This is a genomic window from Aliivibrio sp. EL58 (assembly GCF_900312675.1).
Classification (GTDB): Bacteria; Pseudomonadota; Gammaproteobacteria; order Enterobacterales; family Vibrionaceae; genus Aliivibrio.
The window spans coordinates 1-57,671 of record NZ_OMPC01000001.1 but is presented as its reverse complement, the minus strand read 5'-3'; the positions used below and the strand labels follow the sequence as shown (position 1 = coordinate 57,671).

Genomic DNA, 57,671 nt, shown 5'->3' with positions numbered 1-57,671 from the left:
TCAGCCCATGCTTGTAAATAACCACTACCAGTAACATTTACATTAATTAGAGTATCAAGTCCTTTTTCTAAGCTAGTTAAAATGGTAATACCGTCATCATCATTACCATCAACATCAAGGTCATCACCATTTGATGCGATACCTGGTTGACCATCGGTATCAGCATCAATACTGCTACCTAGATATACGTTACTGGTCATTGCATGTTCAGCACCATTATTTGATTTAAGTGTGTTGTAGCTATCTGGAGCATCACCAAAATCAGATTCATCAGAACTTCCAATTGGTGGCGTAAAATCATCAATGTCCCAGTTACCATCAAAAGCAGAGAAAATTGGGTTTGGTAAAGGGCTGTTACTCGCGGTAACGGTTTCAAATTGAAGCGTAACAATAGACGTATTTTTATAAGTAAACTTTACTGCACCCGATGTATCAGTTTCATTGTAGTTTGTTCCAGGACCTGTAAATAAAACAGAAAGTCCATCAGGACTTTCTTCTGCTGTGAGGCTAGCTCCTAGAGAACCTGTTTGGTAGCTATAGAAACCTTCGTTTTTGTATACACGGACTTGCTCTGATTGAACGGGCTCACCATCTATATCGTAGCCAATCATTTCAAACTCAGGGATAGTGTAGGGGATTGAAAATGTGCCAGATAGCCCATCGGTTCCATCGTAAAATTCAAAAGTATAAATAAGACCTGCTGGGCCGGGTGAGTTAGTTTGATAAAGGAAACCTATATCGCCACTAGGTTGTGTTGAACCTTCTTTATAGTTCGGGGTATGGTATAAAAAGGTTGCGTCACCAATGATTCGACTACTTATTTTTGCATCAATAGTTTTACCATTGTGGATACCGACATTGAGAAAATGCATTACTGGGCCATCGTAAGAGGGACCGAAACTGTTAATTAGATTAGTGGACTCTATATGATTAGAAAAATCCAAATCTACAGTGGTCGCGTAGATGGGCGCGCTTGCTAAAGTAAACGCGATAAGAGAAAAAAGCTGTTTATATTTCATAATAAGCCTCTTCGATTATTTGAATGAGGAAATACCCTCAATACAATGAATAGATACATTGACTTGAAATTATTCGGTAAATAAAAACAACTAGAATTTGTTACTAAGCAAGCTCAACTGACTTTATAGTAAAGCAATGCTACGGATAGTATTTGTTAATTCATTTAACGTACCGTTTCCTTCAAGTAAGTATCATCACGCAATATGTATACCAAAAAGTGTTTAATGGATGAGATTCGAATTTGTAAATGAATAAATCTAATACTATCAATCGGTTGGGTGGTAAATGGTTTTAAGTGGGTATGTTGTTTATTTGCAATAATAAAGAATGAATAGGCGATAATTTCATAATAGGAATCAATTTGCTAAGTGAAATGCAATTTATAAATATTACGATTTAATTTAATAATAATGATTTTTAGCAATAAATTGGCTCTTGTGTATTGATAGAGAGCAGCCATAATAGCTGCTCTTTTTTTGTTTTTAGAATAGGGCTATTTGATCATGTTGCCGTTAATTTATCATCCAATTTACTAGCAATTAGATCTTCCTGAAGGGCATCGCTATCCTATTCAAAAATATCAGCGTTTATATCAAGCGATTCAATCCCATTATTCAAATGTATCTCTCTGTTATTTTGAGCCAACTGCACTCACGGTCGATGCGATTAAACAAGTGCATGATAAAGACTATATTGATGCGTTAGTCTCTGGAACGTTACCTGCAGCTAAAATGCGACGCATTGGTTTTCCGTGGAGTGAGTCGTTAATTCAAAGAACATTAACCTCGACGGCAGGAACCTGTTTAACCGTAGATAAGGCGTTAGAGTATGGATCTGCGGTGCATTTAAGTGGTGGTTATCATCATGCTCATTACGATTTTGGTAGTGGTTTTTGTTTGGTGAATGATTTAGCGATGGCAGCCCATCATGCATTACAGCAAGAGGGGATCGATAAAGTATTAATTATTGATAGTGATGTGCATCATGGTGATGGTACTGCAACGTTGTGTGCGGATCGCGACGACATTATTACGCTCTCTTTTCATTGCGATAAAAACTTCCCTGCCCGTAAACCTACCTCTGATTACGATGTACCATTATCAATAGGCACTCAAGACCGTGAGTTCTTAGAAGCGTTTCATCAGGTTGTTGAAATGGCAGTGAATCATCATCAACCTGATCTTATTATTTATGATGCAGGGGTAGATATTCACATTGATGATGAGCTAGGTTATTTGGATGTATCAACTGAAGGTTTATATCAACGAGATCTTTGGATGAGATCGTTTACCAAACAAAAAGGCATTCCTATTGCCTGCGTGGTTGGTGGAGGATATCGAAGTAACCATCAAGATTTGGTTGAACCTCATTTGCAGCTAATTCGAGCCTTTTTGGATTGTATGTAAAGTTCGATTACTTCGTTTTATGTGACTTAAGTAGTGCCTCACCATTATACATTGCTTCTTTAGTGCTGATATCTAGAGTGCGTTTGCCTGCAAATCTAAGCGGTTCTTTGATTGCCACATCATGAGCAAAGATAACCAATTTAGCATTTTTAATATCTAATGGGGTAATGCGGTTATTAATGCCATCTGCCCCTTGAGTCTCTACTTTTATTTTAATGCCTAATCGTTGTGCGGCTTTTTCTAAACTCTTGGCAGCAAGGAAGGTATGAGCAACTCCTGATGGGCAGGCTGTCACCGCTAATACATCCGCTTCGCCTTCATTTTTTACGGCAGTTAAGATAAGTTCACGGAGCTCTTTATCCTCATTTTCTACGGCATTTTTCTTTAATGAAATAACAATGAGAGCAGTGGTTAATGCACCCAGTAGCGTACCAACCACATAACCAAATTTCCCATCAACAACCGGTAATACAATCCAGCCACCCCACGGCGCATGATTTAATACGTTAAACAAAAATCCAGTTACGTTGCCAACAATACCACCGGCAACAATGGCTGGAATAACACGAGCAGGGTCGGCAGATGCAAATGGAATTGCGCCCTCAGTGATCCCAATTATTCCCATAATGCCTGCCGCTTTACCTGCTTCACGTTCTTCTCGCTTGAATTTTTTAGGGGATAAGAAGGTCGCTAACGCCATGCCTAATGGTGGAGTACAAATCGCAATGCCGACACCACCCATTAACCAAGGTTGCGTATTCACTTGAGTTTGAGCAAATAGGGTAGCGACTTTATTGATTGGGCCTCCCATATCAAAGGCCGCCATTGCACCAAGAATTGCGCCTAAAACCACTTTTCCTGAACCTGCCATACTTGCAAGCCACTCATTTAGCAGCGTCATGGTATTAGCGATTGGTGCGCCAATTACCCACATGACAGCAGCGCAAGTGATGAAGGTACCGATAAGCGGGTAGATAAAAATTGAGCCGAGGGAGGTCATGCTTTCTGGTAGCTTAATTTGCTTTAATGTACGAACGACAAACCCTGCAAAAAAACCAATGATGATCGCCCCTAAAAATCCCGTGTTGTATTGCTGAACAGCTATCCAAGAACCAATCATTCCTGGAGCTAATCCCGGTTTATCAGCAATGGAATAAGCGATATAGCCACCAAGCACCACGGTAAATAAGGTTAATCCGGCAATGCCCATTTGCGCAATATCAGCCAAGATTCCTTCTGTGGGTACGGCGCCATGGCCTGAGATCATGACAGATAAAGAGAGTAAAACCCCACCAGCAACAATAAAGGGGATCATGTGTGAGGTGCCAAAGAGTAGGTGCTCTTTAGCGCGACCTAAACCACGAGAGAGTTCACTTTTTTCAGCTTGTGGTTCAGCTATGGTCGTTGAAGTCAGCGCTTCTTCTGGTTGAATTGAATCAGTAAACAAGGCTAAAGCTTCTTCTTTACTTTGCGCGGCTTTTAACTTGTCGGTAAAGCCATCTTCAATTAATCGAATGGATATTTGTGATAATACTTCGATGTGTTGATTGTCGTCACCATCTGTCGATGCAAGCATAAAAAAGACATCAGACGGAAGACCATCCTCGGCACCATAATCAATACCTGTGCGGCTAATACCAATAGCGACAGAGGGCGTAATGACAGCGGTACTTTTGGCGTGAGGGATTGCAATACCGTCTTCAAAACCCGTATTCCCTATCTCTTCTCGCGACCACACATCGCATAGAAATTGTTGTTTATTCGACAGTTTTCCAGCATCGTTTAATATATTAACCATCTCTTCAAGAATGCTTTCTTTAGACGTTGATTTTAGGTCTAAACAGATAACATTAATGTCAATAAGAGAGGTGATATTCATAACGATTCCATTTTTATCGATAATTTGTTGGTCATGTTAGTGGATCTTTGGATTTTAATAACTGGATAAAAAAGGCATTTACTGGATTATTGTACCTTCTGTAGTAAAGTGTGAGTTTGCTCCTTATTAATTGATGCTAAAGCACTTTATGATAAATGAGAGAGAAATAACCAATGTATTGTTATTCAAATTAGTATCTTGTGAATACATTGAGTTATTTGAATTTTTACCAGTTAAGAGTAAATCATGAAAATTGTGGCAGTAACAGCGTGTCCAACCGGAATTGCACACACTTACATGGCAGCAGATGTGCTTAAAAAGGCGGCTGCAAAATTGGGAGTGTCAATCAAAGTGGAAACTCAAGGCGCAATGGGTGTTGAAGAAGTTCTCACTCCTGTTGATATTGTGAATGCAGATCTTGTTATCATTGCATCGGATATCGAAATTGAAAATAAAAGTCGTTTTTTAGGCATTAATACTAAGCAATACAGTATTGAATCCATACTGACTGATGTAGACACTATTTTGAGAAAACACCTTTCATAATGATGTCGACAATTATCGACTATCGCATTACCTTCTTTGTGAAAGAGCAAGGCTTGCCACCTCAAGTGGCAAGTCAGCTCACTCGACTTGCTAAAAAGTTTAAGAGCCTTGTTTATATTGATAATATTACTCAAAACCTCAGTAGTGATGCAGCAAGTCCGCTCGGTTTACTAAAAGTAGGATTGAGGCCGGGAGATTTTTGTCAATTGGTGACCGTAGGAATGGATGCGGAGTGGGCTAACTTTGTTCTGACTGACTTACTTGCTTCAACCTTTGATTTCGTTGCTTCGGATAAACTGTGTGATTTCTCAGAAACTATTGTTAATACCCGTCCGCAATTAACCCCTAATTGCGAAGTTGATTTTCATTACGTCAAAGCGCAAGCCGTTTTATCTAAATTCGAGATTTTAAAAGGCTTGTCACAGCTGATTTACCCACAAGAGTCTGATGAATTGTTGCTGTCTTTGATAAAGCGAGAAGAGCGCTCATCAACGGCAATGGCAAAACAAATCGCCTTACCTCATGTTATTTCTCCTTATGTTGAGAAGCCGACCATAGCGATCATTCGTAGTGATTATTCGGTGGACTGGGCATCAAAAATGGGAGAGGTAAATTTGATTATTGCCTTAGTTTTGCCTGAGAAACCAAGCAAACCTATGATACTCGCTGCGACTTATTTAACTCGTAATATGTTGTCTGAGGAGTTTAGCCAACGTTTGGTAAATACGAGACAACCAAAAGGGTTGCAGGCGCTGATTTTATACGCGATGTGTCAGTTGTTATAATTAAAAAGCTGACTCAACAACAATGCTAAGTCAGCTTATTTCTATCTTTATATCTAAGCGTTAGTTATACGCTCTTGCCACTTTCCCACTTGATTTTAATGTGTATTGATGTGCGTAAGCAGGAACAAAAATAGAATGCCCTTTAGGTACATTGACCGTTTCACCTGTTGAGTGATGCAACGTCATGTCACCATCAATCGCAAATAAAATCTCGGCACTGTGCGTTTCTAGTGGTAGATCATCAACTGATGCAAATACTGAGAATTTAAAATCGCTCACAGGGATAGGGTAATTCATCCCTCCATTAATAATGTTAGGTTGCATAATCAAGGAGTCTGTTGGAATGCTTACAAACTCTGTGCAATCCATAAGCTCATCAATATCCATGAATTTTGGGGTTAACCCTGCGCGCAGTACATTGTCTGAGTTCGCCATTATCTCTAGTCCAGTACCATTAATGTAAGCATGAGGCGTACACGCATTTAAGTACATGGCTTCACCCGGTTGCAGAGTAATGACATTAAGAATTAATGGAGTAAACAAACCAATGTCATTTGGGTATTGAGTTGATAAATCATCAATTAAAGCAAATAGAGCATTTTGTTTATTATTGCTGGCGAAGTGACCTAGCTCGGTTAATGCCGACTCTTTTGCGTTATCAGTTAATGAAAGAATCGCTTTAAAGAAGCATTTTAACCCTTGCGAGTTTGGCTGTTGTTCAAAACTTGTGATGATTTCTTCAAGAGAAGGCAGCGCCATTTGGTTAAATAGGGCAATGATCTCGTTATATTCTCTAAAGCCGTTCATCGCTTTGTAAGGTGTTAACGCGTATACCAATTCTGGCTTGTGATTATTGTCTTTATAGTTACGATTAAATGCATTCAGCTCTATTCCTGATTGCTCTTCTTTATCGTAGCCTGCCATCGCTTGTTGTTTATTAGGATGAACCTGAATCGAGAGTGCTTTTTCTGCTGCTAATACTTTGAATAAATAAGGCAACTCACCAAAATGATCTGCCGTTAACGAAGATAAATAGGCGGTTTGATCTTGATTGATCAGTTCAGATAATAAGGTTGGTTGGCCATTCATCGTAACGGTAGAACAACCATTTGGGTGAGCGCCCATCCATAATTCTGCTTGTGGCTTATTGCTGGTGTTTTTTATATCAAATAAGGCTTCGATAGAGGTGAAACTTCCCCATGCATAATCTTGAATCACATTGGTCATAGGGTAAAAGTATTGTTGAGTTGATTTATTCATAATGCACTCGATGTCATCAATGGAAAGCTTCTCCAGTGCGTTTCAAATCTTGTTTTACTGAATCAAGAGAGAAAACACTGGAGAAAGAGAAGGTTAAGCTGCCGCTACAGAAAATGATTTCGCTTGGCGAGCTTTTTTAATAGAAACACAAACCAATGCGGTTACGGTTGCGCCCGCTGCCATGCAAGCCAGTGCTAATACCGGTTTATTCATTGCACCAAGTAGGGCAACAACAGGACCACCGTGAGCAACACTGTTTGTTATGCCAAATGAGAACGCCATTACTGCGGCAACCATAGAACCAAGGATGTTGGCAGGGATAACTGAGATAGGATCTTGCGCTGCAAATGGAATGGCACCTTCAGAGATTCCCACCAGACCCATGGCACCAGAGGCTTTACCTGCTTCAATTTCAGACTCTTCAAAGATATTGAACTTGCGACCAATAACCGTTGCTAGTGACATACCTAGTGGAGCGACAGGAATTGCACACGCCATCGCGCCCATGAATTGAGTTTGACCACTCGCAATCATGCCGACAGAGAATAGGAAGGCGACTTTATTGAATGGACCACCCATATCAAAGCCTGCCATGCCACCAAGAACGATACCAAGTAGAACAACGTTACCAGTGCTCATGTTGGTTAGTAGTACGTTTAGTGAATCCATCAAATCAGCAATCGGTGCACCAATAACAAAAATGAATAATGACGCGATGAATAATGAGCCCGTAATAGGTGCAATTACGATAGGCACAAGAGGCTGAATGAACTTGTGGTAGTTGATGTTGGCAATAAACTTAACAAAGTAACCAACAAGCAAACCCGCAATGATAGCGCCAATAAAACCAGTACCGGCTTCAGCACCATAGAAAGAACCGTTATTTGCAATCCAACCACCAATTAGGCCCGGTGCAAGTGCAGGGCGATCAGCAATTGCATACGCAATGTAACCCGCAAGAATTGGGATCATTAATGTGAAGGCAACAACACCAACATCTAATACTTTGTTCCATAAACTACCCGGAGGAATAGCCATACCGCTTTCTGTCGGTTGACCACCCAGAGCAAGCGCCAGTGCGATTAATAAACCGCCAGTCACAACAAATGGGATCATGTGTGATACGCCATTCATTAGGTAGCGATAAATATCTGAGCGGGTTTGAGACGAACTGCCTTTGTTATCTGAGCTTGATTTAGTTGTATCAGCAACAAAAGGAGGTTGTGTAAGAGATTGAGTAATTAAGCCTTTTGCATCTTTTATTGGGGCTTTAACGTTGGTTTGGATCAGCTTTTTACCTGCGAAGCGAGTCAGATCTACTTGTTTGTCACACGCGACGATAATTGCTTCTGCTTTTTCAATTTCTTCTGCGGTAGGGCTGTTTTTAACCCCAATAGATCCGTTAGTTTCAACCTTGATGGTATAGCCTAATTCTGCCGCGCCTTTTTCTAGTGCTTCAGAGGCTAAGTAAGTGTGGGCAATTCCTGCTGGACAGCCCGTGACGCCAATCAAAAAGCCATTGGTTGCTTCAACTGTGTTGGTGTTTTCTGTTTTTTCAAGTAACAGTGCTAACGCCATTTTTGGTGAGGTTGACGCTAAGAATTTTTCAATAAATCCATCTTCAATTAATTTACAAGACAGTTCAGCCAGTACTTCAATGTGATGATCTGCACCGTTTTCAGGGGAGGCGATCATAAAGAATAATTTAGATGGTAGCCCGTCTTCAGCGCCATATTCGATACCTTGCTTGCTGATACCAATCATGACTGCAGGGGAGATAACCGCCGAGCTTTTCGCATGTGGCAGTGCGACGCCTTCTTCAAAGCCTGTATTTCCTAATTCTTCTCTTGCGTAGATATCATTAAGAAATACCTGTTTGTCATTGATTCGACCTTGTTGCAGAAGATGTTCTGCCATTTCAGAAAAAACGTCGTCTTTGGTTTTTGCTGCAAGATCTAAGCAAATTAGCTGTTCGTTGATTAAGTCAGTAATCATAAGTTATTCCCATTTGGGTGGATGTCTTGTGTGGGAATAGTGTGATTCTGATGAGATAGATTGGTAAGTGTGCGAGAAATGCATTTACTGGATTTTTGTATCCTCTAAAGCCAAGTGTGATTCAGCTCTGATTTTTATAAACCCAAAAAGCTATAATGCACAAGTCAAAAAAGTACTTAATAAATAATGACTTAGATTGTTGTTTTTATGTAATTATTGATGGGTTATTTATCAATAACATCCTGATTTTGATGGGGTTGGTGGATAAAAGTGTGGTTAATTTTAGTAAGTGATGAACATGGGTTTAGTATTTAATACTGTTTTAGAGGCGCTATTATCAGAAAGAGAAAGCTTTAATCAGATCTGGTTTGCAGGCGATAAAGTGACGCCTCCCTCATGTTGTTACCAAGTTAACTTTCCCCGTTTAGAGCTAGTGATTAGCGGTGAGTACCTAAATCAGATCGAAGATCCAGACATTGGGATTACTGAAGTTAAAATCATGGCGGGAGACGCACTCTACATCCCACCAAACTGCTGGAATAAACCTAATTGGAGTGAGGATTGTTCCGTACTGAGCTTACTTTTTGGTCGCAGACAAGTGGGGTTCAGTTTAGTGAGTAAGCGTAAGGGCGAAGAGGGTTTCTATGATGTGCAAAAGTACAGTATTCAAACTCGAACTGGCCATGCGATTGATAATATTTTAGAAGCGCTAAATGCTCTCGCTCGTGAACCTAATAAAAACCAGATTGATGAGTATCTACTTTTGGCATTGTTGAGTTATAGCAAAACAATGTTAGGTGAGCCAAATGATGTCATCTCTCCTAAAAAGCGCAGTGAAGATCTTTATCAAGGGATATGCATTTATATCCAAGAAAACTTCCATCGTAGTATTGATAGAAATAATATCGCTAGTCGTTTTAATATTTCGCCAAACCATTTGTCTCGTATGTTTAGGCAGCAAGGGCATATGACGCTAGCAGATTATATTACTTGGGTGCGCATTGAACGTGCAAAATTCATGTTGAAGAAATATACCTTCCGTTTAACTGAAGTCGCTACGCGTTGTGGTTTTCAAGACGTGAATTATTTTTATCGAGTATTTAAAAAGAAGACCAGTTATACCCCGTCAGACTATCGAACCATGGTTAAAATATAGTTTTTATTAATGCCTAAATAATAAAGCCAAATTAAAGCCCTATCGTAAAGATCATATTCAGTATTTCTTCTAAATAGCCATGTTGAATGACACATATTTAACGTGGTTTCCCCCTCTTATTGTTAAAAATTTCTCCGCCATATTTTTGTGATCTATCACTCTTAAAGTCAGTCTTTTATTGGTTTTGATTTTAAGTTGTTGTTATTATTGGCTTTGTTGTTTTTTCCTATGTGTTCTATCCTTTCTGTCTTTTTTGAACACATAATTGTTACTGTCATCACACTTTGATTTTACGGGTACAAAAGTCCAGTAAATGCTTTAAATGTCAACTTACTAAATATCACTTTAATTCATATTATTCCCTCATCAACTTAATGCAGTTTGAATTAAGTAAAAATTCTTATTAAGGGAAACATTATGATCACCACACTAGTAAATACTAATTTAATTAAATTGAACTTAGAAGCGACAACGAAAGATGGCGTATTTGCTGAGTTAGCTGAAATGTTATTAAAAAATAACCGTATCGATAATAAAGAAAACTTTTTAGCGGGTATTTATGAGCGTGAAGCGCAGTGTGTGACTTCTGATATGGGTATTGCTTACCCTCATACAAAAAATGCCGCGGTTATTGAACCAGCTATTGCGATTGGCGTATCAAAAACGGCGATTGAATACGGTGCTGATGATGACCAACCAACCGTATTTTTTATGATTGCCTCACCAGAAAGCGGCGATCACCACATTTATGCACTACAAGCGTTATTTGAAAAATTCGGTGATGATCTAATTGCAGATATGCAAAAAGCGACGACCGAGCAAGACATTTTAGATTTACTGATTAATTAATACCAATCGTAGTAAATAACTGGTCATCCTAGCTTGTTAAAAGACTTGATAACTGCGTTAGAATTTTTGATTGTAGAATAACTACTTATCGAAAAATTCTGCCTTGTTTTCAAGCCTTTTTCCTTCGCTATTTCTGAACACTTACTTACTGTGATTGGCATAACTTTTAGTTTTACTCACTTTAGGATTACTTTTATGTCAACGATGACTGCAACAACTCAACCATCTGGTGATTGGAAACAAACACTATCCAAATTAAAAGGACACTTGCTTTTTGGTACATCTCACATGCTTCCGTTCGTGGTTGCAGGTGGGGTACTTTTAGCTCTAGCAGTAATGGCTACGGGTAAAGGTGCAGTTCCTGATACGGGTATTCTAGCGGATATTTCAACTATCGCGATTAAAGGTCTTGTACTTTTCCCAATCATTCTTGGTGGCTTTATTGGTTACTCTATTGCGGATAAACCAGCATTAGCGCCTGCTTTTATTGCATCAGGGATTATGGCTGATCTAGGTGGTGGCTTCCTTGGTTGTATCGTTGCTGGTTTCATTGCTGGCGGTGTGGTTCTTCAGCTTAAGAGATTGCCTATCCCTGCACATTTAAGCGCACTAGGCGTTTACTTTATCTATCCTCTTGTTGGTACACTAGTTTCTGCGGGTATCGTAATGTGGGGCTTAGGTGCAGCTATCTCTTCTTTCATGATTGCGATGAATGAATTCCTAGCGTCAATGGCGGGTTCTTCTAAAGCGGTTCTAGGTGCGATTCTTGGTGGTATGACGGCGTTTGATATGGGTGGCCCAATCAACAAAGTAGCAACACTATTTGCTCAAACACAAGTAAATACACAACCATGGCTAATGGGTGGCGTTGGTATCGCGATTTGTACTCCACCACTAGGTATGGCTCTTGCAACATTCATGTTTAAGAAGAAATTCTCTAAAGAAGAGCAAGAAGCAGGTAAAGCAGCAGCAATCATGGGTTCAATTGGTATCTCTGAAGGGGCTATCCCATTTGCAGCAAATGACCCAATGCGTGTTCTTCCATCTATCGTAATTGGCGGCATGGTTGGTTGTGTGTTTGGTTTCATGACTGATGTATTACTTCATGCACCTTGGGGCGGTTTAATTACAGCACCTGTATCTAGCAACATCCCAATGTATGTTGTAGGTATTGCATTAGGTTCATTAACGACGGCGCTAATTGTAGGCTTCTGGAAACCAGTAGTTGTAGAAGATGAAACAGCAGTAGCAACACCAGTACAAGCTCAAGCGGCACCAGTTGCTGGCGAAGGTGAGTATGATGTTCTAGCGGTTACTTGTTGTCCTTCAGGCGTAGCACACACGTTCATGGCAGCAAAAGCACTAGAGAAAGCAGGCGCAGCAGCAGGCATCAAGATTAAAGTTGAGACTCAAGGATCTAACGGCTTAGTGAACAAACTGACAGCAAAAGACGTAGCGAACGCTAAGTTCATTATCCTTGCTCATGATATTCCAGTAAAAGAATCAGATCGTTTTGCTAACATTCGTCAAGTTGAATGTTCAACAAAAGAAGCGATGAAAAATGCATTAACACTTCTTCAGGGTTAATAGCAAAAAGCAGAAGAGATTAACTACCTTTTTTGAATAAAAATCTCCTAATCAAAAGCCTCTTGATCCCCCAAGAGGCTTTTTTATTTCTAATAAATCAGATTAATTGTTGTGCGCCAACTTTTTCATTCTTACGCCGAGAAACACAAAGCTTACGCCTTCCATTATAAGAGAGACACCAACAAACGTACCTAATAATGATAATGAAAACTCAGGGTTATCAAGTAGGAAGAAGAAGTATCCTCCAATAGCGACAGAGAGTAATCCACTCAAAATAACCATCCCACTGCCAGGAAGGTTCTTATTGGTAAACCCAAAAATCATACGGGTTAGACCATTAAATATCATCACAACTACCATGATTGTTGTGATTGTCATAAGGCCTTCTAGTGGGTTAAAGAGAATAAATAAACCACCAACAATATAAAATAAGGCACTTAACACATACCATATTTTTTCTTTCCAAGAGTGAATACGGAAAGTATGGTAAACCTGAACCAACCCTGTGATTAATAATAGGGTACCGATGATCGTCGAAATCGTCACACCAGCCATAACAGGTAGGCTAGTTGCTCCTAACCCTGCAAGCGCGACAATGACGCCAACAATAATAAAATATTTCCAACCTTTGGAAATTAAAGCCTGACTTGGAGTTTGATTTTCCATTTTAACCTCTGAGTTAAATGTAAGAGACCTCGAGATTGTAGTCCTAAAAATTAGATTTAACTTAAAGCAATCTAAGTTTTCAAAAATTGTGATCATGCGCGTGTTTTAATCTATTTGTGCAAGGAAACTACCGTTCTAGCCCGTTAATATTTTTATCTCTGATTTTTTGGCTTGAGAGTATCTATACTGAAAATAGTACTTGTAGAAACAAGCTAAAAGCCTAAAATTATTATCATTTTTGAAATAACCTAAGAAATTAAGGATGGCTACGTGTTAGAGCATCATATTCGTAACTATATTGCAGGTAAATTAAGCTCGTTAGGTATCAATAGCGATCCTTACGGTTTAGAGCTGACAGGTGTTTTTGTGCTTGTTGTTATTGGAGTCGCTCTTATTGGTTATTTAATCACTCGTCATATTATTGTTCGAACGATAAGTAATGTTCTTCAGCGGACCAATATTCCTTTATTAGAAGGGTTTACAAAATACAAAGTATTTGAAAAATTAACCTTGTTAGTACCTATTACTATTTTAGATTTGCTCTTTCCTCTTGCGCTTGGTCATTACACGTTACTTTCGACGACAGCCGATAAAATATTAAGTATTTCAATTTTAGTTGTCTTTATCTCTATGCTGTTTGCGCTGCTTGATGCACTTAATGATATGGCGACAGAAAAAGGCATTACCCGTCGAATGCCAATTAAGAGCTTCGTTCAACTGATTAAGTTATTTACTTTCTTTATCGGTATCGTGGTATCCATGTCTATCCTTGCGAATGAATCACCAGTGATATTTTTGAGTGGGCTAGGGGTTGCAACGGGTTTTGTGATGTTGGTATTTAAAGACACCATTTTAGGTTTTGTGGCTGGTATTCAGCTTTCAGCGAACCGAATGATTACGCTAAATGACTGGATTGAAATGGATTCGTTTAAAGCAAATGGATCAGTTGAAGAGATTTCATTAACGACGGTAAAAGTTCGAAACTTTGATAATACAGTGAGTATGATCCCAGCTTATGCATTGGTTCAAAATGCCTTTATTAATTGGCAAGGAATGTCTGATTCTGGCGGTAGACGTATTAAGCGCTCGGTTAATATTGATGTGAATTCGATCCGCTTTATGACCGCAGATGAAATTGAGTCACTTAAGGGCATTCGAATTTTACGTGAGTATTTATTTGAGAAATCAAAAGAAATAGATACGTTTAATGAAGAGTTAGATGATATTCCTCATTTAGGAAACACTCGACAAATGACTAACGTGGGTATTTTCCGTGCTTATTTAGCCGCTTACTTACGCACCAATAAAGATATTCACTCTTATATGATGTTTATGGTGCGTCAACTTGAACCAACCCCGGAAGGTTTACCATTACAAATCTATGCGTTTACCAATAATACGGATTGGGTATTCTACGAAGGGGTACAAGCCGATATCTTCGATCATATTTATTCCATCATGCCATTGTTTGATTTACGCCCTTACCAAGCGTTAAGTGGTCACGATGCTGCAATGATTGGTAAATCGAAGGGGTAGAGTCGGCATAACTGAGGTAGTGGAAATCATTGCCTCAGTTCATTAGTGGGATAGTTTAGGTTTCAGATACAAAAAAGCCCCAGCATTTCTGCTAGGGCTTAGAATGTGGTGGAGGGATAGGGATTTGAACCCTAGAACCGCTATTAACGGTTGCCGGTTTTCAAGACCGGTGCTTTCGACCACTCAGCCATCCCTCCAATGCCGCGTATAATAGGGGGTACGGCTTTTCTTGTAAACCCCTAATTGTATTTAAATTGGTTGTTTGTTCCTTTATTGCTCGATTCTTCTTGTTTCTATATGTTTCGGTCAAATATGTTTTCATTTCATTAGCTAAAAAAACATCAATAAAACATTTCGATACATCTGTTAAACAAAAGAATATCGTATGTATATCAAGTGCTTTTATATAAATTTTATTTTCTATTGGATCTTTTGTTAACGATTTACTCTACTTGTGTTTTAAAAGTGTTTATCTTCATTTCAATTGTTGGTCGCTTGGAACTTTTATGTACTTAAAACATAAAAGGCCATTTTAAAATGGAAATTGAAATGAATAAAAAACTACTTGCTTTAGCTATTATCGCTGCTTCTTCAAATGCGGTTGCTGTTGAGTTATACAACGAAGATGGCACTACTTTTGATATCGGTGGTCACGTATCGGTTGCTTTAGAAGGCTCTGATGAAGGTGATACTGGTTTAACTGCAGTTTCTCCACGTTTAAACTTTAATGCAACGCATGATCTAGGCAATGGCTTTGTAGCTGATGCAAAAGGTGAGTGGGCGCTTAATTACCTAGATGGTGGTGAGAACGCATTTACGACTCGTTTAGGTTACATCGGCGTAACGCATAACGATTTTGGTCGTATGGTTGCAGGTACGCAATGGGCACCTTATTACAGTGTTGCTGGTGTTGCTGATATGCCAATCGCCTTTGCTAATGACTTTATCTACGAAGATCACGGTAACCTAGGTACTGGTCGTGCGGAAGAAATGCTGAGCTACGGTAAAATGTTTGAGCTAGGCGATGCAGGTAAACTTGGTGTTGCTGCGGGTTGGCAGGGACGTAAATCTGATACGGTTTCAAATGATTGGGATCTTACAAAAGTTGAAAATGATTATGGTAACCGTGCGCAAATTGCATTGAACTATAATGTAGCTGGTTTCTCTGCTAATTACGCATACAACACAGGTGATGTGAATTACGCTTCAAGTGCTAAATCTGAAACCTCTGAATCTCACGTGATCAGTGGTACTTACGGTACATACGGCTCTGGTTTATACGTTGCTGGTGTTTACGCAATGAATGAAAACATGAATAAAGATGGTGCTGGCGCTCTTATTGAAGATGGTTCTGCATACGAAGCTTTGGTTGCCTACGCTTTAGACAACAGTTTAAACCTAAGCTTGAACTATGAATCAGTGGTTGATAATGACGCAAGTAAAACGGTTTATAGTACTTCAGCAATTCAAGCAGAATACAATTTCACTAAGAAGTTCGTTGGCTTTACCGGTTACCAAGTTGATCTAGGTAACGACTATAATAATAAAGAAGATAATAAGTGGATGTTAGGTGCGCGTTACTACCTATAATCGACACTAGTTATTAATCTTTAACTTTCCAATGATAATCCAGCGTATCGCAAAGTACGCTGGATTTTTTACGTTTTAAAGAGTAGAAAATTAGAAATGATGATGACTTCTAATAGGGATAATAGAAATGGTTTGCTACAATCGGCGAAAATTATCGTATTTAAAGGTTCATCATGTCATTTGCTTCATTAGGGTTAACGGAACAGTTACTAAATACTGTTTCAGAATTGGGTTTTAAAGAGGCAACACCAATTCAAGAACAAGCGATTCCTCTCGTATTACAAGGACATGATGTACTTGCCGGAGCGCAAACAGGAACAGGTAAAACCGCCGCTTTTGGTTTACCGCTGATCCAACGTTTAATTGAAAATCCTATTCATCGTACTCAAAACTCAAAAGTTATTGGCAGCTTAATTTTAACGCCGACACGTGAATTGGCGCAGCAAGTATTTGATAGCTTGGTGAGTTACACCAAAGGAACTGACATTAAAGTGGTGGTTGCTTATGGCGGTACTAGCATTAATGTTCAGAAAGACAATTTAGTCGGTGGCGCTGATATTTTAGTTGCTACTCCTGGGCGCTTATTAGACCTAGTGCATATTAATACCATTACGCTAAACCAAGCGAGCTATTTAGTATTAGATGAAGCAGACCGCATGTTAGACATGGGCTTTATTCCTGACATTAAAAAGATCTTACGCAAGATGCCTGCTGAGCACCAAACGTTATTTTTCTCAGCAACCTTCAGCAAAAAAGTAAGAGAAATTGCTTACTATATGCTGCATAAACCAAAAGAAGTGCAAGTTACGCCAACAAACAGTACTGCTGATACTGTTGAGCAAATGGTTTATCCTGTCGATCAGCATCGTAAAAGTGAGCTATTAGCGTACTTGATTGGTTCTCGTAACTGGCAACAAGTCCTTGTGTTTACAAAAACAAAGCAGGGCTCTGATGAGTTAGTTAAAGAGCTTAAAAAAGACGGTATTAAAGCCGCATCTATTAATGGCGATAAGAGCCAAGGTGCTCGTTTACGTGCGCTAGAAGAGTTTAAAACGGGTAAAGTTCGTGCGTTAATTGCAACCGATATTGCGGCTCGTGGTTTGGATATTGAGCAATTAGAATGCGTGATTAACTATGAATTGCCATTCAAAGCCGAAGATTATGTTCACCGTATCGGACGTACTGGCCGAGCTGGGTGCACTGGTAAAGCTATTTCATTAATGAGTTCAAATGAAGAGTATTTATTGCAAGCAATTGAAACTCTGTTAGAGACTCGTTTACCGCAAGAGTGGTTAAAAGGATATGAACCTGATCCAAACGCTCGAGCAGTAAAAGAAGATCATTCTCGTCAAAATCGTGGTCGTTCTGCTGATAAAAGAAAAATGAAAGCGAAAATGAAAATACATTCAAATCGTGGCAAGTTTAAAAAATAATCACTTGATTACTTTTAATTAATTTATAGATACCCCGTAATCATTCATATTATGATTGCGGGGTATTTTTTTGTTTGGAATTTGTATTTTATTTGATCTTAATTTGAGCGTTATTTAAATATTATTTGCGGTAAATGCTCTATTAAAGTGTGATTTTGGTCAAATATTCCACTGTAATTCTCATTTTTGAGCTGATAAATTGCTGTTTGTAAAACAGTGTAAAATTCTATTGATAGAAAAGTATCTGAGAGTATGATTTGCTGAAAACTGAAGCCACTTTTGGATTACTTTCCTTCAGTTCTGGAGCTTTTATGAAGCAAAGAGCACTTTCTGTACTTTGCCTGCTATTTTTATCTTACTCTTCTTCTTTGTTTGCAGAATCTTTTACGTTACCCATTTGGAAAGAAGAAGCGGAAGCGCGTGGCTATACCTTACCTGAAGCGTTTGGTTTGAATGTTAGTTACATGAAACAAACTCAAGATATCTCTGTAGATAGTGTTGGGTTTGAGGGGACATATCCCGTAGATTTGGGTTTGTTTGGAAAGCATAATGTGCCTTTAGGGGATGTCGTTCAAATAGAGCCTGTAGGTACTGGCAAACAAATGAGTGAAGTGCTGACATTACGTGGTGATGTTTGGCTTTTTCCTTTCTTAAATCTATACGGTATTGTCGGTACTCTTAATGGTTATTCTGAAACGACAATTAAAGTTAAGGCTCTTGGCTCTGAGAAATTATCTGGGACTATGCCATTTAGACTAGAACTTGATGGTACGTTATATGGCGCGGGTTTTGTCTTAGCGGGCGGATATAAAGATGTGTTTGCTCTTGTTGATGCCAGTTATACAGAAACAGAACTGAACGTGATTGATGGGACGATTTCATCTATTGTTATTTCTCCTCGTATTGGCTATGACTTCACACGTTTAGGCGCTCCGTTACGGCTGTGGGTTGGCGCTATGTATCAAGATGTTGAGCAGTCTTTATCTGGCAATTTAACGGATATCGGTTTAACGGGTAGCTTAGGTAATCTAGTGGGCAAGGTTGATAATGGTCGCTTTAATGTTGAACAGCATCTTGTTACACCGTGGAACCCATTATTAGGTATGCAATATAAGATCCATGACCGTTTGTATCTTTTAGGTGAAGCGGGTTTTGGTGATCGTAAAAGCCTTTTCTTAACCGTTGATATGCGATTTTAAATCATGAAGTTATTAACCGTATCGACGGCAGTGTTATTAAGTTGCTGCACATTTTCGATTTCTGCTAAAGAGGAGCCGCAAAGCTGGGTTGATACTTTTTTAGAGGAGCTTGGCTCTTCAGAAGATATTGATGTCAGTAAAGGGGTGGATTGGGCTGTACTTCCAGGTCCTTTTGCTAATCCTGAACAAGGCTTTGGTATTGGTGTTGCTGCTGTTGGCCTTTATTCCCCATTGGAGATTCCAGATAGCGCCCCCTTATCTACTATTAGTATTACGGGTTATGGATCAACCTCTGGATCTTATGGGATTGGTGTTAATAACCGAACTTATTTTGAAAATGATGATTTACGTTTATTGGTTCAAGCAAAAGCAAGCCATACCCCTGAATACTATTGGGGCATAGGTAAACACGCTGCGGAAATTGACAGTAATAAGACTCTTGTTGAAGCACAAATCTTAGGCTTTACACCAAAAGTAGCGTATCAATTTTTGCCGAATACCTATTTTCTTTTTGGTGCTGATATGGAGAGTTATCGTAAACTTTCGTCAGATACCGATACATTAAAACAAAGTGACCTAGAAGATACCTTTTTAAGTGCTGCGACGGTTAGTGTTGAATATGACAGCCGTGATTTTGAATTAAATGCACATAAAGGAATGTTATTCAGTGTTAACTGGAATGCCTATCGCACTGAATTTGGCTCAGATTTTGATTTTGATGAAGTGACGGTTAACTATCGTCAATACTACAAAATGATGTCTGATACGGTTCTTGCTTGGGAAGTCTATGCACAAGACGTTCAAGGTGATATTCCTTGGTTTGCGCTGTCAGCTTTAGGCAGTGATAAACGAATGAGAGGTTATTACTCAGGGCAGTATCGAGACAATAGCCAATTGTCTTCTCAAGTAGAGCTTCGCCACCAGTTTAATCAACGGCATGGAATGGTTGCATGGGTTGGTGGTGGCAATGTTGCTGACAGCTATCAAGAATTATTTGATAGCCAATGGCTGCCAACTTATGGCATTGGTTATCGGTTTGCTTTCAAGCCAAGAGTTAATGTACGGCTAGATTATGGTTTAGGAAAAAACAGTCAAGCTGTCTACTTTCAAATAAATGAAGCGTTCTAAAGAGGTACATATGAATAAAAAAAACCTATTCATGGTGGCGAGCAGCCTAATTTTTGGGTGCTCATTTTCTGTTTTCGCTGATGCGCCTGTAGGTGTAAGACCGTGTTGTGCATTTGGGACTAATTTACAAACAGAAGTAGGGGGGATCCCCGTTCCTTTTGTCTCTGTTGAAAATGTATTGAATATCGATGATCTCGGTGACCATATATACAATGATGGCAGTCAAAGTGTTGCCAGTAGCTTGATGGGATTTGGCGATGAAAGTAACGGTATTTTCTATTCAGAGAATGGCGGTTTTTTAGATTCTGCCCATATTCGAGATACTGCCGACTTTACTTATTATCTCTACGGAGAGTTTTATGCTCACCTAGGGACTGAATACCAAGTTACGCTGTCACCTGAGCTTAAAGAGCGTGTTGTTCAATTACATGTTAGCTCTGAAGTTTACTCAGAAGTTGAGCGTCAGAAAATCAGTATTGAATTGGCAGCCTTAACTGCTTATCGATTTGCTCAGTGGCATGAGATTGCACAATGGTTTGGAATGGAATCAGTTGGCGGCTTTAAAGAGTATGCTTCTGCTTTTTCACCAGAAGATCTGTATTCAAACATGTTAGGAGCATTACTTGCGAGTGATGTTATTGCTGCTAACCCACAACTAAATAAGAAAGACTTTTCTAAGGCGATGACTAAAGCAATAGAAGCTAAGTTTATTGAGTTAGGTGTTGGAACGAAAGAAGAGTCAAAAGCACAGATCAAGAAAATGGATGGTGTGTGGTGGGATAGCTCTAAACGCTTACCAAATAAGTGGGTCGTGATTCATAGAGAATATCACCTAGGAACTGATTTAGAGCCAAATGGCTTTAAAGATGAGGCAAAAGAGAGTGTTTCAACTGAATATGAATCTTTGGCTACATTTAAACTTATGCCAAATAAAAATGATAAAGATTTTGCTGCGCTACCTGATACGTTAAAAAACAAACCTTATTGGACACCGAGTGATTTCCAAGCAATTGCTGATTTTGCTAAAGAGCAAGACGATAAAGAGTTACTAAAACGAAAGTAGTGATTTACTAAAAATTATTGAAAATAAAAAGCCCCGAATAGGAACGTTACGTTTAACGTCTTATTCGGGGCTTTTTATATATTACAAATTATGTTTTTGCTTTACCTACTTTTGGTACCGTACCAAATTTTTCAGTGCTAAAGCCTTTAACTAAGCTTACACACATCATTAGAAGAATGAAGGTAAATGGTAAGGCAGTTGATACCGTACCTGCTTGTAACGCTTGCATTGCTTCTGTACCACCAACCCATAATAATACCGCAGCGATAGAGCCTTGAACGGTTGCCCAGAATATACGCTGAGGAACAGGAGCGTCGACTTTACCACCAGCAGTAATACTGTCGATAACCAATGATCCTGAATCTGATGACGTTACAAAGAACACCATGATAAGAACGATTGAGATAACAGATAAGGCAGTACTCATTGGTAATGCGTCATACATGTTAAATAGCGCCATAGTAATGTCATTTAAGCCATTTTCGCCAAGTTCACCAACTTTGTTTTTTACTTGTTCAATCGCAATACCACCAAACGCAGACATCCATAATGCAGTTGCTAATGTTGGAATAATCATTACAGAGATTAAGAACTGACGAACAGTACGACCTTTAGAAACACGAGCAATGAACATACCTACGAATGGTGACCAGGAAATCCACCAAGCCCAGTAGAATACTGTCCAACCGTGCATCCAAGTTTCATCTTCACGGCCGTGTGGGTTACTTAGAGGAATAATATTCTCAATATATCCCGTTACCGTTAATGGTAATGTACTCATTACATCAGAGAAACCAATGAAAATAATGAAGAACAATAAAGCAACAGCAACTAGCATGTTTACGTTACTTAGTAGTTTTACACCACCATCGATACCGCGAATAACAGAGATCATTGCAAGCATAGTAACGAAAATGATCACGCCTATTTGCATATTAACGCCACCATCGGTACCAAATACATGATTGATGCCGCCTGCTGCTTGTTGAGCACCAAGACCAAGAGAGGTAGCAAGACCAAATAGCGTAGCAAGTACCGTCATGATATCAATAATATGACCAAACCAACCCCATGTTCTATCACCTAAAATAGGATAGAAAACAGAACGCATAGATAGCGGTAAGCCCTTGTTATAGGTAAAGAAAGCTAATGATAAAGCCACTAAACCGTATATTGCCCAAGGGTGAATACCCCAGTGATACATGGTTCCGCCCAGAGCCAGCTTTTTAGCTTCTTCGGTAAATGGTTCAACATCTAGAGGTGTACCATACCAGTCAGTGAAGTAAGCAAGAGGCTCTGCGACACCATAGAACATTAAACCAATACCCATACCAGCAGCAAACAGCATTGCCATCCATGAGATTGTAGAGTGTTCAGGTTTTGCATTATCGCCACCAATTCGAATTTTACCGAAAGGCGATACGATTAACCCTAAGCAGAAAACAAGGAAAATGTTGCTAGACCACATAAATAAACCATCAAAATTATCGATGATTTGTAACTTTATGCCGTCAAGAAGGGATTTGGCTTCTGCTGGATCCATAATTAGAAGCACAGTAAGAAATAAAATTATAGCACCAGCACTAATACCAAAAACTTGGTTATGTATATCAAAACCCCATTTTTGAATATTGTCTTGTCCAACTTCATAATCAGTACTGTCAATACTGTACTTATCGGTAGTATTCATGTGTCCTCACATAATATTCGTAACAGCTCCCATTGGAGTCCGTCAAACGGCTGCAACATTCTTGTAACAGCTTTTTCGTAACGAATAGTATCAGACTTAAGATTTTAATAAAATATATTTGTATCGAGGTTGATATAAATAAAAGTGCCTTAAAACATAAGCTTAAGGCACTTTTGTTCTATACGATTAATTAATGGTCAAGGTATAGATAGTTTTGCCAAGATTTCATGCGGATTAGTACTTTTCGCATGATAGACACATGTTCAAAACTATCAGAATAAACAGATATTTCTGCATTAGAACCTGCTGGTAAATGAAATTCAGAAACATCATCAGTCAACTTTAATTTAACTAAAGCTCTACCGTTAGTTCGGATAGCATTGGTCCCTAATAAAGCGCCAGAAGCTTGAATTTGACCTTCACCAATAGCAGGAATAACTTCGACCACTTCACCTTCAAATACTCGACCTGGGATTGCTCGGAATAAAAATTCAGCTTTAAAGCCTTTTTGTAAACGTTGCAAAGAGTTTTGACGAAATGCACCGACAAAGTATTGATCTTCTGTATGAACAAAAGTCATTACAGGACGTAAAGGAAGAGGAACTGCCATCATACCTGGTCGAAGTGCCATTTGTGTTACATAGCCATCTGTAGGTGCTCTAACAATGGTTTCATCTAGATTAAACTGTGCCTGTTCTAACTCTGCACGCATACGAGCAACGGTTGTATTCTCTCCATTTATCTCAGATTCTAAAGCCAATTTCGCTTGTTGCTCTTGAGCTTGAACGGATTCTACTGTTGCTTCAGTCGCTTTATAAGTCTGCTTTCTTGTATCCAATTGTTGGGCGGTAAAGGCACCTTTTTTATAGCCTTTTTCGTAACGTTTAAATTCACGATACGCTTTATCTTTTTCTGCGATAGCTTTAATAGTATTAGCTTGCGCTGATTTATAGATAGACTCTAATTGTAAAGCGGCTTGTTCTGCTTCACTTAGTGCGGCTTGTTTACGAATGACTTCTGCTTGAAATGGGATGTCATCAATCTTAAATAATACATCACCCGCAGCAACAGGCTGGTTAGGTACAACATTAACTTCAATTACCTTACCTTTAACACTTGGAACAATAGGTGTGGTTACATAAAACTGACCACCAAATTGAGTGAAAGGGTGGTTGTAGTTCATTAATAAAACGAGTGTACCAACAAGTACAACTCCACCTAAGCCTGCGGTAGGTACTGTCCATTTGTTTAATGGGATCTTAAATATTTTGAAGATAGCAATACACAATGCGGTGTAAGTAAGAATAAGCAATAAATCCATTATATTTGCTCCTCTTGAGATGTTTGACTAGGTGATGCTTTAGCTTGATTCACTTCTAGTTGTGACAGTTTTTCAGTTAAAAGCTCAACTTGATCGTTAAGATGGTTAACGCGAGTTTGAAGCTCTAATTGATTATTTTCAATTTTATGGAAGCCCCAACCACGATCTTCACGCCATAACGTTGCCCAAATCCATAAGAATGGCCATAGCACATGAAGCGTAAATAAACTGACCCAGCCAGCAATGTGTATTGCATCTGAATGAGGATGATCTCGCTTATGTGCTATCTCATAAGGAATGTCATGAATAACAATAATTCCGTAAAAAATAACGAGAGCAACAAAAACTAGTAATCCAAGAGCAAAATAATCTAAAAACATAAACGTATCCTTGTTTATTGGAAATTTAACAAAATATATATCTATTAGTAACTTGAGTGTCGCATTGCTGTCGTTGATATGCAAGAGAGTTGTTATTTTGATATAAAAAAACCGACATAAATAAGATGTCGGTTTTTTAAATCTTATAAACTTAGAGGCTGACGCAGTTACGACCACCATCTTTAGCTCGATATAAGGCAACATCTGAAGCCTTAATGACTTCTTGAGGCTTATTGAATTCAGAATTATCTGCAACCCCGATACTGATGGTAACATTAACGACTTTTGTTTTGTTTACCTTACCGCGTTTTGCTTGTCCTTCTTTTGCGTCTTTAGGTCGTGTTGTGTTATCTCTGATAATTAAATCATAATCCGCAATGTCTTCACGTAATTCTTCTAGATATTCAAGACTCTGCTCAGCCGTTTTACCTTTGAATAAGACAGTAAATTCCTCACCACCATAACGGTATACTTTTGCGTTACCGCCGGTTTGTGCCATGATGCTTGCGACCAATTTAAGCACATCATCACCCGTATCATGACCGTAAGTATCGTTAAATTTTTTGAAATGGTCGACATCAAGCATTGCAATTGTGTAACGGCGACCAAGATGTTTCATTTCAGATTCTAGTGCTCGACGCCCCGGGATCCCCGTTAATTGATCAATAAATGCAAGTTCATGGCTGGCTGAAATGATGTATAACAAAAGAAGCAAACCGGCGATTGAAAACATAGTGCTTGAAATAAAATCAATGCTGAATAAAGCAAACGTTAATGATGAGTACAGTAAGCAGGTATAAGATGCTAAATCGGTATTGTTATTGCGTGTAAGAACAAAAATGGCAGAAAGCCCACACATAACTAAACTATAAAGAACAATAACAATTGGTAACGGAGACACTTCAGGAATATTAAGTAAGTAGGTTTCCCAAATTTCAGTCATGTCGTTATCGGCAAAGTGTGAGACGATGATCCAACACCAAAAAAACATAAATAGAAGAATACCTAGGTACCCTGCACCATATTTAGAGAATATACGGCGTTCAGGAAAGATAAATGTCGCCATCATTGAAATAGGTAGCAAGAAGGCTGTTAACGTAAATTCAATACGAGTTGTACCATAAGACAATGGAACTTGAAGACGTTCTTGGATAATCCAATAAGCAATCGCCATGGTAATTGCGATCATGCCAACACGACCCTGGTTGAAAGGCTGGCTTAAAAGCAATACAATTGACAGTACGATATAGGGTAATATGTATGAGAATCCTTGGTTTTCAGAGGATAATTGGATAATTCCATCCATACCCGTTATCACGGAAACAACGATGATAATAGGCAATAGCAGTTTAAATAATGGATGACTCAAAAGGTTAAATGACATTGGTTTATAGCTAACCCTAATTAATCTAAAAAAAGAAAGAGTTTGTCACTGAAATGATAGGACAAGACGTTATTCTATCAATAACATAACTCTATTCATATGCTTGCACTGTGACTTAATGCATTTAATAACAATAAGGCACCTATCTATATGGAATCAAACATTCACAATTACATGGAAGTTCTGGTAGAAAAACGTTTTTTTGAGTTAGATTTTCACCAGGTATACAGCCAAGACCAAATTACTGATATGACGTGTATTAGTTTAAATCAGCTTCCTACATTGTACATTCGCTATAGCTTAGATATGTTAGCGGCAACATCTCAAAAAAAATTAATGCAATATAATGAAATGGTTGCTGCTGCGGTAGAAAATGCGGAAAAAATGGTCGCGAATGATCGAAGAGTACGTAATGATGATTTTGAAGATATTGTCGTATATACACCAAAAGATCGATTTGAATTAGAGGATGAAGAGATCCCTTTTTCGGGGAAGATTAATTTAGAATAAAAAAAGCCTGTGCCGCTAATACGGTACAGGCTTTTTATTGGGATATTTACTTATGCATCCGTTTTTTCTGTGTGTTCAAGCTCTACTTGTTCAGCAAGAGGCGCTTCTGGAGCAGGGAAGGCTTGTACTGGTTTCGCAACCATATTACGAGTATCTTCTTTCACTTCAGCAAGAACAACAGTCAGGCGGTCACCAAGCTTGAAGGCTTCATGCTTATCAATAGAGATTGAACCTTGCTCGGCACTGCATTCAATACGCTCTTTGTTATCTACAATGAGTGAACCCGGAATGAAGGCTGCAGCTCCATTTTCAATTAAGCGTACACGCATACCTGCACGGTTAATATCAAAGATCTCTGCGGTAAACTCGGTACCTTGCTCAACATTTGAAGCAAGAGTACGGCAATATAGCCAATCACTTACATTTCTTTCTGCCATACGGTGGTAGCGACGACTTAGTGCAAGCTCTTCACCAACGATATCATCAGGGCGTTGTACTGGTTCTTTGCCTAAGATGTGCGCTTTTAGCATACGGTGGTTAATCATATCGCTGTATTTACGGATAGGAGACGTCCATGTTGCGTAAATATCTAAACCCATTGCGTAGTGAGGTAATGGTACGTTGCCTGTTTCACTGTACGTTTGGAATTTACGGATACGAGCATCAAGGTACGACGTAGGTTGAGTTCCAAGAAGACGACGCAGTTCGCTAAAGCCTTCTAGCGTTGCTATATGCTCTTCTGTGAATTCAGCACCATCTAATTGATTTACAATTTCAGCCACATCTTTTAATTTATCTGACTTAATACCTGCATGAGAGTTAAACACACCCATATTAAAGGTATTACGTAGCGTTTTACCAGCACAGATATTTGCCGTTACCATTGCTTCTTCAACCAGCTTGTTTGCACAGCGGCGCATATCAGCATGAATGGCTACAACGTCATTGTCTTCATCTAGTTCAAAACGATAATCAGGGCGATCTGGGAAGATCACGGCATGAGTTTGACGCCATAAGGTACGTGCTTGTGCAAATTCGTGCAGCTCCGTAACCACTTGAGCGATTGTTTCTGTTGGCTGCCACTTATCACACGAACCAGTTTCTAAGAAATCAGACACATTGTCATAAGCTAAACGTGCGTGAGATTTCATCGTTGCCGCAAAGAAATTGATAGATTCTTCATCAATCGTGCCATTCGCAGCTACTTTTACTGTACAACAAATTGCAGGGCGTTCTTCGTTTTCGATAAGTGAGCATAATTGGTCACTTAAATCACGAGGTAGCATTGGAATATTGCGACCTGGTAAATAGATAGTATAACCACGTTTACGCGCGACTTGATCCATACTGTCATCTGGAGTGATGTAGGCCGTAGGATCTGCAATTGCAATCGTTAGCTCAAAAGAACCGTCAGCTTGCTTTTTAATGTATAACGCGTCATCCATATCTTTAGTCGATTCACCATCAATAGTTACAAATGGTGTTTCTGTCATGTCGATACGTACTAGTTCAGCATCATCTTTGATTTCCCAGTTGTCGATGCCTTCAGGCTCTGAGTTTGGTAAATCGTTTTGAGCAAGCGTTACCCACCATGGTGCGATTTTGTCGTCGCTGTCGGTGATTTTATGAGTGACTTCGCATAAGAAGCTTTGATCGCCTTTTAAAGGGTGTTGCGTGAGCTCTGCTACAACCCAGTCACCTTCTTTTAAAGTTTCTGGATTTACGCCTTTACGAGCTTTCGCTTTGATAGCATTTTTTAGGCTAGGGTGATCGGGCATGACTTGAAGACGTTTTTTGAACATTTGAATGCGGCCGATAAATCGTGTAATTGATTGCTCAACTAGTTGATCTGGTTCGGCTTGCTCTTTATCGTTTTCAGTGCGGATCAATGCCACTACTTTGTCACCATGCATTACTTTCTTCATTTGTGCTGGTGGAATAAAGATACTTTTCTTTTTATCATCGGACTCTAAAAAGCCAAAACCGCGATCGGTTGCTTTTACTGTCCCTTCTTTTTTAGGGAGTTTTTCTTGTATCTGCTGCTTTAGTTGAGCGAGTAGTGGGTTATCTTGAAACATAAGCCTTCATACATATAATAGAGAAATAACGCGCTAACTTTACTATTGCCCTTAATTGATTACTAGAAAAGACGGATTAAATTTTAAAAAAAGGATGTTTAACGTACAAAAAACTGCCTAAACGAAGATAATTGAGTTAAATTTGTGAAGTTGCTCAATTTTTTCTGGTAATTCTTGACGTATTAAGGCATTATCCGCGCCCTGAGTTAATCATCTTCTATATTTTAAATGAAGTTGATAAACCGTCCTGTCCCGAGTGCTTGTGTGTGTGTATGGAACTTGCTGAGCAAATGGGACCGTTTTTATATGTTAATTATTGGGATCCCAATGTCAGAAACTATTACTGAATTCCGCCAACTGGCTTTAGACGAAACTATCTTATCTGCACTTGACGAAATGGGCTTTATCGCACCTACGCCAATTCAAGCTGAGTCTATTCCTCTTTTGTTAGCTGGCCGTGATGCACTTGGTAAAGCTCAAACAGGTACTGGTAAAACAGCTGCTTTCTCTTTGCCTCTTTTAAACAAAATTAACCTCAAGCAACATAACCCACAAGCAATCATCATGGCTCCAACGCGTGAACTTGCTATTCAGGTTGCTGCTGAAGTTAAGAACCTTGGTCGTAACATCAAGGGTCTTAAAGTTTTAGAGATCTACGGTGGTGCTTCTATCGTTGATCAAATGCGTGCTCTAAGCCGCGGTGCTCATATCATCGTTGGTACTCCTGGCCGTGTTAAAGATTTACTTAACCGTGACCGTTTAAACCTAAGCGAAGTTCATACGTTCATCCTTGATGAAGCTGATGAAATGCTAAAAATGGGTTTTGTTGATGATGTAACTTGGATTCTTGAAAAAGCACCAGATACAGCTCAACGTATCCTATTCTCAGCAACTATGCCTCCAATGGTTAAAACAATTGTTGACCGTTACCTACGTAATCCTGCTCGTGTTGATGTTGCTGGTACTAACCACACTGTTGACAAAGTTGCTCAAAACTTCTGGATCGTTAAAGGCGTAGAAAAAGACGAAGCAATGTCTCGTCTTCTTGAAACTGAAGAAACTGATGCATCTATCGTATTCGTTCGTACTCGTCAAGATACAGAGCGTCTAGCTGATTGGTTAAGCGCACGTGGCTTTAAAGCTGCTGCCCTTCACGGTGATATTCCTCAGTCTCTACGTGAACGTACAGTTGATCACATCAAAACAGGTGTTATCGATATCCTAGTTGCAACTGACGTTGTAGCACGTGGTCTTGATGTTCCACGTATTACTCACGTATTCAACTACGACATCCCATTTGATGTTGAGTCTTACATCCACCGTATCGGCCGTACTGGTCGTGCTGGACGTAAAGGTAAAGCGATTCTATTAGTTCGCACAAACCAAATCCGTATGCTACGTACGATTGAGCGTGTAACTAAATCTACTATGGAAGAGATTGAACTTCCACATCGCGATCAAGTTGCAGAAGCTCGTCTAGCGGTTCTTGGTGCTGAATTAGCAGCAGACAAAGAATTCGTTGCACTAGAAGCATTTGCTGACTTAATCACTAAGCTTCAAGAGACTCTAGAAGTTGATGCAGCAACAATTGCAGCAATGCTTCTTAAGCGTCAACAAGGTAAACGTCCTTTATTCTATAAAGGTCCAGACCCAATGATCGCAGCGATGGAACGTGCTAAACGTCGTCCAGAGCGTAGTGATCGTGGTGACCGCCCAGAGCGTGGTGACCGTCGTGACCGTCCAGAACGTGGTGAGCGTCGTCAATACAACAACGCTGATTTCGATACATACCAACTAGAAGTAGGTCGTGAGCAAGGCGTTCAAGTTAAAGACATCGTAGGTGCTCTAGCTAACGAACTTGGTTTCACTAAAGGTGCTATCGGTGCAATCAAACTTGCTCCAGGTCACACATACGTACAGTTACCTAAGAAAATGTCTCCAGACGTTGCAAGTAAGCTTAAGCAACTACGTATTCGTCAAAACGAAGTGAAGGCAGTTGTTGTTGAAGGTGTAGACCTAACAATTGAACGTCGTCCTCGTACTGGCGGTGGTGCTGGTCGTGATGAAAATCGTGGTGGTAACGGTAACGGCCGTGGTGGTTACCGTGGTAATCGTGAAGGCGGAAACCGTGAAGGTAACCGTGGTGGCGAACGTCGTTTTGACCGCAACAAAGGTGGCGATCACCGTGGCAGTCACCGTGGCGAGCGTGCTCCAGGCGCAAGCCGTGCTCCACGCACACCTCGTAACGAAGACTAATCAATAGATTATTGATAATAAAAACCGAGCTCAAGTAGCTCGGTTTTTTTATGCCTGTAAATTAAGTGTAAGTAATATCAATCCCAGTAATACATAGGTTATCCTATTAGTTACATTGGTCTGGTATTTAAAAGTACAAAATAGTTGTTCTCGTTTTTCTAAAACAATGGTATTTTCTCGAAATCAGCAGAGCTGCTGAAAAAGTACTTATTTTTGTTAATGGAAAACAAAATGGATAATCAAATTCGATTACGTGCTCTTGAGCAAACTGATCTTCGCTTCATTCATCAATTAAACAATAACCGCTCTATTATGTCTTACTGGTTTGAAGAGCCGTATGAGTCGTACTATGAGCTGGAAGATTTGTTTCGCAAGCATATACATGACAGTAATGAGCGCCGTTTTATTGCTGAAAACGAAGAGCAGCAATCTATAGGATTAGTTGAACTAGTAGAGATCAACTCAATTCACCGTAATGCTGAATTTCAGATCATCATAGCGCCAGACTTTCAGGGCTGTGGTTATGCAAGAAGTTTAATTAATAAAGCACTAAACTATGCATTTACTATTTTAAACCTTCATAAAGTGTATCTTCATGTGGCGGTTAATAATGATAAAGCAATTCACTTGTATGAAACTTGTGGTTTTGTAGAAGAGGGGCATTTAGTTAAAGAAATTTTTGTAAATGGTCAGTATTGTGATGTTAAGCGTATGTATATTCTGCAAGATCATTATTTAGAAAGCAGAAAATAATAACGATTTTAAATTTTAGATACATAAAGGGGCTTCTATTTTAGAAGCCCCTTTTTTACCAACTGTGTTGTTATATTTATATTTTAAAGTTACGCAACAATAGCATCTGTTTCTTCAGTTTTTACCACTTCCATACGCTCACCGTAGATTGAACGTAATTGGCTAACAACATCTCCACGAGTAACTATACCAACAAATTTATTGTCTTCGATAACTGGTAAGATACGTGGTTTAGCAATTCGCATATCACGAGCACGATCATTGACAGATAATGTACTGTAGCTAGTTGCATAGCCCATATCGGTTGTTGGGTATAGTGTTGGCTTATCAATAGCGTAGAACTCAGCTAATTGAAGTAGGGTATCTTTAGGTGAAATACTCGTAATGTCAGTTTTCATTAAATCAGCTACGGTACGCTCTTTCTCTGGTAGGTAATCTTCACACCATAATTCAACTAAAACGTCATGCTCAGAGAAGAAACCAACCACTTCATTATGACTATTGATAACAATGGCACCAGAAAGATGGCGATCTAATAGGTTGTCTAATGCAATTTCAACAGGCATTTCAGGGCGAAGTACGTAAGTGTTAATATCCATGAATTGATTTACTGTTTTGTTTGCGTTCATATCAGTGATTTCCTTAATGTCTGAATCGGTAAAAAGAGGTGTAATTTGTGAATCAGGTACAGCGTTAAGTTGTGGACGACTGAAGATTGCCCAGTAACCTAGACCAACCAGTCCTGCTCCGCCGACAATGTTCCCTAATGTCACAGGAATAAGGTTGGCAGTAATAAAGTTCATAATATTTAAATCAGCGTATTGTTCAGGTGATGCACCAACAGACAGCCAAAACTCAGGTGGGGCTAGTTGTTGAATAGCAATACCTAGTGGAACCATAAACATATTGGCAACACAGTGCTCAAAGCCACTGCTAACAAACATAGCAACAGGAAGAATTACCATAATTGCTTTGGTTAGCATGTTGGTAGAGCAGAAGGTTAGCCAAACAGCTAAACAGACCAACAAGTTACATAAAATACCTAAAGCAAAGGCTTCTAATGGTTGGTGATGCAGTTTATGTTGGGCAATATTTAGGGCATTTAATCCCCATTGACCGCCATCGTTTTGGTACATTCCCGCAGAAACAACCAGTGCAAGTAATAGAGTGGCACCGATAAAGTTACCGATATAAACCTTTCCCCATATACCAAGCATTTTTCCAAAACTGATTTGCTTATTTGCAACGGCAATAGCTGAAAGTACAGAGCTTGTAAATAACTCACCACCTCCAATGACTACCAGAATTAGACCTAAACTAAACGCTAAACCGCCAGCAAAACGGCTAATTCCCCAGCCTGTTTGTGTATTACCTGTTGTTACAGTGATATAGAAAATGAAAGCAATACCGATGAAAACACCAGCCATAATAGCCAAGCCAATTACCATGCTTGTTGGCTTCTTTGATTTAGCAAGGGCGTAATAAGCCGCTTGGTCCATCATTTCACTGGGATTAAATTGCCCAGAAGTATTTGGACTGAGGTTAGCGCTCATTTGTCCTCCTTAAGTTATTGGTTAGTGGTAATACCAATCGTAGTAAATAACTGCTCATCCTAGCTGGTTAAAATGTTTGATAACTGCGTTGAAATTTTTGATTGTAGAATAACTACTTATCGAAACATTTCGTCTTGTTCTCAAGCATTTTTCCTGCGCTATTTCTGAACACTTACTTACTTTGATTGGTATAAGCTCAAGCTGTGTGTTCATTCCTGTTCTGCTTGAACCCATTTAGATTATGTTGAAATTAAAGGTAGGTAAAATTGATTATTTTTAAGTTCTATATCAGTTTTCTTGATGGCGTTGAGATGGTATGATTACTTTAAAATAAATTCTTATAAAAGAGATAGTTATGCGTTATTCATTAAAGCAGTTGGCCGTTTTTGATGCAGTAGCAACAACAGGGAGTGTTAGCCAAGCTGCTGAAATGTTGTCATTAACTCAATCAGCAACCAGTATGTCCTTGTCTCAATTAGAAAAAATGTTAGGGCGTTCTCTGTTTGAACGAAATGGTAAGCGAATGGCGCTAACCCACTGGGGAGTATGGCTTCGACCTAAAGCTAAAAAGCTTATCCATGATGCACAACAGATAGAGTTAGGCTTTTATGATCAGCACCTAATCAGTGGTGAACTGTCTCTGGGGGCGAGCCAAACGGCAGCGGAACATTTGGTTCCAAACCTTATCAGTAATATTGATAATGATTTCCCAGAAATTCGAATCTCTTTAGGGGTAAAAAATACCTCAGGGATCATCAATGGCGTGTTAGATTACAAATATGAATTGGGTATTATTGAAGGTCGCTGTGATGACAGTCGAATTCATCAAGAAGTTTTTTGTACCGATCATTTAATTATCGTTGCCGCAGCTCACCATCCTTTTGCTAAGCATGAAAAGGTCAGTTTGGCTCAATTAGAGCAAGCTAAATGGGTATTACGTGAGCATGGGGCGGGTACGAGAACCATTTTTGATAGTGCTATTCATGACAAAATCCCCGATTTAGATGTGTGGCGGGAGTATGAATACGTGCCTGTACTGCGAACATTAGTCGCGAATGGGCAATATTTAAGCTGTTTACCGTATTTAGATGTCGTGAAGTATATTGAACGAGGTGAGTTAGTTGCCTTGAATGTACCAGAGCTAAATATGGAACGTACACTCTCGTTTATCTGGCGTTCTAGTATGGATCAAAACCCAATTAGTAGTTGTATACGTCGTGAAGGGATCCGAATGATTAAAGACCATCATATAATTCGTTAGGGTCTCTGATAAAATCGACTTCTTACTTTGTTTGTTATTTGCTATTCTCATATATAGATAACTATAATTTATACATATATTTAGGGAAAAAGAGATGCCAGCCTTATCAGTTTTATTGATGGACAGCTTCAATTACTTCAAAAAGCATTTAGTTGCTTTCTGTATTCTGGTTTTACCGTTTGCACTGATTACGAATGGGATAGCACTGAGCTTTAATGAAGAAGACGGTTCAGGTAAATTCTTACTTTATATGCTGTTTATTCTGACGATCTATCCTTTCTATAAAGGGGCGATTCTTTACTATATCGCTTATTCTTTTGATGGCCGTCGTGTTCCATTCAGTCAGTTGTATCAGATCCCGGCCAAAACGTGGTTTTCGTTTGTATTAATGAATATCATTTTAGGCCTCGCCGTATTAACTGGTTTTATTGCTTTAATTTTGCCTGGTTTATATTTGATGGCTCGTTTTTCATTCACTGAAATTTATTGTGTTCTTTATAGAGAGAATACAATGGATGCCATAAAGTTAGGTTGGAATGATACGAAAGATAATTATTGGATCCTGTTTAAAGGCCTTGTGATCATCTTTGGCTTTACGACAGGTTTAATGTGGGCGTTAGAGTACGGTTTAGGTTTGTTAGGCCTACAATCCCCAGTGTTGTCATTCGTTTTCTCGATTACTGAAGTTGTGCTCTCTATGATGAATACTATTTTTATCTTTAGAGTTTTTACGGTAAATACTAAGAAATTAGAAGAGATTCAAAAAATTAACTAGCGTATTGATTTAATACTAAATATCAATCTAACCAGTTGAATTTAAATACTAAGCAGTCTCATTTATAATGAGGCTGCTTTTTTTGATATTTTTACAAATGAGACGCCTGTTGCAGAATTGTTATTGTTTATTTTATTAGTAGATAGAAAGTATTAGATTATCTCTTTACTGTAATGCTTTATTGCTGTGTATAGGGAAGTATCTATGAAGTTTCGACATAAAATAATTGCGGCGTTTTCACTTATTATGGTGTGTACGTTATCAATTTTAAGTCTTGTTCAATATTTAAAAATGAAGCAAGAAGTAGAACATCAGGTTGAATCAAGTATTACTGAAGTTGTTGATGGTGTTCGTAATACCGTGAGCGCAGAATTAGCAGGGAAAACTAATTTAGCTGAGTATGCGACAGCTATGATCGAAGCGAATCCAACGACTGCTTCTATCAAGGAAATATTAAAGCAACCACAAATTAAAGAAGCGTTTATTTTAGCAGGTATTGGCTTTGAAGATGGGCGCGATTTTATTAGTAACGATCCTTCTTGGAACCCTGCGAACTATGATCCTAGAACTCGTAGCTGGTATAAAGCCGCTAAACAACAGCGACAAACGATTATTACAGCCCCTTATGAAGATGCGGCAACAGGACAAATCCTAGTTTCTATTGGTACTGAAGTAAAAGAAAATGGCCGTTTTAATGGTGCGATTTTCTTTGATTTAAGTTTAGACAGCTTGGCGACTTTAGTTAATCAAGTTGATTTATTTGATGCAGGCTACTTGTTTATTGTTGATCAAGATGGAACGGTAATCGCACACCCTAACAGCCAATTTAACGGTAAATCATTCAGTGAATTTTTACCTAATGTTCAACTAAGCGCTGGCGTACAATCGATAGAATTAGAAGGTAAGCCTTATAATATCGACTTTACTGCCATTGAAGGGCAAGCGTGGTCTGTTGGTGTGGTTATTGATCAAGAGAAAATTTTTAATAACATAAATCAATTGCGGACAACTTCTATTATCTATTCTCTGATTGCCGTTATTATTGCCATTACTATTATGCTCATGTTTATTTCACGTTTGATCCGACCTGTTAAAGTGTTAAATGAAGCGATTAACAATGTCGCTTCAGGCGAAGCCGATTTAACACAACGTTTAGATACTAAAATTGATCCAGAGTTTGCGCCGTTAGCTCGTGGTTTTAATCAATTTATTGAAAACTTACAGAATCAAGTCACTGAAACAAAAGAATTAAGCAACCAATTACTAAGTGGTACACAGCAGATTTCATCAGGTGCACAGGGCTCAGTTAATGCAATGAATACGCAAATGATGGAGTTGGAGCAACTGGCTACCGCAATGAATGAAATGGCTGCAACATCAGTAGATGTAGCAAATAATGTTCAACAAGCGGCTGAATTTGCGAAACAAGCGGATAATGCAACAGAGAACGGTATGACAGTCGTAATTCAATCAACAAATGAAGTGACTGAATTGTCTAACAATATAAATCAAGCTGTAGCAGAAGTTGAGTCATTAGAAAAAGCAACAGATGGAATTGGAACTATTTTACGTGTTATCAATGATATCGCAGAACAAACCAACTTATTAGCCTTGAACGCAGCAATTGAGTCAGCGCGTGCAGGTGAAGCGGGGCGTGGTTTTGCAGTTGTTGCAGATGAAGTAAGAACGTTAGCGCAGCGCACTCAGCAATCCACAACAGAAATTGCGACCATGATTGACCAACTTCAGTCTGGGGCATCGAAAGTATCGGCCTCAATGTCGTGTAGTCAACAACGAGCAGAATTAACCGTAGATAAAGCCCAACAAACAGCGGATGCATTAGCTCAAATCAGGGAAACAATTCAACAAATTAATGATATGAATATTCATATTGCCTCAGCAGCAGAAGAGCAAAGCCATGTAGCTGAAGAGATTAATGGTAAAACAGTGAATATTAAAGATTTGTCGATACAAGTTCATGAAGCGGCGCAAGGTGCGGGTGTAGCGATAAGAGAGCAAGTGTCATTAGTTGAAAGCCAAGAAAAAATCATGAATAGATTTACAGTGTAAAAGAAATGCTTATCTAACTTAGTATAAGTATCAATTAAATTGATAATAAAGCTCAGGGGTAACTCTGAGCTTTCTATTTATCTTTACTATTTTTAATACGATAACGGCTTTAATGACCAATAGCTTTGTCTCTTTCCCAATAAGAAAAAAGACGAGATAAAGCAAAGCAAAGGATAAAGTAGCAAAACGCGACCACTATCCATACCTCAAAAATCATACCGCTTGAATTAGCGATTTCAGTTCCAACAAACGTTAACTCTTGAATAGAAATCAATGAAATAATGGATGAATCTTTAACTAAAGAGATACATTGACCAGCAAGAGAAGGAATAATCACTTTAAATACTTGCGGAGCAATAATATAACGATAACGATGCCAAGTGGATAAGCCTAAACTTTTTGCCGCCTCATGTTGACCTTTAGGTATCGCATCCAAGCCAGAACGAACGACTTCTCCAATATAGGCAGCAGAGATCATACCGATACAAAGGACACCCGCAACTAAGTTTTCCCATAAATTGGCAGAGCCAAATAAGAATGATTGAAGCGCATTAATACTGCCATTGTGTTCTCTGAGTAGAGACTCCAAGCCAAATAGTGGCACTAATTGGTTTGCAATAAAGAAATAGAAAATGAAAATAAATACTAACGGTGGAATGTTGCGAATAAGCTGAATATAGCTATTAGACAATGCTCGAAAAATAGCAATACTTGAACGACGACCTAAGCCAAGAAGAATTCCGAACAAAACTGCAAAGAGCATTCCCCAAAACGTTAATCGTAATGTTGAAAATACCCCATCAAAGAAATAGGGCAGTGAACCGTCTGCTTTAGAGGTAAATAGCAGCTCTAACGCACGAGACCATTGCCAGTGATACACAAGGCTGCCACTTTCCTTCGTGTATAACCAAAATATAAGGCTTGCGACAATGGTCAGTAATATCCAATCTAATCGATTAAGTTTTAAAGAAACTCTTTGCTGCATGGTAATTAGTTCGCTGTTTGTGTTTGCCAATCTAGGCTAGTAAACCAGTAATCGTAACGCTCTTTTAGCCAACCATCAGCTGTTCGAGCTTGGATCCAGGCATCAAAGTAAGCTTTTTTATCTTCTTCACCAAGGCGAACCGCAAAGGCTTCATTACCTTGTGATAAGCGCTCTTTAAAAGGCAAATATAAGACATCAGCATGCTTAATACTATCAAATTCAGGTTTTGGTGTTGATGCGGCTACTGCATGAGCATTGCCATTTAATACTTCTTGGAACGCTTGAGCATCATCATCAAACTGAAGCACTTTGGCTTTAGGGAAATGTTCTTTAATCGCCGCAACCGTGATTGAACCACGACGAGCGGCAAATTTTACACGACGAGAATTAAACTGCTCTCGAGTAAAGCCTTCTGTTAGCTGTTTGTTGGCTGCAACTTGAACGCCAGAATGCGAATAAGGAACGGTAAATAATACGCTTTTTGAGCGATCGTCAGTCACCGTTAAGCCACCAATGATGACATCAAACTTACCAGAGATAAGTGAAGGGATAATGCCATCCCAAGCGGTAGGAATGAATTCAATTTTTAATCCTGAATCTTTCGCTAAACGTTTTGCTACATCAACTTCAAAGCCAATCAGCTCACCTTGTTTATCTCGCATAGCCCAAGGAACAAAAGTACTTAAACCTACTTTTAGTGTTCCTCTCTCTTTTATTTTATCGAGATTAGGTGTGCTGTCTGATGAGGTAGCAGAAAATACTGAGCCACTAAAAAGTAAACTCAAGCTGAGTAATGATGCGAGTAGTTGCTTCATGCGAGGGGTTCTCCATTAATATGCATTATGCATGCGATGCTCTAACCAAGCGGATAGCCCGGAAAGACTTAAAGTGATGACCAGATAAATAGCTGCGACAGTGAACCAAATTTCAAAAGGCATTGCCGTATCAGAGACGATATTTCGTCCTTCAGTAGTTAAATCAAAAATAGCCATCACACTGACTATAGAAGAATTTTTGACTAAAGAAACTAATTCATTGGTTAATGAGGGTAAGGTTTTTCTTACCACTTGGGGTAATACTATATAGCGATAGCTGTTGAACGAAGACAATCCTAATGTTTTACAAGCTTCGAATTGTCCTTTTGGTAAATTGATTAGGCCTGATCGTAAAATTTCAGCGGTATAAGCGCCTTGGAATAGGGCTAAAGCAAGAACGGCTGTTGTGAATCTGTCCAAACCTAAAAATGGACCAAAGACAAAATAAAGCAGGTAAATTTGCACTAATAAAGGCGTATTACGGATAAGCTCAATGTATAAGGTGGCAATACTACGACCGATTATGGAGTCTGAAAGGCGCAATAATGCAATGATCAGTGCAATGGCTAGAGTGGCAATGGCGCTAATGGCTGAAATTTGTAAGGTGACGACGAGTCCTTCCATCAATTCAGCAGGGAACCATTCGCCATCTTCATAGAAGAAAATGAACTCAGGCACACGATCCCACTGCCATTGATAATTCATGGCTTGTGCACCGCTGTTTAAAATCCAATAGAGCGCAACCGCCAATAGTGATATTTGCAATAGAGCAGATAACACAGGGGCTAAAATTGTTTTTAAACGATTCATATTAGTAACTTAAGATTTGGTTTAAAAATTGTTGAGTACGTTGGTGTTGTGGGTTATCAAAGAACTGCTCAGGTTTCGCAATTTCAAGGATTTCTCCTTCATCCATAAATACCACACGATCGGCGACTTTTTTAGCAAACCCCATTTCATGCGTCACGCACACCATAGTCATGCCATCTTTAGCGAGAACAGACATTACATCTAGCACTTCACTGATCATTTCAGGATCAAGTGCGGATGTAGGCTCATCAAATAGAAGGACTTGAGGTTCCATACAAAGAGAGCGAGCAATGGCAACTCGTTGTTGCTGTCCGCCAGACAGTTGAGAAGGGTACTTATCGGCTTGTTCTGCGATATTCACTCGTTCTAAATACGTTAAAGCTCGTTCAATAGCCGCCTTTTTTGATAATTTTAATGTTTTAATTGGTGCCAGAGTTAGGTTTTCTAATACGGTTAAGTGCGGGAATAAATTAAAGTGTTGAAACACCATACCGACTTTGCCATTCATTAATTGCTTTGATGAGAGTGGTTGTTCAAAGAGAGAAAGAGTCCCACCTTGAATAGACTCTAAGGCATTGATGCAGCGAATAAGAGTGGATTTCCCTGAGCCAGAAGGCCCACAGATAACGACTTTTTCCCCTTCATTGATCGAAAGGTTAATGTTTTTTAATGCATGAAATTGTCCGTAGTATTTATCCACGGATTTAAAATCAATGATATTGGCTTTATTTGTATTTTTATTAGTCACAATTCATCCTAGCATTCGAGAACTAAACTTACTGTAACATATTCATAAAGCTAAAGAAGTGATTCTTAATGGAGCGGTTTATTTTTAATCAAAATATAGGGTTATGTCTGCTTTATGTGAAAAATCTAGTGAGAAGTAATTTATATTAAATTAACCATTGCACAACAGTTAAAGACACGTTACGTTAACAGTATGGAGAATAAAGATGCAGTATATAAACAATAAACTGCATAAATAGATGGAAGAGAAGTAATGTATCAAACTGATGATGTACGAATTAATAAAGTAAAAGAACTATTACCGCCTGTTGCTGTTTTAGAAAAATTTCCAGCGACTGAGATTGCGGCGAAAACTGTATTTCAATCTCGTGAAGCTATCCATAATATTTTACAAGGTGACGATGATCGCCTTCTTGTTATTATTGGCCCGTGTTCAATTCATGATACTGAAGCCGCTTTAGAATATGGTGCCAAACTTAAAACATTACGTGATGAGTTAGGGGATCGCCTTGAAGTAGTTATGCGTGTCTATTTTGAAAAACCACGTACAACAGTAGGTTGGAAAGGGTTAATCAATGACCCGTACATGGATGATTCATTTAAGTTAAATGATGGTCTTCGTATGGGACGTAAGTTGCTGCTTGATCTTACTGATATGGGTTTACCAACTGCTGGTGAATTCCTAGATATGATCACTCCACAATACATGGGTGACTTAATCAGCTGGGGTGCTATCGGAGCACGTACAACTGAGTCACAAGTTCACCGTGAGCTATCTTCAGGTCTTTCTTGTCCTGTTGGTTTTAAGAATGGTACTGATGGCAACATTAAAATTGCCACTGATGCAATCCGCTCGGCGGGTTCTTCTCACCATTTCTTATCAGTAACTAAATATGGTCACTCTGCAATTATTGAAACTGCAGGTAACCCTGATTGCCATATTATCCTTCGTGGTGGTAAAGAGCCAAACTACAGTGCCGCTCATGTTAAGCCAGTTAAAGAGCAATTAGCTGCTTCAGGTTTACCTGAAAAAGTGATGATTGATTTTAGTCATGCTAATAGCTCAAAAGACTTTAAGCGCCAGATGATTGTTTCTGATGATGTTTCTGGTCAGATTGCGGGCGGTGAAGAAGCTGTATTTGGTGTGATGATTGAGAGTCACCTTGTAGAAGGCCGTCAAGATTTGGTTTGTGGTAAAGCAGAGACTTATGGCCAATCAATCACCGATGCATGTATTGGTTGGGATGACACTGAAGCCGTACTCCGTCAATTAGCTGAGGCTGTTACTGCTCGTCGAAATAAATAAGTTGTTAGAATAATAATAACGCCAGTCACTTTAAAATGACTGGCGTTTTTTTGTAGAAGTAGTTATCACATTAGTTACCCTGACCTTTTGCCATGGTGACGGTTCGTTTTAGCGTCCAACGTAATAATAGTGGAATGCTATCAATACCTTGTTCTTCACTGTGCTGCACGATAGCTAACGCTAAATCTGGCTTTGCATATTTCTTTAGTGCTTTAATTATTATTTTCTTTGGGGGAACATGTTGATCTTTTGGTATATTCGCAAGTTCTCTGAATAGATCTTCAAACCCATGATGATAAAGGTAGTGCTCAATGTCTTTATGAGGTAATTCGGTCAATCTATGGCGTTCGTGCTCATGATCTAACTGACTTTTCACCGCAAATGCGTATTTCTTACCTGCGGGATCTCCATCTGTCACAACGTGCCATTCAATATGCAGCGCTTTGGCTATTTTAATTAATGATTTTAATCCTGATTGAGCAAATTCAATAATTTGTACGCCTTCAGCAGCAAGGTTATATCCTAGCATTCGAGCCATTTCATTGAATAACCAGACTTCTGTTTCACCTTCTACTAATAACCAACATCGCGCAAATAAAGCGTTCGTTCGTTGAAAGCGGATATGAAAAGTGATGCGACGTAAATCATCTCTTGATAAACAGGTTGGTGAGACAGAATAGCTAGAAGTGGAGTCTGATTCTCTCACTAAGCGGCGAATTGAGCATAATGGAACGGCACTTAATAACTCGCTACTGTTGGTGGTGAGGATCTTTTGCATGGGTATATGATTAAGTAAAGACCATGCTTGAATAAGTTGTGTTGGGTGTAATCGGCCTTCTGGATCTTCAATAATCATTAGCGGTCTTGCTGATTTTTTTAGTGTGTTAGGGCCTTTTGCACGCAAATAAGTATTTAATAAGCCAAGTAGCAAGAGTTTTGTCTGTTTTGTATTATCTTGATTAATAAATTGGGATAAGGAAACACCTTCTGTTTTTTGTCCAAAAAAGAGATCATCATGAATGCGATGTGGTGTGTGCTTTTTGTGATTCCGAAAGGCAAAATAATGCTCAACTAGTGATTGCATAGAGCGAAGGGCGCTTTTTATTTCCCCTCGATTAACTTGACCTGGTGCGCTTATCAAGCGGCGACAAGTATTATTTATTCTTCGTTCTATACGATCATTGGAAAGAGGAGGAATCGCATCCTCTTGGTTTAATCGACGAGAATCACGGATGCGGATCACTGGGTGAAGGTGGATTAATTCAGTGACTAATTTTTCAATTTTATGGTATCGAAGAACATTACCTTCATTATCTAGAAAGGTACTTGAAGAGGTGATTTTGTCGTTATTATTTGTCGCACTAATACGATAATAGATCCGTTGGCAATGATTAGACGCGTCTGGTTGCCAAAGACTAGACAGTTTTCTGTACCGTCCTGCTCGGTGTTCATTCTTTTCTGTGGTCTTCCAGCTGATGATTATTTGGATATGTTGATCTTGAGTGTACGAGATAGAATGATCTTGATGAAAGTCTTTTAACGTGAATTGGTGAAGCTCTCCTGAAACAGGCAATGCAATGGATAAGGCATCAAGTAAAGATGATTTTCCCCACGTGTTTTCACCAATTAAGGTGGTTAATTGTTCAAATGAAAGGGATAAGCGTTTAATACCTCTAAATCCTGAGACTTCAATTCGTTCTAAGAGCATAATGATTCCTCATCAGAGACGGGTTATAAATAACTATATAGCAACTGAATCAAGTAAAGCATTATGGGAGTCACAATTATTAATTATACTGACGGTAACTTACTGAATTTTTTATAAGTAATAATGTTGATTTTTAGGTCATTGTATACAGGTATAGTGACCATCTAGTTAGTTTGTTATATTTGTTTGCTCTAAAAAGGAAAAGAAATGGAAAATCAAAAGAGCAATATATTAAGAGTCATGCACATTAATGACACGCATTCTTATTTTGATGAATCAGTAATCGCACTGAATTGCCGTGGATTAGATAAGTTTTATATCAAATGTGGTGGTTTTTCACGCTTATCTCACCAAATTGCGCTTCTCTCAGAAGCGCATAAGCAAAAAGGGGGAGCTGTTTCTCTGTTTCACGCGGGTGATTGTTTTCAAGGTACCCTATATTTTTCATTGTATAAAGGCAAAGCGAACGCTGAATTGCTTAACCAATTACCTCTTGATGGCATGGTACTCGGAAATCACGAGTTTGATCTTGGTAATGATCTCGTTAGTGAGTTTATTGCATCGACTCAATTTCCGATATTAATGGGTAACTGGGATTTAAGTCATGAAGAGCAGTCAAAAGGTCATGGGTTAAAATATCAAGAACGGATCTTAGATTTTGATACGGATCGCCAGATCGCTAAGTACATGATTAAACACGTCGGTAATATTGACGTTGCTATTTTTGGTTTAACGATAGATCAAATGGAAGTGTTAGCTAGCCCTGATCCTGACACTCCCTTTAAAAATGCGATTGAGACAGCAAAATCAACGATGCAGTACTTAGCAGCTAAAGGTATCGATAACGTTATTATTGTGAGTCATCTTGGTTATGAAGCGGACAAACAATTAGCTCAATCTGTTTCTGGGATTGATTTGATCATTGGTGGTCATAGTCATGTGTTGCAAGGTGACTTTACTGAGATTGGTTTGGAAGAGCGAGCAAATTACGGTGAAAGAGTTAATGGAACTCACATTGTGCAAGCTGGCTGTCATGCGCTTGCCTTGGGCTATTGTGATTTAACCTATTCTAATGACGGAAAGTTAATTGGATTTAATGGGAAAAATAGCTTATTGATTGATGATGTTGCGTATACGGATAAGGCGTGCAGTCATCAAATTGAAGCCGAACAATTATCAAAAATCACCAAGACTTTAGCCGACTTTAAACATACTACCTTTTGCGATAAAGACCCAAAGATTGAAGCATTGCTCATCGATAAGTATCGAGAAGAAGTTGAACGTTTATCACAACAGATTATTGGACATTGCACTACCGATTTAAGTCATCGTCGTATTCCTGATGAACAAGGACAAAGTGATATCGCGCCTTGGGTTGTCGAGTCATTTTATTCAAAAGCTCATCAAATAGATAATCGAGTTCAGTTTGCAATGCATAACGCAGGGGGTGTGCGCGCGGGGTTAAATCAAGGGGAGATCACTTATGCTGATATTGCCGGAAAAGTATTGCCTTTCGCGATTCCCATTGTCATTTATAGTATTAAAGGAAAATACTTAAAAGCGGCAATAGAGGGGGCAATTGATAACGCAACAGATAATGGGGTGATTGGTAGTGGCTCAGGCAGCTTTCCTTATGTATCTCAGCTGCGTTATCGCTATGATGCAAGTAAACCAAGCGGCTCTCGCATTACTGAATTTAGTATTTATAACCCTAAGGTAGGGTGGTTAAGTGTTCTTGATGAAAAAATATACTATGGCACATCAACAGCTTATACCATTAAGGGTAAAGAGGGATATGCGCCTCTTCTGCATAGAGAAGAAGAGGTGATCACGACGTCTTATTCAATGGCAGATTGTATGATTGATTATCTATCTCATTATCCAGATCTAGCAAAACCGACTGAGTGTTTGAATCAATATCACAGAAATGAGAAAGCAGTCGTATAGGTGGCATAAGCTTTGCTAACTATTTTATGGAATAAGAAATTTTGTGAGAGAGGTTTCTATGAATAATACGTGCTGTGAGTATAAATAGGTAAATGATGGATAATGATTGGTCTGATAAGTTCTTAGTAGCCAGTTGGCTTTCTGCTTGGGCAGTAATTGCTTACTTCGTTCAATTTTCATAATAAATGAACTCCCTACTTAGTTAGGGAGTTTTTTTACCATAAATAAACTTATCCTGACTGCCTTTGTTTCTATTTTGTTATTGTTTTGTTCTTTTGAAAAAATTCATGCACAAAAATGATGTTAATTTAATTTTGCGGTGCTTTTTTATTCAATGAAGATTGCTACTATTGCCTAAAAATTCATCTTGACTGACTGAATTGTAATGTAATATTTACATTAGAAAATCTAATATTAGTTTGGAGAAAAAGTCATTTTTTGAGGTGTGAATTTAGTTTTATTATCCTCTCATCAAAAACATTTTATGAATTTCAAGTGAGGCAATCATGGCACAAGCAGCAATGAACATTAACAACATCGCTACTTCTTCTTTGGAAAAGAAGGCCTATTCAGTAAGTATCAAAGGATTGATTGCTCATTTAGTTGATGTTTTATTTGGTAAAGACCAAACGATGTCAACTCATTATACTTCTGAATTATCAGAGCACTTACAAAAAGACCTTGGTCTATATCGTTAAGTTCTCAGTAATAAAAAACCAGCATTCGTGCTGGTTTTTTTGTTTCTGGCCTTGGACAACAGCAATAGTATCTCGTGATATTGTTATTCAATTAGCTACTGAATATTCTGAATTAGGTTAGCCTGTTGAGCTGAACGGCTCTGAATACTAGAAAGAGCTAGCAACGTAAGCATGCATAAAAAAGCCATTTATTTTTGTTGTTATTTAATAATATTAAGGGGGATCACGATAATCTAGATATACCCTTATCGGTACGCATGCCTGTTTATGTGGTATGATTGTATTTCATACTAAGGAGCGTCCATGAAAAAAATCTTACTTTCTCTTTCTCTGCTGTTGTTTTCAGCTAATATATCTGCCTCACCAATGATTGAAAAGAATCGCGTTATTTGTGACAACCAGAAATCGATGAAAATCTTTTTGAATCGTAAAGATAATGGTAAGGCAAAGCTTCCTTCAGATTGTAAAAAGCTGGACTACAAGCGTAAAGGTAAGGTAGTTAAAACCTTTACGAATAAAGGTTTTGTAAAGTTTGAGACGAAAACCGGCCAAACATTCTACGCTCCAACGGCAGCTGTGAAGCGTTAATTACCCAAAGTTTCTTTGAATGGCGTGATCATGTAAGTGGCTACGCCATTTCTTTATCTGCTTATAAGTCAACCATTTCCCTTTGTAAAAACCGTAAATTTTTCAAATATTTAACTCTAGGTCACTTAATTGTTATTTTTTTCAATCTATACTGATGGGAATTATAACAAAATAAGAGGTCGCCTTATGTCTACTTTACCTCTCACGCATAAGCAAGTTTATCGTTCAGCAAACCTAGATGAAAGTACATGTAAATCAACTAAATATATAACTCCCATTGATGAAATTGTAGGACAAGACAGAGCGCAACAAGCGGTTGAATTTGCTATGTCTATTCCTGACCGTGGTTATAATATCTATGCCGTTGGTCAGAATGGGCTTGGTAAGAGAACCATGGTTCTGCGTTATCTTAAGCGCCATAACCCTGCAGGCAATGGTGTTTGTGATTGGTGCTATGTCACCAACTTTGATGATACTCGAGCACCCAAAGTACTAAAATTACCGGTAGGAACGGGGCTGAATTTCAAAAAAGAAATTGAAAAGATCACTCTGAAACTGGTGAAGGCTATTCCATTAGCATTTGATAATGAGCTGTATTACACCAGAACAGGTACGCTTAAAAATCAATTAGCTGATAAACAAGAATCATTATTGGGTTCATTAACGAAAGAAGCGAAAAGTAAAGGTATTAGCCTGGCGGTTACGACTCAAGGTGATTATCAATTTATAGCAATGAATGGTGAAGAGCTACATAGCGAAGAAACATTTGATGCATTAGATAGACAAGAGCAGCGTCAACTTGAGTCAATTATTGATGAATTAGAAATTAAATTACGCAGTCTTGTTCGTCAGTTGACGGAATGGGAAGATAAATATTCCGATAAGATTGAAAAGTTAAATGAAGAAATTGTTTCTCAGGTATTAACGGTTAACTTTGAAGTAATTAAAACTAAATACAGTGATTCAAAAATCATTTCTCAACACCTTAAGGATATGGAAAAAGACATCTTAGAAAACTTTGATGTGTTCCTCCAAGAGGGTAATGAAGACGCTGAACTGGCATATGCTTCTTTAGAGAAAAGGTTACCTCGTAGATATCAAATTAATCTACTTGTTAGTCAAAAAGATGAGCAGTTCCCATTAATTGTCGAAGAAAGCCCGAGTTATCACAATTTATTCGGATACATAGAAAACGCGACATTTAAAGGAACTGTATTTACAGATTATTCATTAATTCGCGCCGGTAGTCTTCATAAGGCGAATGGCGGAGTGTTACTCATGGATGCGGTTAAAGTGCTTGAAAGACCGTATGTTTGGGATGGATTAAAGAGAGCATTACGCTCTCAAAACCTAAACCTAAGTTCTCTTGAAAGGGAAGTGACGCTATCAGGAACCGTGTCTTTAGAGCCAGAGCCTATTCCGCTAAATGTAAAAATAATCTTATTTGGAGACTATCAAACTTATCAATTACTTCAACATTATGACTCAGAATTTAGTGAGCTTTTTAAAGTCACTGCTGATTTTGAAGACGACATGCCAAGAACTGAGGCTTCAGAATTTCATTATGCACAATTTATTTCGAGTATTGTACATGATGGTAAAATGCTGCAATGTGATAAAAAAGCGATAGAACGAATTATAGAATACAGCTCCCGTCAGACTGGGGATCAAAATCGACTCTCTTTACATTCTGCGGATATTTCCAATTTATTAAAAGAAACTAACTACATAGCAAGAGCGGCTAAGTCAAATATGATCCGTTTAAAACACGTAGAACAAGCATTAGCGAATAAAGAGCATCGAGTTAATCGAGTTCAAGATGGAGTAATGCAAAGCTTTGTTAATGGTACAACCTTAATGGAGACAGAAGGTGGGGTTGTTGGCCAAGTCAACGCACTGTCTGTTTTATCTACATCAAATCACCAATTTGGAATGCCAAATAGAATTACCGCAACCACTTCGTTTGGTAAGGGGGAGGTATTTGATATTGAAAGAAAAGTAGAGCTTGGAGGCAGTATCCACTCAAAAGGAGTGTTTATTCTTAGTGCTTACTTATCTTCGTTATTTGGAAGTGAAAAAAGAATTCCATTAAAGACATGCTTGGCATTTGAGCAGTCTTACGGAGGGGTTGATGGAGACAGCGCATCAATGGCTGAGTTCTGCTCTATTATTTCCGCTTTTTCTGAAAAGCCAATACGTCAAGATATTGCAATAACAGGGTCGATGAATCAATTTGGTGAAGCGCAGCCTATTGGTGGCGTAAATGAAAAAATTGAAGGTTTTTATCAAGTATGTAAAATTAAAGGCTTAAAAGCACATCAAGGGGTGATAATTCCTCATTCTAATATCCAAAATCTAATGTTAAACAGTGAAGTGACTCAAGCAATAGAAAAAGGGTCATTTACGATTTGGCCTGTTCAGCATGTTAGTGAAGCGATTGAACTATTGATGGGCTCTCCTGTTGAGTCAGAAAGTAGTGGTGGCATTTATACTATCATTCGCTCTAAATTCGCTTCTTAAATAAAATTAGAGAAAGGCATAAGATCATTTTTATGCCTTTTTTTATATTGTTATAAGAGAATTGAATTAATAATTAAAACGGTGATATAATCATCAGCAGATAACAATAAAATAAAAAGCGCTTTATCCCAACCTATTTTATGCCTGTTATTTGTTTATTCCAATGTGCTCAGAGGCTTTACTATGTATCATCCCTTATCTCCACGACTTGATTACAGTACTTTTTTGATCGTACGTGGAAAAAAAACTTACATCGAAGAAAATTTATTGTTACGAGTAAAACTGGTTGATATAGCAGGCACTGAATATTGGATACCAATTGGTATTAATTGGAATGATGGTCAATCGACTAAGCGCCGTAGAATGGAATTTGCACAAGTACGTTTTGCTCGTAAAGGTCAACCTTATTACAGTAAAGCTTATTACGCCGATTTTGAAAATGAAGAGAGTGATGTTGATGCTCGTTCAGAAGCGATCATTGAAGCGGCGTGGTCTATTGCTGAATTGGTTGAGCAAGATGAATATGAAACTGCAGATGCAGCACGAAAAACAAAAACCTTTACTGCCAAATCAGCTTACCAAGGCTTACACCCAAACATTCAGCTAAAGTTATCAATGGTTAATGGCACACCTTATGTGAACAGTCACTTTGAACGCCATGAAAGTAAATCTTGCTATCGTTCTCATAACTTTTCTCGTAGTTTATATAACGTTAATTTTGATGATCTTGGTGCGTTCCTTGCTGAATTAAATGCAATTGGTGAGGTACTAGATACTTACTTAAAAACGAAAGATGCAGACATCAAAACGTTTAGACCAAGTAAAACATTAACGACAACCCCATTATCTAAATTTGAAATGCGTGAAATTTGTGACCAATTAATTCAAAAGGCAATGGATGGTTGCATGGCTGAGTTTAAAGAGACTTGGTTTGAATTTAGAAGAAAACCAAAGCAAATATTAATGATTGAAGCGGATGATAAATCTCATTTTGTTGTAAAAAAAGAATTTGTTAAGACAGGTTCGAAGATAGAACTGAACAAATTTAAAGCTTGTACTCATCCTACACATGTATTGAGAAAAGTCGCGTTGATGAAAGCCAATTATAATTGGGCAAATTATAAAAATGAGCGTAAAGCTGAATCGGCAAAAGGTAAGTACTTCAAAGCTGCTCATCCCTCATCTGGTATTATTGGGGTCGTTGTTAAAGTGACAGACGATGAAACCATCTATAAAGGGATTATTGGACAAACACCACGAAGCAGCTATAAATTTAAAATATTTTCAACGAAGACAATGAGTGATAAAAACGCATTTATTGCAGCAAAACAAGCCTATCTTGAAGCGATGAAAGAGAAAGAATGGTCTGAGTATAAATTGACAAAGGAATTTTCAATTTATAAAGCTAAGTAAAACACTTCTCTTAATCTAGTTGATAATTAAGAGAAGTTAATTGCTGCTATTCTTCTTTATCTTTGAATATACTAAGATCTAGCTCTAGTGGTAAACCTAACCACACCGCAGAGCTAGTATGATCAAGATATTCATCTTCAGTTAACGGATGGACTAACACCGATAATTGATTTCTATTTTCTTCTAGCCATACCATTACTTCATCATAATCATGATGCTTGAAAGAAACTTGTCGACTCCAAACTGGATGAGGTCCGACAGGTTTTTGATTCACGTTTCCTAATTGGTATCCAAATTTCTCATGCAGCTGCTCTGTTAAACTAACAGCAAAATCGATACTTGTTTGATCGAAATAAACGTGAACATGATAACCATTGATGTCTGATTCGTACATATTATCTTCTTAAATAGGAAATATAAAAAAGGCCAAACCGAAGTTTAGCCTTATTATAGTTCATTTTAAATGAGAATGATTATTCCCAATCTAGAATAACTTTACCTGACATACCAGAGCGCATCATGTCGAAGCCTGCTTGGAAGTCATCAATTTTGTAGTGGTGAGTGATGATTGGTGTTAGATCTAGGCCTGATTGGATCAAGCTTGCCATCTTATACCAAGTTTCAAACATCTCACGACCGTAGATACCTTTAATAACCAAGCCTTTGAAGATCACTTGAGTCCAGTCTACAGTCATGTCAGATGGTGGAATACCTAATAGAGATATTTTACCACCATGGTTCATGTTAGTTAGCATGCTGTTGAATGCCGATGGAACGCCAGACATTTCTAAACCAACATCAAAGCCTTCTGTCATGCCTAGATCTGACATTACGTCTTCAAGTTTCTCGTTCATTACGTTTACGGCACGAGTAACGCCCATCTTTTTAGCAAGATCTAAGCGGTATTCGTTTACATCAGTAATTACAACGTGACGAGCACCAACGTGTTTAGCAACTGCAGCAGCCATGATACCAATTGGACCAGCACCTGTGATAAGAACGTCTTCACCCACTAAGTCAAATGATAGGGCAGTGTGAACCGCGTTACCAAATGGGTCAAAGATTGATGCTAGATCATCAGAAATCTCAGATGGGATCTTAAATGCATTAAATGCAGGAATCACTAAGAACTCAGAGAATGCGCCTGTGCGGTTTACACCAACACCTGTTGTATTACGACAAAGGTGGGTACGGCCGCCACGACAGTTACGACAGTGACCACAAGTGATGTGACCTTCGCCAGAAACACGGTCGCCAATTTCAAAACCACGAACTTCTTGGCCGATACCAACCACTTCACCCACGTATTCGTGACCTACAACCATAGGAACAGGAATGGTTTTTTGTGACCATTCATCCCAGTTGTAGATATGTACATCAGTACCACAAATTGCAGTTTTCTTAATACGGATAAGAAGATCGTTATGACCCATTTCAGGTTTTTCAACCTCGGTCATCCAAATGCCTTCTTCAGGTTTTAGTTTTGAAAGTGCTTTAATTTTCATTATTTGATGATCTCCATGTCTTTACCTACAGCGATAAAGGCATCAATTGCGCGATCTAGTTGCTCACGAGAATGAGCAGCAGACATTTGTGTACGAATACGAGCTTGGCCTTTAGGCACGACTGGGAAAGAGAAAGCAACAACATAGATGCCTTTTTCTAACGCACGCTCTGCGAATTCAGCAGCTAGTTTTGCATCGCCTAGCATGATTGGGATGATAGCGTGGTCAGCACCACCCATTGTGAAACCAGCGCCTTCCATGCGAGTACGGAAATGAGCAGAGTTTTCCCATAGGCTTGTACGTAAATCACCTGACTCAGCCAGTAAATCAAGAACACGAATAGAGGCAGAAACAATCGCAGGAGCAACAGAGTTCGAGAATAGGTATGGACGAGAACGTTGACGTAACCAATCAATCACTTCTTTTTTGCCTGAAGTATAACCGCCTGATGCGCCACCCATTGCTTTACCTAGCGTACCAGTAATGATATCGATGCGGTCAATAACGTCATGATGCTCATGAGTACCAGCACCGTTTTCGCCCATAAAGCCAACAGCGTGAGAGTCATCAACCATAACCAGTGCTTCGTACTTATCAGCTAAATCACAGATAGCCGGAAGATTAGCAACTACGCCGTCCATTGAGAACACACCATCTGTAACGATAAGTGTATGACGAGCGCCAGCTTCTTTTGCTGCAATTAGTTGTTCTTCTAACTCAGCCATGTCGTTGTTTGCGTAACGGAAACGCATTGCTTTACAAAGGCGAACACCATCAATGATTGATGCATGGTTTAGGGCATCAGAGATGATTGCATCTTCTTTACCTAAAATTGTTTCGAATAAACCCGCGTTTGCATCAAAACATGATGTGTAAAGGATCGTGTCTTCTTTACCTAAGAAAGTAGATAGTTTTTCTTCTAGTACTTTATGTGAGTCTTGAGTACCACAGATAAAACGGACAGAAGCCATACCAAAGCCGTGCTCATCCATACCATTTTTTGCTGCTTCAATAAGAGCAGGGTGGTTAGCTAAACCTAAGTAGTTGTTTGCACAGAAGTTTAGTACTTCTTGACCAGTAGAGATAGAAACTGATGCTTTTTGAGCTGAAGTAATAATACGTTCAGATTTGTATAAACCTTCGCTCTTTACTTCTTCAATTTGATTTTGGATCTGAGTGTAGAATGCAGAAGACATTATCTTTCCTTCTTGTAGTTATGATAAATAGATTCTAATTGAAAGTGATTGCGACTATTATCCCTAAAAAAGGAAAAGCATTAGTGAATCATGGTCACAAATAAACTTATTAATCTATTACCCGACTTAGCGACTTTTATTATAGTCGTAAATGAAGGCAGCTTTACGGCGGCGGCTAAAAAGCTGGGTGTAACTCCGTCGGCGTTGAGTAAGCTTATTACTCGTTTGGAAAATGCACTCTCTGTTAAGTTGTTTGAGCGAACAACGCGTAGTCTGCTGATCACGGAGTCTGGTAAAAAAATATACCAACAATCTGTCATTATGGTTGAAGCGGCACAGCAGGCGATTGATATTTCGAGCTCAGAGCATATTGTTCCGTCTGGAAGTTTGACGGTTGCAGCCCCAAAAGCATTTTTAACGATCGTACTTCAACCATTAATTACCCCATTTTTGATTAAGTATCCTAAAATCCAATTAAAGCTAAGAGCATCGGATGGTGATATCGATATGATAGCTCAAGGGATTGATGTGGTTTTTCGTTTAACCGATAAACCAACAGAAGGATTGATCATGAAAGAAATAGGAAAGGTTAATCTCAGCTTATGTGCTAGTCCCTCTTATATAAAAGAGAGAGGATTGCCAACCCACCCACATGATCTTACTCATCATGACTGTCTTTATTTAGGTGAAACGACAACGGATCATATTTGGGAATTTGTAAAAGCTGAAGAAAGCCATGTTATTGCCGTGACTGGTCGTTATGCTGTTAACCATTCGCAAATGCGATTGAATGGAGTGAAGGATGGTTTTGGTATCGGGATTTTCCCTGATTTTGTTATCAAAGAGGCGTTAGATAATAACGAAGTTGTTCCCGTTCTCTCTGATTGGCAAATAAAAGGAAATTATCATGGTGTTATCGCTATGCAATACGCTCAGAATAAATATATGCCTTCTCGTTTAAAAGTTTTTACTGAATTTGTAAAAGAGAATTTAATGAAAGAGCAGAGTAAGTGATGAAGAAGCTAGAGTTACGATTATTGAGAGGCTTGCCGGGAAGTGGTAAATCGACCTTGGCACAAAGTTTGGATCTGATACATCTTGAAGCGGATCAGTTTTTTGTGAATGAAGAGGGGGCTTACTGTTTTGATGGTACTCTTTTAAGCTCTGCTCATCAATGGTGTCAGTTACAATGTGAATTCCACTTATATCATGGCAGAAGTGTTGTCGTCGCTAATACTTTTGTAAAGCAGTGGGAAATGGATGCATACAGAAAAATTGCTCAAAAGTACGATGCTGTATTAGAGATAGATGTGTGCAAGGGAAAATTTAAAAGCACTCATAATGTCCCTGAAAATGTAATCAAAAGGATGAAAAAGGAGTGGGAGGCCTAAAATTAGCTCAGGGTTGAGCATTTTACTTTCGATTTGTTTGTTTTTTGAGCGGTTGATTTTTTATGTTTAAAAAGGGCTTGCAACTCATCATTAAATCTCTATACTTCGCTTCCGTTGTCACAGCAAACCTTTATTAGTAAGGGCTAGCGGTGATAACAAGAAGTGAAACATTGACGCGAACCGAGTTTTCAAAAGTTGCTTGCAGCTTACTTTTAGTAATTTAAATGACACTTCACGCAAAACATGGCGAAAGCTGAGTTTTGAGCTCTTTAATAATTAGACCTTAGCAATCTGTGTGGACACTTATGGATTGATAGTCAAAATAGCTTAACTTATTTATAAGTGAGCAACTATCAATGAACTGAGTGACTACACTAATTTATTTATGTAAGAAATCAGTATTAATCATTGAGCTGGTTTTGTTTCTGCTGAAACAAACCAAAAAACTTTAATTGAAGAGTTTGATCATGGCTCAGATTGAACGCTGGCGGCAGGCCTAACACATGCAAGTCGAGCGGTAACAGAAATTAGCTTGCTAATTTGCTGACGAGCGGCGGACGGGTGAGTAATGCCTGGGAATATGCCTTGATGTGGGGGATAACTATTGGAAACGATAGCTAATACCGCATAATGTTTTTGTTCATTACGAACAGGAACCAAAGAGGGGGATCTTCGGACCTCTCGCGTCAAGATTAGCCCAGGTGAGATTAGCTAGTTGGTGGGGTAAGAGCTCACCAAGGCGACGATCTCTAGCTGGTCTGAGAGGATGATCAGCCACACTGGAACTGAGACACGGTCCAGACTCCTACGGGAGGCAGCAGTGGGGAATATTGCACAATGGGCGAAAGCCTGATGCAGCCATGCCGCGTGTATGAAGAAGGCCTTCGGGTTGTAAAGTACTTTCAGTCGTGAGGAAGGGTGTGTAGTTAATAGCTGCAYATCTTGACGTTAGCGACAGAAGAAGCACCGGCTAACTCCGTGCCAGCAGCCGCGGTAATACGGAGGGTGCGAGCGTTAATCGGAATTACTGGGCGTAAAGCGCATGCAGGTGGTTCATTAAGTCAGATGTGAAAGCCCGGGGCTCAACCTCGGAACCGCATTTGAAACTGGTGAACTAGAGTGCTGTAGAGGGGGGTAGAATTTCAGGTGTAGCGGTGAAATGCGTAGAGATCTGAAGGAATACCAGTGGCGAAGGCGGCCCCCTGGACAGACACTGACACTCAGATGCGAAAGCGTGGGGAGCAAACAGGATTAGATACCCTGGTAGTCCACGCCGTAAACGATGTCTACTTGGAGGTTGTGGCCTTGAGCCGTGGCTTTCGGAGCTAACGCGTTAAGTAGACCGCCTGGGGAGTACGGTCGCAAGATTAAAACTCAAATGAATTGACGGGGGCCCGCACAAGCGGTGGAGCATGTGGTTTAATTCGATGCAACGCGAAGAACCTTACCTACTCTTGACATCCACAGAAGAGACCAGAGATGGACTTGTGCCTTCGGGAACTGTGAGACAGGTGCTGCATGGCTGTCGTCAGCTCGTGTTGTGAAATGTTGGGTTAAGTCCCGCAACGAGCGCAACCCTTATCCTTGTTTGCCAGCACGTAATGGTGGGAACTCCAGGGAGACTGCCGGTGATAAACCGGAGGAAGGTGGGGACGACGTCAAGTCATCATGGCCCTTACGAGTAGGGCTACACACGTGCTACAATGGCGCATACAGAGGGCTGCAAGCTAGCGATAGTGAGCGAATCCCAAAAAGTGCGTCGTAGTCCGGATCGGAGTCTGCAACTCGACTCCGTGAAGTCGGAATCGCTAGTAATCGTGAATCAGAATGTCACGGTGAATACGTTCCCGGGCCTTGTACACACCGCCCGTCACACCATGGGAGTGGGCTGCAAAAGAAGTGGGTAGTTTAACCTTCGGGAGGACGCTCACCACTTTGTGGTTCATGACTGGGGTGAAGTCGTAACAAGGTAGCCCTAGGGGAACCTGGGGCTGGATCACCTCCTTAAACGATAGATTACGATTTATGAGTGTTCACACAGATTGCGAAGGTTGAAAAAATAAAGAGATTTGAAGGTGCCCGACACCTTCATAGTGTCCCGTTCGTCTAGAGGCCTAGGACACCGCCCTTTCACGGCGGTAACAGGGGTTCGACTCCCCTACGGGATACCACTTAGGGTCGTTAGCTCAGTTGGTAGAGCAGTTGACTTTTAATCAATTGGTCGCAGGTTCGAATCCTGCACGACCCACCATTCTTTCCACAGAGAATGGGTTTATTTCTGATAGAGTCAGGAGTAAATTGAAATATTATGTGGGCGATTAGCTCAGTTGGGAGAGCACCTCCCTTACAAGGAGGGGGTCACTGGTTCGAGCCCGGTATCGCCCACCATTTCATATGGATATACTCTTTAAATATTTCTGGAAGGATTCCAAACCAGTTCAAGAAATTGACCTAGGTTCGGATTTTTTGTGTCTGAAAATGCTTAAAAAGTATTTTATCATTAACAATGTTGATGATTTTATATAGCTCTTTAACAATTTGGAAAGCTGACTGATTTAGCTAACTTACGAGTTAGATAAATCAAAATTTAAAAGTTCTTAATATCTTTTGTTTATCTTAGATAAGCAAATTAAAAACACATTCAAGTGTTCTTGGTATTATTTTATTTCTACTTTTTAAGTAGAGGTAAAGAGCGAATCCGGCGAAAAACCAGAACTCGCAATGACGAGTTCAACCTTGGTTGTTTATGCCATACGAAACCTCTTGGGGTTGTATGGTTAAGTGACTAAGCGTACACGGTGGATGCCTTGGCAGTCAGAGGCGATGAAAGACGTATTAACTTGCGATAAGCGTAGATTAGGTAGTAAAAACCATTTGAGTCTACGATTTCTGAATGGGGAAACCCACTAGCAT

At 39.1% G+C, this 57,671-nt stretch carries 44 protein-coding genes, 4 tRNA genes, 2 rRNA genes and 1 pseudogene (1 of these 51 running past the window's edge); 31 read left to right on the top strand and 20 right to left on the bottom strand.

Annotation, left to right across the window (positions count from 1 at the left end; genetic code table 11):
- Positions 1-1,019, bottom strand: the 5' portion of a protein-coding gene (locus ED622_RS00255) for an LruC domain-containing protein (protein WP_122031988.1). 1,093 nt of this gene lie to the left of the window's left edge; only the first 1,019 of its 2,112 coding nucleotides appear in the window; its start codon is at positions 1,017-1,019; the stop codon falls past the left edge of the window.
- Between the two features lie 504 nt (positions 1,020-1,523).
- On the opposite strand from ED622_RS00255, the pseudogene ED622_RS00250 reads away from it, so the two are divergent.
- Positions 1,524-2,426 (top strand): annotated as a pseudogene (locus ED622_RS00250) (histone deacetylase).
- Positions 2,427-2,433: 7 nt separating this feature from the next.
- On the opposite strand, the gene ED622_RS00245 reads toward ED622_RS00250, so the two are convergent.
- The gene (locus ED622_RS00245) at positions 2,434-4,305 is read right to left on the bottom strand and encodes a fructose-specific PTS transporter subunit EIIC (RefSeq protein WP_122031987.1); all 1,872 of its coding nucleotides are present in this window, start codon (positions 4,303-4,305) and stop codon (positions 2,434-2,436) included.
- Positions 4,306-4,551: 246 nt separating this feature from the next.
- Here ED622_RS00245 and ED622_RS00240 point away from each other — a divergent pair, with 246 nt between their 5' ends.
- Positions 4,552-4,851, top strand: coding sequence for a PTS fructose transporter subunit IIB (locus ED622_RS00240; protein ID WP_122031986.1), 300 nt, complete (start codon positions 4,552-4,554; stop codon positions 4,849-4,851).
- Positions 4,851-5,636 (top strand): PTS sugar transporter subunit IIA, encoded by a 786-nt coding sequence (locus ED622_RS00235; RefSeq protein ID WP_122031985.1) that lies wholly within the window; start codon positions 4,851-4,853, stop codon positions 5,634-5,636. Before ED622_RS00240 ends, ED622_RS00235 begins: the two co-directional genes overlap by 1 nt.
- A gap of 60 nt (positions 5,637-5,696) precedes the next feature.
- Here the strand turns inward: ED622_RS00235 and manA are convergent, their stop codons facing one another.
- Together manA and ED622_RS00225 are read right to left on the bottom strand one after the other, a co-directional pair.
- Positions 5,697-6,896 (bottom strand): mannose-6-phosphate isomerase, class I, encoded by a 1,200-nt coding sequence (gene manA / locus ED622_RS00230; protein WP_254052560.1) that lies wholly within the window; start codon positions 6,894-6,896, stop codon positions 5,697-5,699.
- Between the two features lie 93 nt (positions 6,897-6,989).
- Positions 6,990-8,891: a fructose-specific PTS transporter subunit EIIC gene (locus ED622_RS00225; RefSeq protein ID WP_122031984.1), complete on the bottom strand. Its 1,902-nt coding sequence runs from the start codon at positions 8,889-8,891 to the stop codon at positions 6,990-6,992.
- Between the two features lie 298 nt (positions 8,892-9,189).
- Here ED622_RS00225 and ED622_RS00220 point away from each other — a divergent pair, with 298 nt between their 5' ends.
- The 3 genes from ED622_RS00220 (at position 9,190) to ED622_RS00210 (ending at position 12,483) form a co-directional block, all read left to right on the top strand.
- Positions 9,190-10,047: a helix-turn-helix transcriptional regulator gene (locus tag ED622_RS00220; RefSeq protein ID WP_045103703.1), complete on the top strand. Its 858-nt coding sequence runs from the start codon at positions 9,190-9,192 to the stop codon at positions 10,045-10,047.
- Between the two features lie 417 nt (positions 10,048-10,464).
- Positions 10,465-10,896 (top strand): PTS sugar transporter subunit IIA, encoded by a 432-nt coding sequence (locus ED622_RS00215; protein ID WP_122031983.1) that lies wholly within the window; start codon positions 10,465-10,467, stop codon positions 10,894-10,896.
- 195 nt (positions 10,897-11,091) lie between these two features.
- Complete coding sequence (locus ED622_RS00210) at positions 11,092-12,483, top strand: fructose-specific PTS transporter subunit EIIC (protein WP_122031982.1); 1,392 nt, start codon at positions 11,092-11,094, stop codon at positions 12,481-12,483.
- A gap of 102 nt (positions 12,484-12,585) precedes the next feature.
- Here the strand turns inward: ED622_RS00210 and ED622_RS00205 are convergent, their stop codons facing one another.
- A complete protein-coding gene (locus tag ED622_RS00205; protein WP_122031981.1) occupies positions 12,586-13,149 on the bottom strand; it encodes an HdeD family acid-resistance protein in 564 nt (187 codons plus the stop codon).
- Between the two features lie 270 nt (positions 13,150-13,419).
- On the opposite strand from ED622_RS00205, the gene ED622_RS00200 reads away from it, so the two are divergent.
- Positions 13,420-14,685, top strand: a complete 1,266-nt coding sequence (locus ED622_RS00200) for a mechanosensitive ion channel family protein (RefSeq protein ID WP_122031980.1) — start codon at positions 13,420-13,422, stop codon at positions 14,683-14,685.
- Between the two features lie 106 nt (positions 14,686-14,791).
- On the opposite strand, the gene ED622_RS00195 is transcribed toward ED622_RS00200, so the two are convergent.
- Positions 14,792-14,882, bottom strand: a tRNA-Ser gene (locus ED622_RS00195).
- 352 nt (positions 14,883-15,234) lie between these two features.
- On the opposite strand from ED622_RS00195, the gene ED622_RS00190 reads away from it, so the two are divergent.
- From ED622_RS00190 to ED622_RS00170, 5 genes are all read left to right on the top strand, one after another.
- A complete protein-coding gene (locus tag ED622_RS00190) occupies positions 15,235-16,275 on the top strand; it encodes a porin (RefSeq protein ID WP_122031979.1) in 1,041 nt (346 codons plus the stop codon).
- Between the two features lie 173 nt (positions 16,276-16,448).
- Complete coding sequence (locus ED622_RS00185; RefSeq protein WP_122031978.1) at positions 16,449-17,708, top strand: DEAD/DEAH box helicase; 1,260 nt, start codon at positions 16,449-16,451, stop codon at positions 17,706-17,708.
- 311 nt (positions 17,709-18,019) lie between these two features.
- Positions 18,020-18,907, top strand: coding sequence for a TonB-dependent receptor (locus tag ED622_RS00180; RefSeq protein WP_122031977.1), 888 nt, complete (start codon positions 18,020-18,022; stop codon positions 18,905-18,907).
- Between the two features lie 3 nt (positions 18,908-18,910).
- Positions 18,911-20,035 (top strand): BamA/TamA family outer membrane protein, encoded by a 1,125-nt coding sequence (locus ED622_RS00175; RefSeq protein WP_122031976.1) that lies wholly within the window; start codon positions 18,911-18,913, stop codon positions 20,033-20,035.
- A gap of 10 nt (positions 20,036-20,045) precedes the next feature.
- The gene (locus ED622_RS00170; RefSeq protein WP_122032806.1) at positions 20,046-21,098 is read left to right on the top strand and encodes a DUF4056 domain-containing protein; all 1,053 of its coding nucleotides are present in this window, start codon (positions 20,046-20,048) and stop codon (positions 21,096-21,098) included.
- 88 nt (positions 21,099-21,186) lie between these two features.
- On the opposite strand, the gene ED622_RS00165 is transcribed toward ED622_RS00170, so the two are convergent.
- From ED622_RS00165 to ED622_RS00150, 4 genes are all read right to left on the bottom strand, one after another.
- A complete protein-coding gene (locus ED622_RS00165; RefSeq protein ID WP_122031975.1) occupies positions 21,187-22,788 on the bottom strand; it encodes a BCCT family transporter in 1,602 nt (533 codons plus the stop codon).
- A gap of 190 nt (positions 22,789-22,978) precedes the next feature.
- On the bottom strand, positions 22,979-24,109 hold the full coding sequence (locus ED622_RS00160; protein WP_122031974.1) for an HlyD family secretion protein: 1,131 nt from the start codon (positions 24,107-24,109) through the stop codon (positions 22,979-22,981).
- Positions 24,109-24,489, bottom strand: coding sequence for a DUF3302 domain-containing protein (locus ED622_RS00155; protein ID WP_122031973.1), 381 nt, complete (start codon positions 24,487-24,489; stop codon positions 24,109-24,111). Before ED622_RS00155 ends, ED622_RS00160 begins: the two co-directional genes overlap by 1 nt.
- A gap of 151 nt (positions 24,490-24,640) precedes the next feature.
- Positions 24,641-25,873: a GGDEF domain-containing protein gene (locus ED622_RS00150; protein ID WP_162922405.1), complete on the bottom strand. Its 1,233-nt coding sequence runs from the start codon at positions 25,871-25,873 to the stop codon at positions 24,641-24,643.
- Positions 25,874-26,023: 150 nt separating this feature from the next.
- On the opposite strand from ED622_RS00150, the gene ED622_RS00145 reads away from it, so the two are divergent.
- On the top strand, positions 26,024-26,383 hold the full coding sequence (locus tag ED622_RS00145; protein ID WP_122031971.1) for a late competence development ComFB family protein: 360 nt from the start codon (positions 26,024-26,026) through the stop codon (positions 26,381-26,383).
- A 50-nt stretch (positions 26,384-26,433) separates the two neighbouring features.
- Here ED622_RS00145 and ED622_RS00140 read toward each other — a convergent pair whose 3' ends face one another.
- Positions 26,434-28,461: an exoribonuclease II gene (locus ED622_RS00140; RefSeq protein ID WP_122031970.1), complete on the bottom strand. Its 2,028-nt coding sequence runs from the start codon at positions 28,459-28,461 to the stop codon at positions 26,434-26,436.
- A gap of 327 nt (positions 28,462-28,788) precedes the next feature.
- On the opposite strand from ED622_RS00140, the gene ED622_RS00135 reads away from it, so the two are divergent.
- Together ED622_RS00135 and speG are read left to right on the top strand one after the other, a co-directional pair.
- On the top strand, positions 28,789-30,717 hold the full coding sequence (locus tag ED622_RS00135) for a DEAD/DEAH box helicase (RefSeq protein WP_122032805.1): 1,929 nt from the start codon (positions 28,789-28,791) through the stop codon (positions 30,715-30,717).
- A gap of 231 nt (positions 30,718-30,948) precedes the next feature.
- Positions 30,949-31,470: a spermidine N1-acetyltransferase gene (gene speG / locus ED622_RS00130; RefSeq protein ID WP_162922404.1), complete on the top strand. Its 522-nt coding sequence runs from the start codon at positions 30,949-30,951 to the stop codon at positions 31,468-31,470.
- Positions 31,471-31,559: 89 nt separating this feature from the next.
- Here the strand turns inward: speG and focA are convergent, their stop codons facing one another.
- Positions 31,560-33,023 carry a formate transporter FocA gene (gene focA / locus ED622_RS00125; protein WP_122031968.1) on the bottom strand — a complete coding sequence of 488 codons (1,464 nt, stop codon included), beginning with the start codon at positions 33,021-33,023 and terminating at the stop codon, positions 31,560-31,562.
- Between the two features lie 355 nt (positions 33,024-33,378).
- On the opposite strand from focA, the gene ED622_RS00120 reads away from it, so the two are divergent.
- The 3 genes from ED622_RS00120 (at position 33,379) to ED622_RS00110 (ending at position 37,129) form a co-directional block, all read left to right on the top strand.
- Positions 33,379-34,284, top strand: coding sequence for a LysR substrate-binding domain-containing protein (locus tag ED622_RS00120; RefSeq protein ID WP_122031967.1), 906 nt, complete (start codon positions 33,379-33,381; stop codon positions 34,282-34,284).
- A gap of 94 nt (positions 34,285-34,378) precedes the next feature.
- The gene (locus ED622_RS00115) at positions 34,379-35,059 is read left to right on the top strand and encodes a hypothetical protein (RefSeq protein WP_122031966.1); all 681 of its coding nucleotides are present in this window, start codon (positions 34,379-34,381) and stop codon (positions 35,057-35,059) included.
- Positions 35,060-35,263: 204 nt separating this feature from the next.
- A complete protein-coding gene (locus ED622_RS00110; protein ID WP_122031965.1) occupies positions 35,264-37,129 on the top strand; it encodes a methyl-accepting chemotaxis protein in 1,866 nt (621 codons plus the stop codon).
- A gap of 109 nt (positions 37,130-37,238) precedes the next feature.
- Here the strand turns inward: ED622_RS00110 and ED622_RS00105 are convergent, their stop codons facing one another.
- From ED622_RS00105 to ED622_RS00090, 4 genes are read right to left on the bottom strand one after another with little or no spacing between them, the layout of a single operon-like run.
- Positions 37,239-38,114, bottom strand: a complete 876-nt coding sequence (locus ED622_RS00105) for an amino acid ABC transporter permease (RefSeq protein WP_122032804.1) — start codon at positions 38,112-38,114, stop codon at positions 37,239-37,241.
- Between the two features lie 5 nt (positions 38,115-38,119).
- Positions 38,120-38,929, bottom strand: a complete 810-nt coding sequence (locus ED622_RS00100) for a transporter substrate-binding domain-containing protein (protein WP_122031964.1) — start codon at positions 38,927-38,929, stop codon at positions 38,120-38,122.
- A 15-nt stretch (positions 38,930-38,944) separates the two neighbouring features.
- The gene (locus ED622_RS00095; protein WP_122031963.1) at positions 38,945-39,739 is read right to left on the bottom strand and encodes an amino acid ABC transporter permease; all 795 of its coding nucleotides are present in this window, start codon (positions 39,737-39,739) and stop codon (positions 38,945-38,947) included.
- A gap of 1 nt (position 39,740) precedes the next feature.
- Positions 39,741-40,487 carry an amino acid ABC transporter ATP-binding protein gene (locus ED622_RS00090; protein WP_122031962.1) on the bottom strand — a complete coding sequence of 249 codons (747 nt, stop codon included), beginning with the start codon at positions 40,485-40,487 and terminating at the stop codon, positions 39,741-39,743.
- 252 nt (positions 40,488-40,739) lie between these two features.
- On the opposite strand from ED622_RS00090, the gene aroG reads away from it, so the two are divergent.
- On the top strand, positions 40,740-41,792 hold the full coding sequence (gene aroG / locus ED622_RS00085) for a 3-deoxy-7-phosphoheptulonate synthase AroG (RefSeq protein ID WP_122031961.1): 1,053 nt from the start codon (positions 40,740-40,742) through the stop codon (positions 41,790-41,792).
- A 70-nt stretch (positions 41,793-41,862) separates the two neighbouring features.
- Here aroG and ED622_RS00080 read toward each other — a convergent pair whose 3' ends face one another.
- A complete protein-coding gene (locus ED622_RS00080) occupies positions 41,863-43,500 on the bottom strand; it encodes an ATP-dependent endonuclease (RefSeq protein WP_122031960.1) in 1,638 nt (545 codons plus the stop codon).
- Positions 43,501-43,707: 207 nt separating this feature from the next.
- Here ED622_RS00080 and ED622_RS00075 point away from each other — a divergent pair, with 207 nt between their 5' ends.
- The 5 genes from ED622_RS00075 to ED622_RS00055 all read left to right on the top strand — a co-directional run bounded on the left by ED622_RS00075 (position 43,708) and on the right by ED622_RS00055 (position 50,666).
- Positions 43,708-45,447: a bifunctional UDP-sugar hydrolase/5'-nucleotidase gene (locus tag ED622_RS00075; protein WP_122031959.1), complete on the top strand. Its 1,740-nt coding sequence runs from the start codon at positions 43,708-43,710 to the stop codon at positions 45,445-45,447.
- A 506-nt stretch (positions 45,448-45,953) separates the two neighbouring features.
- On the top strand, positions 45,954-46,145 hold the full coding sequence (locus tag ED622_RS00070; RefSeq protein ID WP_122031958.1) for a hypothetical protein: 192 nt from the start codon (positions 45,954-45,956) through the stop codon (positions 46,143-46,145).
- Between the two features lie 303 nt (positions 46,146-46,448).
- Positions 46,449-46,733, top strand: coding sequence for a hypothetical protein (locus ED622_RS00065; RefSeq protein WP_122031957.1), 285 nt, complete (start codon positions 46,449-46,451; stop codon positions 46,731-46,733).
- A 186-nt stretch (positions 46,734-46,919) separates the two neighbouring features.
- Entirely contained in the window at positions 46,920-49,253 is a 2,334-nt protein-coding gene (locus ED622_RS00060; RefSeq protein WP_122031956.1) for a Lon protease family protein, read from the top strand.
- A gap of 183 nt (positions 49,254-49,436) precedes the next feature.
- Positions 49,437-50,666, top strand: coding sequence for a hypothetical protein (locus ED622_RS00055; protein WP_122031955.1), 1,230 nt, complete (start codon positions 49,437-49,439; stop codon positions 50,664-50,666).
- A gap of 46 nt (positions 50,667-50,712) precedes the next feature.
- On the opposite strand, the gene ED622_RS00050 is transcribed toward ED622_RS00055, so the two are convergent.
- From ED622_RS00050 to ED622_RS00040, 3 genes are all read right to left on the bottom strand, one after another.
- Positions 50,713-51,060 (bottom strand): DOPA 4,5-dioxygenase family protein, encoded by a 348-nt coding sequence (locus ED622_RS00050; RefSeq protein WP_122031954.1) that lies wholly within the window; start codon positions 51,058-51,060, stop codon positions 50,713-50,715.
- A 79-nt stretch (positions 51,061-51,139) separates the two neighbouring features.
- Entirely contained in the window at positions 51,140-52,171 is a 1,032-nt protein-coding gene (gene tdh, locus ED622_RS00045) for an L-threonine 3-dehydrogenase (protein WP_122031953.1), read from the bottom strand.
- On the bottom strand, positions 52,171-53,367 hold the full coding sequence (locus ED622_RS00040; protein ID WP_122031952.1) for a glycine C-acetyltransferase: 1,197 nt from the start codon (positions 53,365-53,367) through the stop codon (positions 52,171-52,173). Before ED622_RS00040 ends, tdh begins: the two co-directional genes overlap by 1 nt.
- A gap of 90 nt (positions 53,368-53,457) precedes the next feature.
- On the opposite strand from ED622_RS00040, the gene ED622_RS00035 reads away from it, so the two are divergent.
- The 7 genes from ED622_RS00035 to ED622_RS00005 all read left to right on the top strand — a co-directional run.
- Complete coding sequence (locus ED622_RS00035) at positions 53,458-54,381, top strand: LysR family transcriptional regulator (RefSeq protein ID WP_122031951.1); 924 nt, start codon at positions 53,458-53,460, stop codon at positions 54,379-54,381.
- A complete protein-coding gene (locus tag ED622_RS00030; RefSeq protein ID WP_105064278.1) occupies positions 54,381-54,758 on the top strand; it encodes an AAA family ATPase in 378 nt (125 codons plus the stop codon). Before ED622_RS00035 ends, ED622_RS00030 begins: the two co-directional genes overlap by 1 nt.
- Positions 54,759-55,207: 449 nt before the next feature.
- Positions 55,208-56,765: ribosomal RNA gene (locus ED622_RS00025) — 16S ribosomal RNA — on the top strand.
- Positions 56,766-56,853: 88 nt separating this feature from the next.
- Positions 56,854-56,929 (top strand) — tRNA-Glu (locus tag ED622_RS00020).
- Positions 56,930-56,933: 4 nt separating this feature from the next.
- A tRNA-Lys gene (locus ED622_RS00015) sits at positions 56,934-57,009 on the top strand.
- A 61-nt stretch (positions 57,010-57,070) separates the two neighbouring features.
- Positions 57,071-57,146 (top strand) — tRNA-Val (locus ED622_RS00010).
- A 387-nt stretch (positions 57,147-57,533) separates the two neighbouring features.
- Positions 57,534-57,671, top strand: a 23S ribosomal RNA gene (locus ED622_RS00005); the annotation flags it as partial.

Bases quoted from the DNA above. Each gene is read 5' to 3' on its own strand.
- ED622_RS00245 (WP_122031987.1), bottom strand. From the start codon at position 4,305: ATGAATATCACCTCTCTTATTGACATTAATGTTATCTGTTTAGACCTA.
- ED622_RS00240 (WP_122031986.1), top strand. From the start codon at position 4,552: ATGAAAATTGTGGCAGTAACAGCGTGTCCAACCGGAATTGCACACACT.
- ED622_RS00235 (WP_122031985.1), top strand. From the start codon at position 4,851: ATGATGTCGACAATTATCGACTATCGCATTACCTTCTTTGTGAAAGAG.
- manA (WP_254052560.1), bottom strand. From the start codon at position 6,896: ATGAATAAATCAACTCAACAATACTTTTACCCTATGACCAATGTGATT.
- ED622_RS00225 (WP_122031984.1), bottom strand. From the start codon at position 8,891: ATGATTACTGACTTAATCAACGAACAGCTAATTTGCTTAGATCTTGCA.
- ED622_RS00220 (WP_045103703.1), top strand. From the start codon at position 9,190: ATGGGTTTAGTATTTAATACTGTTTTAGAGGCGCTATTATCAGAAAGA.
- ED622_RS00215 (WP_122031983.1), top strand. From the start codon at position 10,465: ATGATCACCACACTAGTAAATACTAATTTAATTAAATTGAACTTAGAA.
- ED622_RS00210 (WP_122031982.1), top strand. From the start codon at position 11,092: ATGTCAACGATGACTGCAACAACTCAACCATCTGGTGATTGGAAACAA.
- ED622_RS00205 (WP_122031981.1), bottom strand. From the start codon at position 13,149: ATGGAAAATCAAACTCCAAGTCAGGCTTTAATTTCCAAAGGTTGGAAA.
- ED622_RS00190 (WP_122031979.1), top strand. From the start codon at position 15,235: ATGAATAAAAAACTACTTGCTTTAGCTATTATCGCTGCTTCTTCAAAT.
- ED622_RS00185 (WP_122031978.1), top strand. From the start codon at position 16,449: ATGTCATTTGCTTCATTAGGGTTAACGGAACAGTTACTAAATACTGTT.
- ED622_RS00180 (WP_122031977.1), top strand. From the start codon at position 18,020: ATGAAGCAAAGAGCACTTTCTGTACTTTGCCTGCTATTTTTATCTTAC.
- ED622_RS00175 (WP_122031976.1), top strand. From the start codon at position 18,911: ATGAAGTTATTAACCGTATCGACGGCAGTGTTATTAAGTTGCTGCACA.
- ED622_RS00170 (WP_122032806.1), top strand. From the start codon at position 20,046: ATGAATAAAAAAAACCTATTCATGGTGGCGAGCAGCCTAATTTTTGGG.
- ED622_RS00165 (WP_122031975.1), bottom strand. From the start codon at position 22,788: ATGAATACTACCGATAAGTACAGTATTGACAGTACTGATTATGAAGTT.
- ED622_RS00160 (WP_122031974.1), bottom strand. From the start codon at position 24,109: ATGGATTTATTGCTTATTCTTACTTACACCGCATTGTGTATTGCTATC.
- ED622_RS00155 (WP_122031973.1), bottom strand. From the start codon at position 24,489: ATGTTTTTAGATTATTTTGCTCTTGGATTACTAGTTTTTGTTGCTCTC.
- ED622_RS00150 (WP_162922405.1), bottom strand. From the start codon at position 25,873: ATGTCATTTAACCTTTTGAGTCATCCATTATTTAAACTGCTATTGCCT.
- ED622_RS00145 (WP_122031971.1), top strand. From the start codon at position 26,024: ATGGAATCAAACATTCACAATTACATGGAAGTTCTGGTAGAAAAACGT.
- ED622_RS00140 (WP_122031970.1), bottom strand. From the start codon at position 28,461: ATGTTTCAAGATAACCCACTACTCGCTCAACTAAAGCAGCAGATACAA.
- ED622_RS00135 (WP_122032805.1), top strand. From the start codon at position 28,789: ATGTCAGAAACTATTACTGAATTCCGCCAACTGGCTTTAGACGAAACT.
- speG (WP_162922404.1), top strand. From the start codon at position 30,949: ATGGATAATCAAATTCGATTACGTGCTCTTGAGCAAACTGATCTTCGC.
- focA (WP_122031968.1), bottom strand. From the start codon at position 33,023: ATGAGCGCTAACCTCAGTCCAAATACTTCTGGGCAATTTAATCCCAGT.
- ED622_RS00120 (WP_122031967.1), top strand. From the start codon at position 33,379: ATGCGTTATTCATTAAAGCAGTTGGCCGTTTTTGATGCAGTAGCAACA.
- ED622_RS00115 (WP_122031966.1), top strand. From the start codon at position 34,379: ATGCCAGCCTTATCAGTTTTATTGATGGACAGCTTCAATTACTTCAAA.
- ED622_RS00110 (WP_122031965.1), top strand. From the start codon at position 35,264: ATGAAGTTTCGACATAAAATAATTGCGGCGTTTTCACTTATTATGGTG.
- ED622_RS00105 (WP_122032804.1), bottom strand. From the start codon at position 38,114: ATGCAGCAAAGAGTTTCTTTAAAACTTAATCGATTAGATTGGATATTA.
- ED622_RS00100 (WP_122031964.1), bottom strand. From the start codon at position 38,929: ATGAAGCAACTACTCGCATCATTACTCAGCTTGAGTTTACTTTTTAGT.
- ED622_RS00095 (WP_122031963.1), bottom strand. From the start codon at position 39,739: ATGAATCGTTTAAAAACAATTTTAGCCCCTGTGTTATCTGCTCTATTG.
- aroG (WP_122031961.1), top strand. From the start codon at position 40,740: ATGTATCAAACTGATGATGTACGAATTAATAAAGTAAAAGAACTATTA.
- ED622_RS00080 (WP_122031960.1), bottom strand. From the start codon at position 43,500: ATGCTCTTAGAACGAATTGAAGTCTCAGGATTTAGAGGTATTAAACGC.
- ED622_RS00075 (WP_122031959.1), top strand. From the start codon at position 43,708: ATGGAAAATCAAAAGAGCAATATATTAAGAGTCATGCACATTAATGAC.
- ED622_RS00070 (WP_122031958.1), top strand. From the start codon at position 45,954: ATGGCACAAGCAGCAATGAACATTAACAACATCGCTACTTCTTCTTTG.
- ED622_RS00065 (WP_122031957.1), top strand. From the start codon at position 46,449: ATGAAAAAAATCTTACTTTCTCTTTCTCTGCTGTTGTTTTCAGCTAAT.
- ED622_RS00060 (WP_122031956.1), top strand. From the start codon at position 46,920: ATGTCTACTTTACCTCTCACGCATAAGCAAGTTTATCGTTCAGCAAAC.
- ED622_RS00055 (WP_122031955.1), top strand. From the start codon at position 49,437: ATGTATCATCCCTTATCTCCACGACTTGATTACAGTACTTTTTTGATC.
- ED622_RS00050 (WP_122031954.1), bottom strand. From the start codon at position 51,060: ATGTACGAATCAGACATCAATGGTTATCATGTTCACGTTTATTTCGAT.
- tdh (WP_122031953.1), bottom strand. From the start codon at position 52,171: ATGAAAATTAAAGCACTTTCAAAACTAAAACCTGAAGAAGGCATTTGG.
- ED622_RS00040 (WP_122031952.1), bottom strand. From the start codon at position 53,367: ATGTCTTCTGCATTCTACACTCAGATCCAAAATCAAATTGAAGAAGTA.
- ED622_RS00035 (WP_122031951.1), top strand. From the start codon at position 53,458: ATGGTCACAAATAAACTTATTAATCTATTACCCGACTTAGCGACTTTT.
- ED622_RS00030 (WP_105064278.1), top strand. From the start codon at position 54,381: ATGAAGAAGCTAGAGTTACGATTATTGAGAGGCTTGCCGGGAAGTGGT.